The organism is Epibacterium sp. ABZ3_068 (assembly GCF_056159265.1).
This window is the reverse complement of sequence record NZ_JBSWUV010000001.1, coordinates 1,717,072-1,770,253: the sequence shown is the minus strand read 5'-3', so window position 1 is coordinate 1,770,253 and position 53,182 is coordinate 1,717,072. Positions and strand designations below refer to the sequence as shown.

67 protein-coding genes (1 of these 67 cut by a window edge) are annotated in these 53,182 nt (G+C 55.7%); 18 read left to right on the top strand and 49 right to left on the bottom strand.

All coding sequences use genetic code 11. From position 1 onward, the window contains the following. Positions 1–231: 231 nt before the first annotated feature. The 18 genes from ACXAEW_RS08455 to rpmC form a co-directional block, all read right to left on the bottom strand. On the bottom strand, positions 232–444 hold the full coding sequence (locus ACXAEW_RS08455) for a DUF1127 domain-containing protein (RefSeq protein WP_474940901.1): 213 nt from the start codon (positions 442–444) through the stop codon (positions 232–234). Positions 445–1,059: 615 nt separating this feature from the next. Then, entirely contained in the window at positions 1,060–1,899 is an 840-nt protein-coding gene (locus tag ACXAEW_RS08450) for a metallophosphoesterase (RefSeq protein WP_474940900.1), read from the bottom strand. Beyond that, positions 1,899–2,768, bottom strand: coding sequence for a carbohydrate ABC transporter permease (locus ACXAEW_RS08445; RefSeq protein ID WP_474940899.1), 870 nt, complete (start codon positions 2,766–2,768; stop codon positions 1,899–1,901). Before ACXAEW_RS08445 ends, ACXAEW_RS08450 begins: the two co-directional genes overlap by 1 nt. Continuing rightward, complete coding sequence (locus ACXAEW_RS08440; RefSeq protein ID WP_474940898.1) at positions 2,768–3,655, bottom strand: carbohydrate ABC transporter permease; 888 nt, start codon at positions 3,653–3,655, stop codon at positions 2,768–2,770. Before ACXAEW_RS08440 ends, ACXAEW_RS08445 begins: the two co-directional genes overlap by 1 nt. Continuing rightward, entirely contained in the window at positions 3,655–4,839 is a 1,185-nt protein-coding gene (locus tag ACXAEW_RS08435; RefSeq protein ID WP_474940897.1) for an ABC transporter ATP-binding protein, read from the bottom strand. The genes ACXAEW_RS08440 and ACXAEW_RS08435 overlap by 1 nt, the downstream gene beginning before the upstream one ends. A gap of 67 nt (positions 4,840–4,906) precedes the next feature. Next, positions 4,907–6,181, bottom strand: a complete 1,275-nt coding sequence (locus tag ACXAEW_RS08430) for an ABC transporter substrate-binding protein (protein ID WP_474940896.1) — start codon at positions 6,179–6,181, stop codon at positions 4,907–4,909. A 134-nt stretch (positions 6,182–6,315) separates the two neighbouring features. Continuing rightward, positions 6,316–7,050 carry a GntR family transcriptional regulator gene (locus tag ACXAEW_RS08425; protein ID WP_474940895.1) on the bottom strand — a complete coding sequence of 245 codons (735 nt, stop codon included), beginning with the start codon at positions 7,048–7,050 and terminating at the stop codon, positions 6,316–6,318. A gap of 268 nt (positions 7,051–7,318) precedes the next feature. Then, positions 7,319–7,507, bottom strand: a complete 189-nt coding sequence (gene rpmD / locus ACXAEW_RS08420; protein WP_008559881.1) for a 50S ribosomal protein L30 — start codon at positions 7,505–7,507, stop codon at positions 7,319–7,321. Positions 7,508–7,519: 12 nt separating this feature from the next. Further along, entirely contained in the window at positions 7,520–8,098 is a 579-nt protein-coding gene (gene rpsE / locus ACXAEW_RS08415) for a 30S ribosomal protein S5 (RefSeq protein WP_474940894.1), read from the bottom strand. A 151-nt stretch (positions 8,099–8,249) separates the two neighbouring features. Further along, positions 8,250–8,609 (bottom strand): 50S ribosomal protein L18, encoded by a 360-nt coding sequence (gene rplR / locus ACXAEW_RS08410; RefSeq protein ID WP_153215349.1) that lies wholly within the window; start codon positions 8,607–8,609, stop codon positions 8,250–8,252. 11 nt (positions 8,610–8,620) lie between these two features. After that, a complete protein-coding gene (rplF, locus tag ACXAEW_RS08405) occupies positions 8,621–9,154 on the bottom strand; it encodes a 50S ribosomal protein L6 (protein ID WP_474940893.1) in 534 nt (177 codons plus the stop codon). Positions 9,155–9,165: 11 nt separating this feature from the next. After that, the gene (rpsH, locus tag ACXAEW_RS08400; RefSeq protein ID WP_474940892.1) at positions 9,166–9,558 is read right to left on the bottom strand and encodes a 30S ribosomal protein S8; all 393 of its coding nucleotides are present in this window, start codon (positions 9,556–9,558) and stop codon (positions 9,166–9,168) included. A 12-nt stretch (positions 9,559–9,570) separates the two neighbouring features. Beyond that, positions 9,571–9,876: a 30S ribosomal protein S14 gene (rpsN, locus tag ACXAEW_RS08395; protein WP_474940891.1), complete on the bottom strand. Its 306-nt coding sequence runs from the start codon at positions 9,874–9,876 to the stop codon at positions 9,571–9,573. 20 nt (positions 9,877–9,896) lie between these two features. Further along, positions 9,897–10,460, bottom strand: a complete 564-nt coding sequence (gene rplE, locus ACXAEW_RS08390) for a 50S ribosomal protein L5 (RefSeq protein ID WP_474940890.1) — start codon at positions 10,458–10,460, stop codon at positions 9,897–9,899. Then, positions 10,460–10,765 (bottom strand): 50S ribosomal protein L24, encoded by a 306-nt coding sequence (gene rplX / locus ACXAEW_RS08385; protein WP_474940889.1) that lies wholly within the window; start codon positions 10,763–10,765, stop codon positions 10,460–10,462. The genes rplE and rplX overlap by 1 nt, the downstream gene beginning before the upstream one ends. Positions 10,766–10,767: 2 nt before the next feature. Then, a complete protein-coding gene (rplN, locus tag ACXAEW_RS08380; RefSeq protein ID WP_005621870.1) occupies positions 10,768–11,136 on the bottom strand; it encodes a 50S ribosomal protein L14 in 369 nt (122 codons plus the stop codon). A 100-nt stretch (positions 11,137–11,236) separates the two neighbouring features. Then, entirely contained in the window at positions 11,237–11,467 is a 231-nt protein-coding gene (gene rpsQ / locus ACXAEW_RS08375) for a 30S ribosomal protein S17 (RefSeq protein WP_153215343.1), read from the bottom strand. A gap of 12 nt (positions 11,468–11,479) precedes the next feature. Then, positions 11,480–11,680 carry a 50S ribosomal protein L29 gene (gene rpmC / locus ACXAEW_RS08370; RefSeq protein ID WP_153215342.1) on the bottom strand — a complete coding sequence of 67 codons (201 nt, stop codon included), beginning with the start codon at positions 11,678–11,680 and terminating at the stop codon, positions 11,480–11,482. A 345-nt stretch (positions 11,681–12,025) separates the two neighbouring features. Here rpmC and ACXAEW_RS08365 point away from each other — a divergent pair, with 345 nt between their 5' ends. The 3 genes from ACXAEW_RS08365 (at position 12,026) to ACXAEW_RS08355 (ending at position 14,032) form a co-directional block, all read left to right on the top strand. After that, positions 12,026–12,391, top strand: a complete 366-nt coding sequence (locus ACXAEW_RS08365; RefSeq protein WP_474940888.1) for a hypothetical protein — start codon at positions 12,026–12,028, stop codon at positions 12,389–12,391. A gap of 138 nt (positions 12,392–12,529) precedes the next feature. Next, entirely contained in the window at positions 12,530–12,859 is a 330-nt protein-coding gene (locus tag ACXAEW_RS08360) for a DUF2322 family protein (protein ID WP_474940887.1), read from the top strand. A gap of 417 nt (positions 12,860–13,276) precedes the next feature. After that, positions 13,277–14,032, top strand: a complete 756-nt coding sequence (locus ACXAEW_RS08355) for a VPLPA-CTERM sorting domain-containing protein (RefSeq protein ID WP_474940886.1) — start codon at positions 13,277–13,279, stop codon at positions 14,030–14,032. 98 nt (positions 14,033–14,130) lie between these two features. Here the strand turns inward: ACXAEW_RS08355 and ACXAEW_RS08350 are convergent, their stop codons facing one another. Further along, positions 14,131–14,751: a TIGR02466 family protein gene (locus ACXAEW_RS08350; RefSeq protein ID WP_474940885.1), complete on the bottom strand. Its 621-nt coding sequence runs from the start codon at positions 14,749–14,751 to the stop codon at positions 14,131–14,133. A gap of 157 nt (positions 14,752–14,908) precedes the next feature. On the opposite strand from ACXAEW_RS08350, the gene ACXAEW_RS08345 reads away from it, so the two are divergent. Beyond that, positions 14,909–15,727 (top strand): DUF2189 domain-containing protein, encoded by an 819-nt coding sequence (locus ACXAEW_RS08345; protein WP_474940884.1) that lies wholly within the window; start codon positions 14,909–14,911, stop codon positions 15,725–15,727. A 97-nt stretch (positions 15,728–15,824) separates the two neighbouring features. Beyond that, positions 15,825–16,217, top strand: coding sequence for a hypothetical protein (locus ACXAEW_RS08340; protein WP_474940883.1), 393 nt, complete (start codon positions 15,825–15,827; stop codon positions 16,215–16,217). Between the two features lie 146 nt (positions 16,218–16,363). Here the strand turns inward: ACXAEW_RS08340 and rplP are convergent, their stop codons facing one another. From rplP to ACXAEW_RS08255, 17 genes are all read right to left on the bottom strand, one after another. Next, the gene (rplP, locus tag ACXAEW_RS08335) at positions 16,364–16,777 is read right to left on the bottom strand and encodes a 50S ribosomal protein L16 (RefSeq protein ID WP_474940882.1); all 414 of its coding nucleotides are present in this window, start codon (positions 16,775–16,777) and stop codon (positions 16,364–16,366) included. A 12-nt stretch (positions 16,778–16,789) separates the two neighbouring features. Continuing rightward, entirely contained in the window at positions 16,790–17,506 is a 717-nt protein-coding gene (gene rpsC, locus ACXAEW_RS08330) for a 30S ribosomal protein S3 (RefSeq protein WP_474940881.1), read from the bottom strand. After that, complete coding sequence (gene rplV / locus ACXAEW_RS08325) at positions 17,506–17,886, bottom strand: 50S ribosomal protein L22 (protein WP_474940880.1); 381 nt, start codon at positions 17,884–17,886, stop codon at positions 17,506–17,508. The genes rpsC and rplV overlap by 1 nt, the downstream gene beginning before the upstream one ends. Positions 17,887–17,889: 3 nt before the next feature. Then, entirely contained in the window at positions 17,890–18,168 is a 279-nt protein-coding gene (gene rpsS, locus ACXAEW_RS08320) for a 30S ribosomal protein S19 (RefSeq protein WP_474940879.1), read from the bottom strand. 3 nt (positions 18,169–18,171) lie between these two features. Then, positions 18,172–19,014 (bottom strand): 50S ribosomal protein L2, encoded by an 843-nt coding sequence (rplB, locus tag ACXAEW_RS08315; protein ID WP_215267547.1) that lies wholly within the window; start codon positions 19,012–19,014, stop codon positions 18,172–18,174. A gap of 284 nt (positions 19,015–19,298) precedes the next feature. Then, on the bottom strand, positions 19,299–19,724 hold the full coding sequence (locus tag ACXAEW_RS08310) for an excalibur calcium-binding domain-containing protein (RefSeq protein ID WP_474943012.1): 426 nt from the start codon (positions 19,722–19,724) through the stop codon (positions 19,299–19,301). A gap of 241 nt (positions 19,725–19,965) precedes the next feature. Then, entirely contained in the window at positions 19,966–20,784 is an 819-nt protein-coding gene (locus ACXAEW_RS08305; protein ID WP_474940878.1) for an alpha/beta fold hydrolase, read from the bottom strand. A gap of 342 nt (positions 20,785–21,126) precedes the next feature. Beyond that, the gene (locus ACXAEW_RS08300; protein ID WP_474940877.1) at positions 21,127–21,234 is read right to left on the bottom strand and encodes an Imm53 family immunity protein; all 108 of its coding nucleotides are present in this window, start codon (positions 21,232–21,234) and stop codon (positions 21,127–21,129) included. Positions 21,235–21,836: 602 nt separating this feature from the next. Continuing rightward, entirely contained in the window at positions 21,837–22,043 is a 207-nt protein-coding gene (locus ACXAEW_RS08295; protein WP_474940876.1) for a cold-shock protein, read from the bottom strand. Between the two features lie 403 nt (positions 22,044–22,446). Continuing rightward, positions 22,447–22,743 (bottom strand): 50S ribosomal protein L23, encoded by a 297-nt coding sequence (locus tag ACXAEW_RS08290; protein ID WP_474940875.1) that lies wholly within the window; start codon positions 22,741–22,743, stop codon positions 22,447–22,449. Continuing rightward, positions 22,740–23,357, bottom strand: coding sequence for a 50S ribosomal protein L4 (gene rplD / locus ACXAEW_RS08285; RefSeq protein ID WP_153215327.1), 618 nt, complete (start codon positions 23,355–23,357; stop codon positions 22,740–22,742). The genes ACXAEW_RS08290 and rplD overlap by 4 nt, the downstream gene beginning before the upstream one ends. After that, positions 23,354–24,058 carry a 50S ribosomal protein L3 gene (gene rplC, locus ACXAEW_RS08280; protein WP_474940874.1) on the bottom strand — a complete coding sequence of 235 codons (705 nt, stop codon included), beginning with the start codon at positions 24,056–24,058 and terminating at the stop codon, positions 23,354–23,356. Before rplC ends, rplD begins: the two co-directional genes overlap by 4 nt. An 18-nt stretch (positions 24,059–24,076) precedes the next feature. Then, positions 24,077–24,391: a 30S ribosomal protein S10 gene (gene rpsJ, locus ACXAEW_RS08275; RefSeq protein WP_008207555.1), complete on the bottom strand. Its 315-nt coding sequence runs from the start codon at positions 24,389–24,391 to the stop codon at positions 24,077–24,079. A 216-nt stretch (positions 24,392–24,607) separates the two neighbouring features. After that, positions 24,608–25,273 carry a hypothetical protein gene (locus tag ACXAEW_RS08270; RefSeq protein WP_474940873.1) on the bottom strand — a complete coding sequence of 222 codons (666 nt, stop codon included), beginning with the start codon at positions 25,271–25,273 and terminating at the stop codon, positions 24,608–24,610. A gap of 253 nt (positions 25,274–25,526) precedes the next feature. Further along, positions 25,527–26,702: an elongation factor Tu gene (gene tuf, locus ACXAEW_RS08265; protein ID WP_474940295.1), complete on the bottom strand. Its 1,176-nt coding sequence runs from the start codon at positions 26,700–26,702 to the stop codon at positions 25,527–25,529. Between the two features lie 114 nt (positions 26,703–26,816). After that, positions 26,817–27,398: a hypothetical protein gene (locus tag ACXAEW_RS08260; RefSeq protein WP_474940872.1), complete on the bottom strand. Its 582-nt coding sequence runs from the start codon at positions 27,396–27,398 to the stop codon at positions 26,817–26,819. A gap of 119 nt (positions 27,399–27,517) precedes the next feature. Then, entirely contained in the window at positions 27,518–29,866 is a 2,349-nt protein-coding gene (locus ACXAEW_RS08255; protein ID WP_474940871.1) for a DNA topoisomerase IV subunit A, read from the bottom strand. 272 nt (positions 29,867–30,138) lie between these two features. On the opposite strand from ACXAEW_RS08255, the gene ACXAEW_RS08250 reads away from it, so the two are divergent. The 6 genes from ACXAEW_RS08250 to ACXAEW_RS08225 all read left to right on the top strand — a co-directional run bounded on the left by ACXAEW_RS08250 (position 30,139) and on the right by ACXAEW_RS08225 (position 34,481). Further along, on the top strand, positions 30,139–30,765 hold the full coding sequence (locus ACXAEW_RS08250) for an SH3 domain-containing protein (protein WP_474940870.1): 627 nt from the start codon (positions 30,139–30,141) through the stop codon (positions 30,763–30,765). Positions 30,766–30,798: 33 nt separating this feature from the next. After that, complete coding sequence (locus ACXAEW_RS08245; RefSeq protein WP_474940869.1) at positions 30,799–31,629, top strand: SDR family NAD(P)-dependent oxidoreductase; 831 nt, start codon at positions 30,799–30,801, stop codon at positions 31,627–31,629. A 68-nt stretch (positions 31,630–31,697) separates the two neighbouring features. Further along, positions 31,698–31,904 (top strand): twin transmembrane helix small protein, encoded by a 207-nt coding sequence (locus ACXAEW_RS08240; protein WP_474940868.1) that lies wholly within the window; start codon positions 31,698–31,700, stop codon positions 31,902–31,904. 1 nt (position 31,905) lies between these two features. Continuing rightward, a complete protein-coding gene (locus tag ACXAEW_RS08235; RefSeq protein WP_474940867.1) occupies positions 31,906–32,478 on the top strand; it encodes a cob(I)yrinic acid a,c-diamide adenosyltransferase in 573 nt (190 codons plus the stop codon). Positions 32,479–32,793: 315 nt separating this feature from the next. Next, the gene (locus ACXAEW_RS08230) at positions 32,794–33,552 is read left to right on the top strand and encodes an electron transfer flavoprotein subunit beta/FixA family protein (RefSeq protein ID WP_474940866.1); all 759 of its coding nucleotides are present in this window, start codon (positions 32,794–32,796) and stop codon (positions 33,550–33,552) included. Continuing rightward, positions 33,552–34,481 carry an electron transfer flavoprotein subunit alpha/FixB family protein gene (locus tag ACXAEW_RS08225; RefSeq protein ID WP_474940865.1) on the top strand — a complete coding sequence of 310 codons (930 nt, stop codon included), beginning with the start codon at positions 33,552–33,554 and terminating at the stop codon, positions 34,479–34,481. Before ACXAEW_RS08230 ends, ACXAEW_RS08225 begins: the two co-directional genes overlap by 1 nt. 71 nt (positions 34,482–34,552) lie before the next feature. Here the strand turns inward: ACXAEW_RS08225 and ACXAEW_RS08220 are convergent, their stop codons facing one another. After that, positions 34,553–35,368, bottom strand: a complete 816-nt coding sequence (locus ACXAEW_RS08220) for a DUF6473 family protein (RefSeq protein ID WP_474940864.1) — start codon at positions 35,366–35,368, stop codon at positions 34,553–34,555. 156 nt (positions 35,369–35,524) lie between these two features. Between ACXAEW_RS08220 and ACXAEW_RS08215 the strand changes: the two genes are divergently transcribed. Continuing rightward, the gene (locus tag ACXAEW_RS08215; protein ID WP_474940863.1) at positions 35,525–36,400 is read left to right on the top strand and encodes a 3-hydroxybutyryl-CoA dehydrogenase; all 876 of its coding nucleotides are present in this window, start codon (positions 35,525–35,527) and stop codon (positions 36,398–36,400) included. 89 nt (positions 36,401–36,489) lie between these two features. Here ACXAEW_RS08215 and ACXAEW_RS08210 read toward each other — a convergent pair whose 3' ends face one another. The 7 genes from ACXAEW_RS08210 to ACXAEW_RS08180 are packed head-to-tail and all read right to left on the bottom strand — an operon-like array spanning position 36,490 to position 41,861. Beyond that, positions 36,490–37,386 (bottom strand): lysophospholipid acyltransferase family protein, encoded by an 897-nt coding sequence (locus ACXAEW_RS08210; protein ID WP_474940862.1) that lies wholly within the window; start codon positions 37,384–37,386, stop codon positions 36,490–36,492. 36 nt (positions 37,387–37,422) lie between these two features. Beyond that, entirely contained in the window at positions 37,423–37,692 is a 270-nt protein-coding gene (locus ACXAEW_RS08205; RefSeq protein WP_474940861.1) for an HPr family phosphocarrier protein, read from the bottom strand. Then, positions 37,693–38,100: a PTS sugar transporter subunit IIA gene (locus ACXAEW_RS08200; RefSeq protein ID WP_474940860.1), complete on the bottom strand. Its 408-nt coding sequence runs from the start codon at positions 38,098–38,100 to the stop codon at positions 37,693–37,695. A 20-nt stretch (positions 38,101–38,120) separates the two neighbouring features. After that, on the bottom strand, positions 38,121–38,987 hold the full coding sequence (gene rapZ / locus ACXAEW_RS08195) for an RNase adapter RapZ (protein ID WP_474940859.1): 867 nt from the start codon (positions 38,985–38,987) through the stop codon (positions 38,121–38,123). Continuing rightward, positions 38,974–39,396, bottom strand: coding sequence for an HPr kinase/phosphorylase (locus ACXAEW_RS08190; RefSeq protein WP_474943011.1), 423 nt, complete (start codon positions 39,394–39,396; stop codon positions 38,974–38,976). The genes rapZ and ACXAEW_RS08190 overlap by 14 nt, the downstream gene beginning before the upstream one ends. A gap of 20 nt (positions 39,397–39,416) precedes the next feature. Continuing rightward, a complete protein-coding gene (locus ACXAEW_RS08185) occupies positions 39,417–41,123 on the bottom strand; it encodes a sensor N-terminal transmembrane domain-containing protein (protein WP_474940858.1) in 1,707 nt (568 codons plus the stop codon). Between the two features lie 36 nt (positions 41,124–41,159). Beyond that, entirely contained in the window at positions 41,160–41,861 is a 702-nt protein-coding gene (locus ACXAEW_RS08180; protein ID WP_474940857.1) for a response regulator, read from the bottom strand. A 359-nt stretch (positions 41,862–42,220) separates the two neighbouring features. Here ACXAEW_RS08180 and ACXAEW_RS08175 point away from each other — a divergent pair, with 359 nt between their 5' ends. Together ACXAEW_RS08175 and ACXAEW_RS08170 are read left to right on the top strand one after the other, a co-directional pair. After that, positions 42,221–43,819 (top strand): phosphoenolpyruvate carboxykinase, encoded by a 1,599-nt coding sequence (locus ACXAEW_RS08175; protein ID WP_474940856.1) that lies wholly within the window; start codon positions 42,221–42,223, stop codon positions 43,817–43,819. 201 nt (positions 43,820–44,020) lie between these two features. Continuing rightward, positions 44,021–44,545, top strand: coding sequence for a DUF5946 family protein (locus ACXAEW_RS08170; protein ID WP_474940855.1), 525 nt, complete (start codon positions 44,021–44,023; stop codon positions 44,543–44,545). A 10-nt stretch (positions 44,546–44,555) separates the two neighbouring features. Here ACXAEW_RS08170 and dgt read toward each other — a convergent pair whose 3' ends face one another. Next, a complete protein-coding gene (dgt, locus tag ACXAEW_RS08165; protein ID WP_474943010.1) occupies positions 44,556–45,902 on the bottom strand; it encodes a dGTP triphosphohydrolase in 1,347 nt (448 codons plus the stop codon). Between the two features lie 16 nt (positions 45,903–45,918). Further along, the gene (locus ACXAEW_RS08160) at positions 45,919–46,689 is read right to left on the bottom strand and encodes a sulfite exporter TauE/SafE family protein (protein ID WP_474940854.1); all 771 of its coding nucleotides are present in this window, start codon (positions 46,687–46,689) and stop codon (positions 45,919–45,921) included. A gap of 148 nt (positions 46,690–46,837) precedes the next feature. Here ACXAEW_RS08160 and ACXAEW_RS08155 point away from each other — a divergent pair, with 148 nt between their 5' ends. From ACXAEW_RS08155 to ACXAEW_RS08145, 3 genes are all read left to right on the top strand, one after another. Next, positions 46,838–48,526 (top strand): acyl-CoA dehydrogenase family protein, encoded by a 1,689-nt coding sequence (locus tag ACXAEW_RS08155; protein ID WP_474940853.1) that lies wholly within the window; start codon positions 46,838–46,840, stop codon positions 48,524–48,526. A 103-nt stretch (positions 48,527–48,629) separates the two neighbouring features. Beyond that, on the top strand, positions 48,630–49,325 hold the full coding sequence (locus ACXAEW_RS08150) for an SGNH/GDSL hydrolase family protein (RefSeq protein ID WP_474940852.1): 696 nt from the start codon (positions 48,630–48,632) through the stop codon (positions 49,323–49,325). A 4-nt stretch (positions 49,326–49,329) separates the two neighbouring features. Continuing rightward, complete coding sequence (locus tag ACXAEW_RS08145) at positions 49,330–49,728, top strand: META domain-containing protein (RefSeq protein WP_474940851.1); 399 nt, start codon at positions 49,330–49,332, stop codon at positions 49,726–49,728. On the opposite strand, the gene recO is transcribed toward ACXAEW_RS08145, so the two are convergent. The 3 genes from recO to era form a co-directional block, all read right to left on the bottom strand. Then, on the bottom strand, positions 49,712–50,437 hold the full coding sequence (gene recO / locus ACXAEW_RS08140; RefSeq protein ID WP_474940850.1) for a DNA repair protein RecO: 726 nt from the start codon (positions 50,435–50,437) through the stop codon (positions 49,712–49,714). The two genes, ACXAEW_RS08145 and recO, sit on opposite strands and share 17 nt — an antisense overlap. Before the next feature lie 3 nt (positions 50,438–50,440). Further along, complete coding sequence (locus tag ACXAEW_RS08135) at positions 50,441–50,770, bottom strand: DUF1491 family protein (protein ID WP_474940849.1); 330 nt, start codon at positions 50,768–50,770, stop codon at positions 50,441–50,443. A 105-nt stretch (positions 50,771–50,875) separates the two neighbouring features. Continuing rightward, complete coding sequence (era, locus tag ACXAEW_RS08130) at positions 50,876–51,781, bottom strand: GTPase Era (protein WP_474940848.1); 906 nt, start codon at positions 51,779–51,781, stop codon at positions 50,876–50,878. Between the two features lie 192 nt (positions 51,782–51,973). On the opposite strand from era, the gene ACXAEW_RS08125 reads away from it, so the two are divergent. After that, positions 51,974–53,182: the 5' portion of a multicopper oxidase family protein gene (locus ACXAEW_RS08125; protein WP_474940847.1), read on the top strand. It continues 189 nt past the right edge of the window; 1,209 of the gene's 1,398 nt are visible here — the first part of the coding sequence; its start codon is at positions 51,974–51,976; its stop codon lies beyond the right edge, outside the window.

The window sequence follows — 53,182 nt, the reverse complement described above, 5'->3', positions numbered from 1 at the left end:
ATGATTCTTTTGGACAGCAAATAGTATTTGGATTGTTTAATGATAGCGCCACTCAATCTTGAATTGATTTTCGGCATTTCCCCCGCCTTTAACGAAAAAGCGCAGAACATCGCTACATCTCAAACGCGAAAACGCCCTAGCGCAGAGGCTGGGCGTTTTTGAATGCGACGCTTTCGGACCCTTGGCCCAATGCACGTCGCCGATAAATAAGGTGTGATGTCACGCAGCTTTTCAGACGCGTTTGGCGTGCTCGCGGGCAATAGCCGGGATGTCGGAGCGGCTGATACCGATGTCATCCAGTTCGCGGGAGGACAGCGCCTGCAGTTCACGACGCACTTCGTTAAACTTGCGATGCTGAGCAACGTAAGTGGAGATCATTTCCGCTACGGCCTGAAAACGGGCGAATGGTGCGGCGGCGTTGGTGTTCAATACTGCGATGGTCATATGTCTTACCTTTCGTGTCAGGCCCGGACCCATTCCGGCGCCTCGCGTCAGGCTCCCTAACTGACACCCTAAATGTAGACGCACTGTCGCACGCTAACAATTGCCAGCTTGGACTGTCCGTTATGCACTTGCAGCATAGATAGGTATACCATTTGTTCATGATTAGCAGGGCGCGCTGTGTGGCTGAAAGACCAGCTGGCCGTCAATTCAGCCAAGGGCGCCACGTCAGCCTCCCATATATTTAAGACCGCAGGACGTCCGCGCACTGTTCTAAGCGGCAAAAAACGTGGCTTCCCGCCATATGCAGCCTGCGCCCAAAACGCAGGCACCCTTTTGGTGATGGCATCAAAGTTTAGGCGAAAGGGCTGTGGACCGCCGGTTCACACTTGACTCGGCCTCGGACCAACTGAGCGCAAGAAAACAAGCGCCCCGGGCCAAGGCGCTTGAGCGTTTCATTATAGGCCTGCCAGTTCCTGGTCTTGTGAGGCGACGGAGATGCACGTCTCATATACTCACGAGATGGCTCCCTTACACGGTTTGTGCAACAGAGCCACCCCAAGGCGCGATTGTCTGTTGTCCGCTTTTACAAGCGCACCTTTCGACCGACCGCCCCGCTTAGTTCCAGGCAAAGAGCTCCGGAGCCAGGACCAGATGCCGATCCAGGAAGTTCTCCATGTGAACAACAACGCCGCCGGGGCTGCAGAGAACAACAGCAAGCTGGCCCGGGCCTTCGCGACGCGGAACGGGGCTCAGATAGCTGCGGCTCTCGGATGGGACAGGGCCCGATCTTTCAATGCTCATGGGTTCAATATTGTAATGCGCGCCTGCAAATGTGCAGAACGGCACGCCCTTATAATTTCCGGACGTTGTCATATGCACATGACCGGAAATCACCTGACGAACGTTTTTGTGGCTCAATACGACGTCGGCAAATTCATCGTTGTTCTCAAGGATAATGAAATCTGTTTGCACAGAGAACGGAGCGATATTGTGGTGTAGAACAATAACAACAGGCGTATCCGGAACCTCGTCCAGCCGGGCCTTCAACCAGTCGAGCTGACCTTGTGACAGGCGACCGGACCCGCGCAGATCCGGTTCGGAGCTATCCAGCACAATTGTGCGATAGCCACCCTCATCTACAATGTGATCAAGACAACCCGTCTCCGGGTTTGCCAGGCCATCAAAGGTTTCCAGAAAGGTTGGCCGGTGATCATGATTGCCCAGTGTCAGCAGGGTTTTGGGTGTCAGATTTGCAATCGCTGATTTGAACCGGGCGTATGCTGCGGCCTCTCCGTGATCTGCGAGGTCGCCTGCAAAAACAACAAATTCGGCATCAGAGTGCACATCATTGACATAAGCAACGGCCTTTTCAAGCCTGTCGTGCGTGTCGAGCCCGTGGCTCAATTTTCCTTCAGGCACCAAATGTATGTCAGCTAGTACAACGAATTTAAGCATCAGCCTTTGACTCCGGTCATTGTAATGCCGCGTATGAAAAGGCGGCGGGCAAATAGAAATGCGATTACCATCGGCGCTGTCACCACTGTGGCAGAGGCATAGGTGCGGCCATAGTCCGTGTCGAAGGCCGATTGATACTGCATCATCGAGAGCGTTGCGGTCATCTTGTCCTGGCTCTGCACCACGATGAGCGGCCAATAAAGGTCATTCCAATGGGCCACAAAGCTGAAGACACTAAACGCGGCAATGGCAGGCAGCGCGGACGGCAGGATCAGGCGCAGGATGATCTCGACTTCGGAAAACCCATCAACACGGGCGGCCTGAATGATGCTGTCCGGGAAGCCGCGAAAGAACTGACGGAACAGGAAAATCGCGAAGACCGACACAATAAAGGGAAACATCATCGCGAAATAGGTATCCAACAACCCGACGCGGACCAGCCCGATATAGAGAGGGATAGAGGTCACGTTGATTGGGATCGTGATCGCAGCAATGACTGTACCGAACAGGATTGTTGATCCGCGGAACTTCAACTTGGCCAAGGCATAAGCGGCGGGAATCGCGGTGAGCAACTGGATCACCAGAATCCCGACACAAACGATCATCGAGTTCATCAGGAAGACAAGGTAGGGCTGTTCAAAGATCACGCCATAATAGTTGTCCCAGCCCTTGAAGGTCTTTGGAATGATGGAAAACTCGCTGTCATAGACCTCATCCGTAGGTTTGAGGCTGGAAGAAATCATCCAAATGAACGGGAAGACCATCACCCATGCGCCAAGAAAAAGCAGGGCGGTCGTTACAAATCGGCTGGCGTTCTTTGGACGCAGACGGTCAAGCCACGAGGCGGAGGGGGCAGAAATTTCGGCCATCAGTAATGCACATTCCGTTCAGTGAAGAGCGCCTGGATCACCGCAAACAGGAAGATGATCACCAGGAAAAATAGCGATAGAGCCGCCGAATATCCCATGTTGAAATATTCAAACCCCTCCAGGAAGGCGAGGTACAGAAACACCTCTGACGCGCGGTCCGGCCCGCCTTGTGTCAGGATCGCAACCGTATCAAACAGCTTGAACGCCGTGATAGACGAGGTCACGGCAACAAACATCGCCGTCGGTCCCAGCATCGGCCAGGTCACCCTAAAGAACTTGTCCACCGGATGATCCGCACCATCCATCGCGGCCGCCTCGTATAGGTTCTGCGGAATTGCCGTCAGCCCAGCAAGGAAGAGCACCATATTAAAGCCTATGATGCTCCAGAGTGAGATGATCGCCAGAGAATAAAGGACGACGTCTTCGTTCCCAAACCAGTTCACACCCGGCAGGCCAAAGGTTTCAAGCGAGTTATTGATCACCCCCTGCCCGCTGTCCATCAGCGCGGCCCAAACCAGCGCCATCGCGGCCAGTGTCGAGGTCACCGGCAAGAAGTACAGTACCTCAAGAACGGAACGAAATTTTTTCTGCTCTTGTATTGCGATAGCCAGAACCAGGCTGATGACAAAAGAACCGGGCAAGAAAAGCGCCGCATAAAAGAACGTATTATGGAGGGCGTTGGCAAAGTTCTCGTCGTCAAACATCTTGCGATAGTTCTCAAGGCCGACAAACTCATAATAGTCACTTACGAGAGTGTAATCCGTCAGGCTTGCCAGAAATACGAGAACAATCGGGACGATATAGATCACCAGAATAAGAAGGCTTGCCGGAAGAACCAGCAGATAGGCCAAACGGGTCTGCGCCTGCTGCAATCGAGATACAGCCATTATGCTGTCTCCACGGCTTTGTGCGGCTGCGCGACCAATCGCTGCCCGTCGGTGTCAAAGAACAGGACCTGCTGCAGGTTCAGGACCACAGAAATCCGACTGGCACGAGCCAGAGTGTTGCTTTGGACATAGGTGTCGCTTTTTTGCGCCCTTATGCGGATCAGCGCATCCGGAGCATGGTCGAAATGGCCGTGGATCAGGATTTCTGGTCCAAGATCCTCGACCAAGCGCGTGTTCAGTATCAGGGACGGGCCGTGGCGGCTCGGGACTGAGATGAGCCCTGCCGTGTCGGGCAGCGCAAAGGCCTCCGGGCGGATTCCCACATGCACAGGACCCGAGCCGTTCAGCGCAACCGGCAAAGTCACATCGCCCAATCGCACACCACCGGCAACACGTTCACCGGCGGCAATGTTGATTTCGGGGCTTCCGATAAAACGGGCAACATCGAGGGTTTCGGGGTTGGAATAGAGCGCGTTGGGCGCACCGACCTGCAGCAGATGACCTGTTTGAAGCAGCGCAACACGATCAGACATCGTCATGGCCTCGACCTGATCGTGGGTCACATAGACAAATGTCAGACCGGACGCCGCGTGGAGTTCGGTAATTTCGGTGCGGACCTGGCCACGCAGCTTGGCGTCAAGGTTCGACAAAGGCTCGTCCATCAGGAACACTTGTGGGTTGCGCACAAGTGCACGCCCCAAGGCAACGCGCTGTCGTTGCCCCCCCGAAAGCTGGGCGGGCTTCCTGTCCAAAAGATGATCAATCCGAAGCTGTTTGGCGACTTTTTCAACTTCGCCACGGATCTCGGGCTGGGTCTTGCGTCCCACTGGCGTGATGCTCCGCATCCCAGGCAGACGCGCGTAGAGAGGCAAACGCGCCATGACCAGCGGCATTGCCATGTTTTCACCCACGCTCATATGCGGATAGAGCGCGTAGTCCTGAAACACCATCGCGATATTGCGATCCTTCGGCGCGCTCTCGGTGACTGATCGTCCGTCAATCAGAATTTCACCGCTGTCAGGGGTTTCCAACCCTGCAATAATCCGGAGCAAGGTGGATTTGCCACAACCCGACTGGCCAACAAGAGAGACAAACTCCCCATCGGCCACATCCAGTGAGATGTCGTGCAAAACCGGAGTATCGCCAAAAGACTTTTTGATATTTCTGAGCTGAAGCTGCGCCATGAATGGGGTCTCTGATCGCTAAAAAGGAATGCCCCGGACCAGAAAAGCCCGGGGCATTGGGGTGCGCTTAGCGCGTCATCAGTTTTTCAGCGATCGCCTTGAGCTCCGCTGCACCGTCTTCGGGGGTGACTTCGCCTTCCATCACAGCACGAATGGTCGAGGCTTGCTCACGCCAGATCTTTTCAGACTGCGTTCCCGGGTAACCGGACCAGGGACCGGCACGATCGTATTGTTTGACCGGGGTCGCATAATATGGCTCTGCCTCGTAGAAAGCGCCCATATATTCGGTTTTCAAAACCTGACGGTTGGTCGGCAGATAGCCTGTGATCTCGGCTGTGACCTGCTGACCGCGCGGGCCGGTTACGAATTTGATGTATTCCCAGACCGCCGCGACTTTCTCTGGGTCTTGTGTGGTAATGATTGCCGCGTTGCCACCCGTCGGCAGTTTTCCCTCGGCATCGTTCCAAACGGTGAAAGGATGGGAGCGCAGATCAAAGGCACCACCGACACGCTCTTGCATGTTGCGCGCGCCTGCAGGCGACAGCCCCCAAAGACCCATCCGACCTTCGGTGAAAGCGGCAAACTGGGTTTCACGATCCATATCGGTACGCAGACCGCCTTCATCATGAAGACGCTTGGCCATCTTCATGGCTTCCAGTGCATGTGAGTTCTCGTGGAACGCAACCGACTGACCGTCTTCGGACATCATACGGCCGCCCTGCTGCAGGATCAGTGTCTGGAAGCCCCAGTCATCACCGTTGATCAACCACATGAACATCGGCAGGATATCATCCCCCAAGCTGTCGATCTTCTGCGCGGCATCAATCAAACCATCCCAGTCGGTTGGGAATTTATCGGGGTCAAGGCCTGCTTTTTTGAACAGGTCCGCATTGTAGTACCACTGGATAACCGAAGCATTGAACGGCATGCCGTACTGCACACCATCGATACGTCCAAGATCCAGCATCGCGTCGGAATAGTTCTCTTCCGCCCAGCCGTCTCCTTCGGCTTCGATGAGCGGACCCATGTCGACAATCTGTCCACGTTCGGCCAGAGCACGTGCCAGTGACGGGAGCTGATTATAGGCCTGAAACGCGCAATCCGGCAGGGTGTTGGTGGCCGAACCGCGGAACAGCTTCAGATGTGTATCGCCATAGTTCTTGGCAGGCGCGGCATACTGGACTTCGATCTCGTCCTGCATCGCGTTAAATTCTTTCATCAGCGGCTCATGCTGACGAGTCAGGTGCCCGGCATTGGTCAAGCAGGTGATCGTGACCTTTGCGTGGGCAGTGGCGGCAACAAGCGTTAACGCTGTCGCTGCTGCGAGGGTAAATCGGAACATGAATGTTCTCCGTTTGGTCGAGGTTTATCCAGCTGGAGTCGTCCACGGCCGCTTGACTCCATGCCGGGACCAAATCAACTTTTTGTTAAAGGATTTTGACGGTTTAGCGGTCGCTGACAGTCGCCACAAAAGCTTCACGCCAAGTTGGAAACTTGGTGAGGATCGATCTGCAAAGTGACCGTGTCACCCCGCACAACGGCTTCGGTCACTTCGATTGGAACGCCGCTTTGGTCCACATTCTGTCCCAGCAAACAGATGACCGACTGAGACGAGGGGATTTCAAGCTTCAGCGCTTCCTGGGCTGTTGGTTGGCGCACCTCAACAAAGGTTGCAGCACGGAAATACTCAGCAACACCGTTGCGAGAGAAAGCATCGGGAACAGATGGGGCACCACCTGCTGCGTCTTCCAGAATTTTTGGGAACCGCCGAACGTTAAAGTAATGGCGCCCCAGCGCGGTTGGAACACCGTCCACATGATGCATAAATTCGGCAAATGGAACGCTTTCCCCCGGCGTCATATCCAGCATGTCGGCAATCGGCGCCGGTAGCCGACGATCCGAGCGCGTCTGAACCGTTGTCACCTGCACGGAATGCCCGCGCGCTCTTAGCCCGGAGGCCAGCCGGGTCTTGTGACCAATCTGATAGATGATCGGTCGGGCCAGCACCGTTGCCTCTCGGCCTTGCCAGCAAGAAATAACACCGTCGTCGGAAAGAGTCCGCATAGCCCGCCGAATAGCATGGCGAGACACGCCGTAACGACGGGACAGTTCTGATTGAGACGGCAATTTGCCGCCGCGCTCAAACCGCGCTGCCCGAATATCTTCTCTAAGCGCGTGATAGACGTCACGCCAAGTTTGAATCGTAGCCATGAAAAATCACCTTATTTTTCGTAGCTTAGGCTATTTACGTGACAACTTTCCGAAACAGGGATGTATCATTTGGCTTCCGGTTGGCGTGACCGAAATTGAAGGACCGCCGCGGCGGCGGCCTGAAATGCGGGTTCCTCAGAACACCGGGCAGCCGTAAATCGGGCAGCCGGTAAATCGGACAGCCTGTAAGTTGAACAGACAGCAAAGCAAAACACCCCCGTCAGCAAAGCCAACGGGGGTGTTTCTGATCTTTAATCAGAAGTCGCGATTAGTCGCGCTCTTCGATGATCTCAACCAGATGCGGGATCTTGTTGACCATACCGCGGACCGAAGGAGTATCCTCCAGCTCACGGGTTTTGTGCATCTTGTTCAGGCCCAGACCTACCAGAGTAGCGCGCTGGTCGGCGGGACGACGGATCGGGGAACCGATCTGCTTGACGACGATGGTTTTAGCCATGGTTCAGTCTCCTTACGCTTCAGCGGATTCTGCAGCGGCAGGTGCCGGTGCTTCGTCGCGCTTACCCAGGATGTCAGCAACTTTCTTGCCACGACGCTGAGCAACCGAGCGCGGGCTCGATTCTTTTTTCAGGCCGTCGATGGTTGCGCGGATCATGTTGTAAGGGTTCTGAGTGCCGATAGACTTGGAAACCACGTCTTTGATGCCCAGCATTTCGAACACAGCACGCATCGGACCACCAGCAATGATACCGGTACCTTCAGGTGCTGTACGCATAACAACTTTGCCTGCGCCGTGACGGCCGTGCATGTCGTGGTGCAGAGTGCGGCCCTCTTTCAGAGGTACGCGGATCATCTGACGCTTAGCTTGCTCGGTCGCTTTGCGGATCGCCTCAGGTACTTCTTTCGCTTTACCCTTGCCGAAGCCGACGCGGCCTTTTTGGTCGCCAACAACAACCAGAGCTGCAAAACCAAAGCGCTTACCGCCTTTTACGGTTTTGGAGACGCGGTTGATCGCAACCAAACGATCTGCAAATTCCGGTGTCTCTTCTTCGCGGCGGCCACGGCCACGGCGATTTTCACGTTCTGCCATTTGGCATTCCTTTTCAGAACGTGGATGTGACGGATCACATCCTGATTTTTCCAATCCTGGTGCAGAACATTCCTGCCCGGATCATCGGGGATGACCAAAACCACCCCACATTAGAAATGTCCGGGCGCCCCCGAAAGAGCGCCCGAAAGCATTAGATCTTCAATCCACCTTCACGCGCAGCGTCGGCCAGAGCCTTCACTTTGCCGTGGAAGAGGAAACCACCGCGGTCGAAGTAGGCTTCTGATACGCCAGCGGCTTTTGCGCGCTCTGCGATCACGGCACCTACTTTGGTCGCCGCTTCGATGTTGTTCTTGCCAACAAAACCCAGATCTTTTTCCAGGGTCGAAGCTGCGGCCAGTGTCACGCCACGTACGTCGTCGATCAGTTGAACAGAGATGTTCTTGTTCGAACGGTGTACGGACAGACGCGGACGGCCTGCGTTTACTTTGCGAAGTTTGTTCCGAACGCGCAGGCGGCGTTTCAGAAACAGTGTACGTTTGCTGTTTGCCATGGTGAGCGTCCTTACTTCTTCTTACCTTCTTTGCGGAAGATAAATTCGTCCTTGTACTTGATGCCTTTGCCTTTGTAGGGCTCAGGTGCGCGCCATTTGCGGATGTTTGCCGCAACTTGGCCAACAAGCTGTTGGTCGATACCTTCCACAACGATTTCAGTCTGCTTCGGCGCAGTGATGGTAACGCCATCAGGTGCGGTGAAGTCGACATCGTGGCTGTAACCAAGGTTCAGTTTCAGGGTGTTGCCCTGCATCTGAGCCCGGTAACCAACACCATTGATTTCCAGTTCTTTTTTGAAGCCGGTGGTAACACCAACAACACAGTTCTGGACCATGGTGCGGGCCATGCCCCACTGCTGACGCGCACGTTTGGACATGCCACGCGGATCAATTTTGACCACGTTGTCTTCAACAGCGATTGTAACATCGTCGGTTGCCGTGAAGGAGCGGGCGCCTTTCGGGCCTTTCACTTCGATGGTCTGGCCGGACACAGTGGCAGTAACGCCGCTGGGCAGGTCTACTGGTTTTTTACCAATACGGGACATCGAATACCTCCTTAGAAGACGGTGCAGAGCACTTCGCCGCCGACGTTGGCTGCGCGTGCGTTTGCGTCCGACATCACACCCTTGGGGGTGGAGACAATCGACACACCCAGGCCCTGACGGACTTGCGGGATGTCACTGACGCCCATGTATACGCGACGACCGGGTTTGGAGACCCGCTTCAGTTCGCGAATAACAGGTTCGCCTTCGTAGTACTTCAGGCTGATTTCAATCGCCGGATGACCATCAGTTGTGGTGGTCTTCTCGTAACCGCGAATGTAGCCCTCGTCCGCCAGCACATCCAGAACCCATGCGCGCAGTTTGGACGCAGGAGTTTCAACAACGGATTTGCCACGCATTTGTGCGTTGCGGATACGGGTCAGCATATCACCGATAGGATCGTTCATAATGCTCTCTCCTTACCAGCTCGATTTGACCATGCCAGGGATCTGACCAGCAGAACCCAGCTCGCGCAGCGCGATACGGCTGATCTTCAGCTTACGATAGTAAGCGTGCGGACGGCCGGTCAGCTGGCAACGGTTGTGCAGACGGGTTGCCGAGGAGTTCCGCGGCAGCTTCGCCAGTTTCAGACGCGCTTTGAAACGCTCTTCCATCGGCTTGCTTTCGTCGTTTGCGATTTCTTTCAGCTCGGCGCGTTTAGCAGCGTATTTGGCCACCAGGCGCTCCCGCTTCTTCTCGCGTTCGATCATGCTTTTCTTAGCCATGTCTCTATCCTTCCCGCGCTTTAGCTGTTGAAGGGCATGTTGAAAGCTTTCAACAGTGCCTTTGCTTCAGCGTCGGTTTTCGCTGTGGTGGCAATTACGATGTCCATGCCCCAGGCTTCATCGATTTTATCGAAATCGATTTCCGGGAACACGATGTGCTCTTTCAGGCCCATGGCATAGTTGCCACGACCGTCGAAGGAGGTGCCAGATACGCCGCGGAAGTCGCGGATACGAGGCATCGCAATTGTGATCAGGCGGTCCAGGAATTCGTACATGCGATCTGCACGCAGAGTAACCTTTGCACCCATCGGCATGCCTTCACGAACGCGGAAACCAGCGATCGAGTTTTTGGCAACGGTTGTCAGAGCTTTTTGACCAGCAATTGCGGTCAGGTCAGCCTGTGCGGATTTCGCTTTTTTGCTGTCTTTGACAGCAGCGCGGCCGCAACCGATGTTCAGAACGATCTTATCCAGCTTGGGGATCTGCATCTCGTTCTTATAGCCGAACTCTTCCTTCAGGCCTGCGCGGATGGTTTCCGCATAAAGAGCCTTCAGGCGCGGGGTGTAGTTTGCATCATCCAGCATTATACAGCCTCCCCGGTGGTTTTCGCGAAACGAACCTTTTTGCCGTCTTCCATGCGGAAGCCAACGCGGGTCGCTTTGCCGTTTGCGTCCAGCAGAGCAATGTTGGACAGGTCGATCGGCATTGCCTTGGGCAGGCGACCACCTTGAGCGTTTTGCGTCTGACGGGTGTGGCGGATGGCGATATTGATGCCTTCAACCACGGCTTTACCGGCCTTCGGGTCAACAGAGGCGATGGTGCCTTCTTTGCCCTTGTCCTTGCCAGCCAGGACGATCACTTTATCGCCTTTGCGGAGTTTAGCAGCCATAATTACAGCACCTCCGGAGCCAGCGAGATGATTTTCATGAAGTTCTTCGCGCGCAGTTCACGAACAACCGGGCCAAAGATACGGGTACCAACCGGCTCGTTGTTGTTGTTCAGGATTACGGCAGCGTTGCGATCAAAACGGATCGCGGTGCCGTCTTCGCGACGTACTTCTTTGGCGGTGCGAACGACAACGGCCTTACGGACGTCACCTTTTTTCACGCGGCCGCGCGGGATGGCTTCTTTAACCGAGACAACAATGATGTCGCCAACGGAAGCGTATTTACGCTTGGAGCCACCCAGAACCTTGATGCACTGAACTCGGCGAGCGCCGGAGTTGTCAGCAACATCCAGGTTTGTTTGCATCTGGATCATGTGGTTTCTCCCGACCTATGGGGCAGCGATGCGTGCTGGGATCCCCAGGGTTTCGACTAACTGTCAAGTTTAGTCGCCAGGAGTCTGAAGGTTCAGACTCTTAGGCTTCCAGAACTTCCCAGCGTTTCGTTTTCGACTTCGGTGCGCATTCGATGATGCGGACTTTGTCGCCAACCTTGAATGTGTTCTGCTCATCGTGGGCCCGGTATTTCTTGGACTTACGGATGGTTTTCTTCAGAACGGGGTGCGTAAAGCGACGTTCAACCGATACGGTGACGGTCTGAGCGTTTGCGTCGGAGGTCACGACGCCTTGCAGGATACGTTTGGGCATCTTTGAAGCTCCTTATTCAGCTGCTGCTGCAGCTTTTTCGTTCAGGATGGTGTTCACACGGGCGGCGTTGCGGCGTGCCGCACGGATACCCGAAGTGTTTTCCAACTGACCGGTTGCCTGCTGAAAGCGCAGGTTGAAGCTCTCTTTTTTGTAAGAAGCGAGCAGATCGCGGAGCTCATCCACGGTCTTATCGCGAAGATCCTTGGCGTTCATCGCCTTTCGTTCCTTTCCTTGGCACCAGAGAGCCCCTTATGGCGGGTAACTCATTCACCTGGTGGGTTATGTAAATTCCGGTGCTGCACCAATGGCTTAGCCCCGAAAAAATATATCGCCCAAAGGGATTCGCAAGGCAAACCCCATGAGCGATAGGCTCCTATAAGGGTATAAGAGGTTGGAGGCAAGGGAAAGTTGAGGGATGCAATTCAGTTAACACAGGCACACTGATCCGCGTAGCCCATTTACTTTTCCGAGAAACAATTGCGCTTTGCAAAACATTTACTTGAGTTCAGATGCACTATTTCCGTTAATTTTGCTGCGTATTAATTGTGGAGAATTTCAATGAACCGGAAACTAGGCGTGATCGCTTTTTCGCTGACTGTTGCCCTTGGCACCGCAGCGATTGCCGATAGCAGCAACAACGTACCTTACAATAAGAAAGTGACGATTAACGTAGGTGAACAGATTGTTGTTCATGGCTTACGCGGCGAGTGCGGAAAGCCTCCCAGTAAAGGCGCCATCCAGAAGATGGAGGGGCAATACGGGGCGCTAAAGCTGGGTAAAATCGTTGCAGGCAAAACAGGTGTTCGCAATAGCAAATCATGTGGAGGCGCCACACCGGTTGTCGAAGCAGTGTTTATCGCCGAGCGAAAAGGAAAAATGAAGTTTGAGCTTTTTGGCGATCCCGTTTCCATCAAAGTAAAGTAATAAGCTTGAAAGCCGGAACTAACTGAGGGGCCGAGTATCTTCGATGCTTGGCTCCGCCCTATCGGGATCAGCACCACTTGGCTTCATGCGCTGCAAACTGTTAACCAGCGGCTCATAAAACAGCCAAAGGACCAAACCATGATCCAACCGTCGCCTACGTTCAAAGACAACCTCTCCCTCCTGCCCTCTATCGACGGGCTGGCCCGCATTGAACTGTTGGATGCAAGCGGGGCGATTGTGGCCAGCATTGAAAACAAACCCGGCAAACAGGGATCGCTCGCAGTCTATCAATATCTCGCGCAGAGTTTTCAGCAACTGGACGCCACCGCGGCCGCCCATGGAGTTGAGGTCTTTGGCGAACATACCGAGGATGCCAAGAACCGTCCCGGCGCGCATCCCAATATTGATCTGTTGCTGGCCATTATCGACGGGGCCGCGCCACTGACGGCCCGGATTGTGGCCGCGTAAACTCTGCAACAGGCGCGAATGCAGTTTGCAGGCTCTGCACTGCGCGTGATCATACCCCGGCAAAAACAAGAAATCCCGCCGCTATTGGCGGGCCTTCCTTATTCAGGCGCGTTGTCCGTCCAAAGAATCACATATAAAGTCGACATGCTAGCGTTAACTGCCTCGCTTACCCCACCCCCGCACTGTCACGGTTACAAATTATTGCCGACTGCACAAATCCCCTAAACCCGCCATAAATAATTAAGCGAAAACAAAAAAACCGGATCAATTTTCTCAAAACTTTACGATCAACGATTAAAATGCAGCCAAAAGCGTTAATGGCTAATCAATTTATTGACAAATCGTTCACCAAATTGCGAAACTGCGCGTGCCCCGTGGGGGGGGATGTTTTCAGTATAAAGAAAATGCGAGTTTATCATGAGTATGAAGTCAATAACGCTGGCTGCTGTCGTTGCTATGTCGACCGCTGCTGTCGCGCAGGCCGCGACTTTTGGATTTGTTAGCAACCCAACAACCAACTCGACCGATTGGACAAACGCCGTTACCGGGTTTGGTGGTCAGGTCAATTCTAACGTTGATTTTGAGGGGATGACCTCTGGCCAGCCGCTGGATGGGTCGTTTTACACCGGTTCCGACGGGGTGACCCTGTCCGGCGTGGGTCTGGGCAGTATACTCAACGGTGCAGGCCCGGGACAGGGGAATACTGGCGCAACCCCGTTGAGCTCGGGCGAGGGTTTAAACCCGGTTTCGAACTATTTGTTCGACCCGAACGGATTTTCCTCTCTTACCATGACCTTTGCGCAGAATGTGTTAGGCGCCGGGCTGTTCATCATCGATTATTTCAACCCGCGCGGCAACAACGGCCTGACCATCGAGGCGTTTGACGAATTTGGCGCTTCTCTCGGATCTTTCAGCTCGATCAGCGCTAACTTCCAGCGCAACAATCGCTATTTCATGGGGATTGCCTCGGATATCCCGGATATCCGGTCGGTTGTGTTCACAGACCTGAACGGCAACACTGGCGATACCACCGGCTTGGACGATGTGTTGTTTGCATCTGTCAGCAGCGCACCACCTGCCCCGGTCCCTGTCCCTGCCGCGCTGCCGCTGCTGGTTACAGGCCTCGCCGGATTTGCCGCACTGAAGCGTCGCAAGAAGTCCAAACAAGCCTGATAGGCGGGCTGGCGCAAAGACATCAAAGCCCCGCCAGAGCGGGGCTTTTTTTCATGGGCGCACACCACGCGTTTCAGAGCCGGTTTGCGTCTGCGGGATTATTCCCAGCGGTAGTTGAAACTTACAGAGATCCGTTCGTCTTCGGCCATGTTCAACGGCACCTCATGACGGATGAAGCTTTCCCACAACAGCACGTCGCCTACTTTGGGCGTTTGATAGACAAAGGTGCGCAGCTCTTGGCGGGCATCCTTGTTGCGCGGCGGGTGCGCCATCATCATGGCCGAACGGGGATCCTCCAGCTTCAACACCGAGGCTCCTTCGGGCATCGCAACATATGTGGTGCCGGAGATCACCGAATGCGGGTGGATGTGGCTGGCGTGGGTGCCGCCTTCGGGCAGGATGTTGATCCACAGGTCTTCCAGAACCAGCGCGCGCCCATCCAGATCCAGCTCCAGATCCTTGGCAAAGGCGGCCACATGGGCGTCCAAAGATGTCTTCAGATCCTCAAAAATCGGGAACCGCCACGGCAGATCCGTCAGCGACGCATAAGAGGTATAGCCGGGGTAGCCGTTCTCCTCGCACCAGTCCTGACCGGCTTCATCATCTTCGGCAATGACCAGGCAGGAGTTTTCAAGCTCTGCCGCATCAATCTTGGGACCGTGCTCGGACAGGCTTGCGCGATAGAATCGGGTGACAAAAAGGGAATCGATCTGTGCCATGGGCCTGTCTTAGCGCAAGAGCTGCCACCTGACGAGGGGCGTTAAACATGCAGTGAAACTGCATAAATCTTGCGCCTGCCCGTCGACAGATCCCGGTTCCGTGTTAAGCTCATCCTCGGAAACGTGCGCTGGATTTCTTGAGGAGGAGGAAACAGCGATGCAATGGCAACCACAACGTCCCCCGGAACCCGGTGTGCCGGATCTTGCCCCCGTGACCCCAGCAGTGCTGCGCGAGGCGCTGCGGCGCGGTTGGCAAGACATGACCCGCGCGCCGCTTTTTGCACTGGCCATCGCCGGGGTCTATGTGCTGATCGGCTGGGTGATGGTCTGGGTTACACGTGCCACAGGACAAACATACTGGCTGGTTCTGGCCGCCGTCGGGTTCCCGCTGTTCTCCCCCTTTGCAGCGGTCGCGTTTTATGATGTGAGCCGTCGATTTGCCCGCGGTGCGCCGATGGATATGAACAAGACGCTGACGGTGGTCTTTCGGCAATCCAAACGCCAATTGCCATCCATCTGCGCCATCATCGTGGTGATGTTCCTGTTCTGGTTCTTTCTGGCGCATATGATCTTTGCGCTGTTTCTGGGCCATTCGGCGATGACCAATATCTCCTCCTCGCTTGAGGTCTATGGCACGCTGCAGGGGATCAAGATGTTGGGCTTTGGCACTGTAATCGGCGCGGCCTTTGCGCTGCTGTTGTATATGATCACGGTCCTCGCCCTGCCCCTGTTGCTGGATCGCGAGATCGACTTTGTCACTGCGATGATCACCAGCTTTACCTATGTGCAGCTGTATCCGGGCGTCATGATCCCCTGGGCCGCCTTTATTGGTGTGGTGACGCTAGTGTCGATGCTGCCGGGTTTTCTGGGCCTGTTCGTCACCCTTCCCCTGCTGGGCCATGCGACCTGGCATCTGTATGACATGCTGGCCTATGGCGTCCCGTCCGCAGACGCGAAACAGCCCGCGCACCCCTGATCATATGGTGTAATCGACCAAATATCCCCTTTCTGGTATTTTATGTATCGGCTGCGAGGAGGCAGCTGCCAGAAACGGGGGAAGTCAGATGTGCTGGATGCGAACCAGCCTTGCGGCGGGAATGATTGTCACAGGAACCGTGGGCCTTGCAGAGACCTTTGACGTCGCGGGGATCGGATTGGGAGAGGTGCAGTCGGTCATCCGCCAGCTCACACCACGGCTGACTGTAGTCAACATTCACACTGAATATTCAGGATTTGAAGGGCGCGACCCCGGCAATCCGTTGGCCCAAGTTACCGGTCCCTGTACCGGCACAGTGGTAATCCATTCCGGCACCCCGACGGGAACCGATGTCTGCCTTTATACGGATCTGGACAGCGAAGAGGTTGTGATCACCTGGCACGCCAGATCCATGACCTCTAATGGGCGGATGCAAGGCACCTGGACTGTGGAGGGTGGCACCGGAAAATGGCAAGAGGCCCGCGTTTGATTCAGGGGTGGACGGCAATGGCGCCTATACCAACATCGTGAGCGGCACGCTGACCTTAGAATAGGACAATGCCCTCAAAGGAAAAGAAAACCCCCGCCAGTTTCCCGGCGGGGGTTCTTGTTCATTCCCAATTTGGGCGCAAAGACTTACCAGTCTTCGCGAACCACAACGCGGGTTTTGATCGGCAGTTTCATCGCCGCCAGACGCAGAGCCTCGCGGGCGATGTCTTCGTCGACACCGTCGATTTCGAACATCACGCGGCCAGGCTTAACCTTGCACGCCCAATAGTCGACGGAACCTTTACCTTTACCCATACGAACTTCGGTCGGCTTTGAGGTGACCGGAGTATCTGGAAAGATACGGATCCAAACACGACCCTGACGTTTCATGTGGCGGGTCATCGCACGACGAGCAGCTTCGATCTGGCGCGCGGTCACACGCTCGGGCTCAAGAGCTTTGAGACCAAATGTGCCGAAGTTCAGATCAGAGCCGCCTTTTGCCAGACCGGAGATCCGGCCTTTGTGCATCTTGCGGAATTTTGTACGCTTTGGCTGAAGCATTGTATCTTCTCCTTAGCGGTCGCGACGGTTGCCGCCTGCACCGCGAGGTGCCGGGCCGTCTTGGACTTCTTGCGATTTACGATCACGCGCTTGCGGGTCGTGCTCCATGATTTCGCCTTTGAAGATCCATGTCTTGATCCCGATGATACCGTAGGGGGTCATGGCTTCAGAGTGTGCGTAATCGATGTCAGCACGCAGAGTGTGCAAAGGCACGCGGCCTTCACGGTACCATTCGGTACGCGCGATTTCAGCACCACCCAGACGACCAGCGACGTTCACCCGGATACCCAGGGCGCCCATGCGCATTGCGTTCTGTACGGCACGCTTCATTGCGCGACGGAAGGACACACGGCGTTCCAGCTGCTGAGCGATGGACTCGCCAACCAGCTGTGCATCAAGCTCGGGCTTGCGCACTTCAACGATGTTGAGGTGCAGCTCGGACTCGGTCATCGCGGCAAGCTTCTTGCGCAGAACTTCAATGTCTGCACCTTTCTTACCAATGATAACACCCGGACGTGCGGTGTGGATCGTCACACGGCACTTCTTGTGCGGACGTTCGATGATCACACGTGCAACACCGGCTTGTTTGCACTCAACTTTGATGAAGTCACGGATCTTGATGTCTTCCAGCAGAAGATCACCGTAATCCTTGGTATCGGCGTACCAGCGGCTGTCCCAGGTGCGGTTGACCTGAAGGCGCATGCCGATCGGATTGACTTTATGTCCCATTAGGCTTGCTCCTCAACTTGACGCACCTTGATGGTGAGCTCCGAGAACGGCTTCAGGATCTTACCATAGCGACCACGTGCACGCGGGCGACCGCGCTTCATGACCAGGTTTTTACCCACATAGGCCTCGGCAACGATCAGCTCGTCGACGTCCAGATTATGGTTGTTTTCAGCATTCGCAATTGCGGACTGAAGGCACTTCTTCACGTCCTGTGCGACCCGCTTGTTCGAGAAAGTCAGGTCGGTCAACGCCTTCTCGACTTTCTTGCCACGGATCATTGCGGCTACCAGGTTCAGTTTCTGCGGGCTGGTGCGAAGCATGCGCAGTTTTGCCATTGCCTCGTTTTCGGCCACGCGGCGGGGGTTCTTTGCCTTGCCCATGACTTACTTCCGTTTCGCTTTTTTGTCCGCAGCATGACCGTAATAGGTCCGAGTCGGTGCATATTCACCGAACTTCTGACCGATCATGTCTTCCGAGACGTTGACTGGGATGTGCTTCTGACCGTTGTAAACACCAAATGTCAGACCCACGAATTGGGGCAGGATGGTGGAACGACGGGACCAGATTTTGATCACTTCATTGCGGCCCGATTCACGTGCAGCTTCAGCCTTTTTCAGGACATAGCTGTCAACGAAAGGACCCTTCCAAACAGAGCGAGTCATGGATTACCGCCCTTTCTTCTTGGCGTGACGCGAGCGGATGATCAGCTTTTGCGACGCTTTGTTTTTGTTACGGGTACGCTTACCTTTGGTGTCCTTACCCCAAGGTGTAACCGGAGTACGACCACCAGATGTGCGGCCTTCACCACCACCGTGCGGGTGATCGATCGGGTTCATCGCAACACCACGAACCGACGGACGCTTGCCTTTGTGGCGCATACGACCGGCTTTACCGTAGTCTTGGTTCGAGTTGTCGGGGTTGGATACCGCACCAACGGTTGCCATGCATTCCTGACGGACCATGCGCAGTTCACCGCTGCTCAGACGGATCTGAGCGTAACCACCGTCACGACCTACGAATTGTGCGTAGGTACCGGCTGCACGGGCGATCTGGCCGCCTTTGCCCGGTTTCATTTCGATGTTGTGAACAATGGTACCGATTGGCATGCCCGAGAACGGCATTGCGTTGCCCGGCTTGATGTCGGCCTTGCTGGAGGCGATGACCTTGTCACCAACTGCCAGACGTTGCGGAGCCAGGATGTATGCCTGCTCGCCGTCTTCATACTTCACCAGTGCGATGAAGGCAGTCCGGTTAGGGTCATATTCGATGCGCTCAACAGTTGCGGCGACATCAAACTTGTTCCGTTTGAAGTCAACGATCCGGTAGAGACGCTTTGCGCCACCGCCGCGGCGGCGTGAAGTGATCCGTCCGGTGTTGTTCCGGCCGCCCGATTTGGTCAAACCCTCAGTGAGAGATTTAACCGGACGCCCTTTCCAAAGCTCCGAACGGTCGATCAGAACCAGCCCACGCTGGCCCGGCGTAGTCGGTTTATACGACTTGAGTGCCATGCTTTCTGTCTTCCGTTTAGCGTGCGATATCCGAGGAAGAAGTAGGATACCGCTATGTGAAAGCCCCCTGCCTTGCTGCGCCGTAATCGTGGTGCGACGGGTTCAGGTGACCAAAGTTTTAGGGCCCCGAAGGTCCCCGATTCCAAATATCAGAGGCCCCGGAACGAATCCGAGGCCACAGAATGAGCGGGATATAACGGAAAGGCGGGGTGGTGGCAATGGGCGATAGACTGCGATCCGCGCAAACCTTTTCTATCAGGAGCCGCATTCTCGATAAATGGAAGTTAGCAACCGTTGTAATTTTTCTGCCCACCAGCCGTAAGTGTATAAGTACCGCCACGTGGACCGGTGTAGCAACGAGAGGATGAGCTACGAGTGGTTCGAGGTTTGTAGCTATACTTTGAAGCGGTACGTTTCAATTTCTCACCCCATTCGCAAGCAAACCCGTCACCATCTCTGTCCAGCCCATGCAAATCTTGAACCGGACCACCTGACTTTAAGAAGAATTTTTGAGCTAGAGCGGAACTAGAGAAGTCACTGCAGTTTTTGTCGTCCCTAACTGGATTGGCACCGCTCGCACGCCGATATCTTGTACTGCCAACTGCAGCGCTCGAACGACTACCAATGTACCTATACGTGCCAGAGCTGAACTCTCCTCGGCTACCCAATTCGGCCTCAATAATTGACAACCTGATTGGGTCACGCTCCACACTTTGTGCAGCCCAAAGAAACGCCGTGCTCTGTCCGCTATAGATGGCGGTATCAAGGGAGTTTCCGCATCCGACAATTACAAGCAGGCTACAGAGTCCGGCTAAAGCTCTTCTCAAGTTCTCACACTCCACATTACATTCGCTCAAAAAAGAATGACAACCTATTGGAGTATAGAACTATACCAATCAAGTAAAAGGAAAGCGCATTGCCGACTTATAGCAATATTTTTTACTACTGCTCTCACTCAAACTCTTCGTGGACTCCTGCCTCCGAGAGCCACGTATCTACCGCCTCAGTATAACTCCCCCTCCGCCCCAATCCACCATTGATTGCACGATGTGCCAGCGGCACGGGTAACACGTCGACTTGGGAGAAGGGCTGCGCAAAACGCTCGGCCGTTGGGCAGGGCCAGCTGCGGGTGCTGGAGCAGACGATCAGCAGGGGCGGATCCTCAGCGTCGATATAGGTCGCTGGTGAGGCCGCCTGCCACTGGGTCTGATCCTCCCCAAACACCGGTCCCAGCCAGCGCCGCGCAACGCCGGCCATGCCTTGGGCCACGTCCAGGGCGGCGGTATCCAGGGAGACCACGGCCATTGGCGCACGCACCCCCGCAGCCTGCAGCAGGTCCTGCCTGAGCGCCAACAGGGTCGCCACATGCGCGCCAGAAGAATGGCCCATCAGGATGATCCGATTGGGATCGCCGCCCCAGTGTCTTGCGTTCTCCTCCACATAGGCCAGCGCGCGGGCCAGATCCTGCACCTGCTCCAACGGATGCGCCTCTGGCATCAGCCGGGTGTTGGTGGAGACAAAGACATAGCCCTTGGATGTATAATGACGGGATTTATGAAACCAGACATTGGGCACCCGTTTACTGCCCGTCTGCCAGCCACCGCCATGCAGCATCAAGATCACCGGCGCGCCCTCGGCCGCTTTGGGTGCATAGACATCCATGCGATGTCTGGAATGTGGCCCATAGGCGTGTTCGTCAAAGATCTGCGCGTAAACGAGGCTACCGAGCCCCAGAGAAACCGCAACTGCAATCAAGATCCGCGCTATCATCGCCCCGCCCCTCACGTCTGATTTGCCAGACCCTACGGCCAATGGACTGCGAACAATATAAGGAATTTCCTGCAATTGGAGGGAGTTTATTGAAATGACCTAAGATGAAGTCAACAAAATGAGAGGACTCAGCTCTAAAGGAAGAAGTGCAGAGATACTGTGCTACTTTAAATACTGAACGAGTACATCCAACCCGACCGCCAAGTTTCTCGGACCACATGCCAGAGATAAAGACTCGCACTCTTGATCGAATTTAAAGGTTAAAAAATCGAAATCCGATCTGTGGTGGTTTTCTTTCTCCACAGCAAGAGCTTTAGCGCAATTCAGGCCATTCAAGCCCACTTACACAAACAATCCTGGGCTGTCAGCCGTTTCGATACTGATCCCTCCTTGATGCTCCCAATCTCCATCACACTGTCGCGCAAACCAGTCTTGCAATTCTGATAACATATCACCACCCACTATTTAGGCATTCTATCATTCTAACTTGGTCTGAATAACATTACCGAAATTCTAGTTCGAGACCACGCGTCCTCAGTTACCTGCGTCGCGTGCTTTCAAATCCCCCAATCTCCCCTTGCGCGTGTTCGGCCGTGCGATTGATCTGATATAGCCTTCAATCACATCACCCGCGCCTATCCGTTCCGCACGCAGACGCAAACGGGCGAGAATTTCAGCTGCAGCAACCCCTCTTTCGATCTCATCAGGGACGTTGTGGACGATGTCGGCCAGCCCTTACGCCTTTTTCAACGTTGACGCGGCACGGATCTCGACAAAAACCCGAGAAAGCAAACCATAAAGCATATGATAGTCTGACAATGCGCGAACCCCACTGTTCTATGCAAAGAACCTAACGCTATGTGTAAACAAGTAAATGCCAACGTCCGGGGGGTGGGGGGCGCTTCAATCATCTTCCAGAAGGGCAGTCTTTTACAAACTGGTGGAATCCTTGATGCGGACGAAGCAAAAACCGTTTCCCAAAAACAAAAAAACCTCTGCAATTGCAGAGGTTTTCCCAAGACCAGCCCAGAGGCCAGCAACTGGATAAAAGCTTATGCCAGTTCCAGGTTGGTGGCGCTTTCGCGACCGTCACGGCCAGCTTCGATGTCGAAGGTGACTTTTTGGTTGTCTGCCAGACCGGTCAGACCAGAACGCTCAACCGCAGAGATGTGAACAAAGATATCTTTGCCGCCATCTTCGGGTGCGATAAAACCAAAACCCTTGGTAGAGTTGAACCATTTCACGGTGCCATTAGCCATTCCGCGTATCCTTTTCAATATGGGGCTGCCCGCAACATGCGGCAGCACGGCCGCGTCGAGGCAACATCGATACCTATCGCCGCAAGGCCGGAAAAGAGTCGAGAAACGAAAACGTAGCACGTCATCCATGAGGCCAGTTGGCCTTGGCGTCAATCAAAAACCTCGTAAAAAAGTAGTTTTATGTAGAAAAACCCCCAAACTGAAGAGCCGCCCTGCAAAGCCAAACACCATTGGGACATGCCACCCCACCGCAAGCCACCAATCACGTGAAAATTTCTGAAGTGGGGAACGCAGCAAGTGGTCGAAATTCCATTTCGGAAACACCCTAAACAGAACGCCATTGGCACAAAAAAGCCCCCCGCCGGTGGCGAGGGGCTGTTTGATCTTTTCAAGAAGGCCGATCTTACAGACCGGTGGACACGTCGATGGTGTTGCCTTCTTCCAGGGTCACATAGGCTTTTTTCACGTCTTTACGCTTGCCCAGCTGGCCGCGGAAACGCTTGACCTTACCCTTGGTGATGGTGGTGTTGACCGCTTTGACCTTCACACCAAAGAGCGCTTCTACAGCTTCTTTGATCTGTGGTTTGGCCGCGTCGATCGACACTTCGAAGACCACAGCGCCATTTTCGGACGCCAGAGTGGTTTTCTCGGTGATGATCGGCTTGCGGATCACGTCGTAATGTTCTGCCTTGGCACTCATTTCAGGCGAGCCTCCAGTGCTTCGACACCTGCTTTGGTGATCACCAGGGTGTCACGCTTCAGGATGTCATAGACGTTTGCACCCATCGTCGGCAGGATATCCAGACCTTCGATGTTGCGCGATGCCTTCAGGAAGTCCTCATTCACGGACGCACCATCGATGACCAGCGCGCGCTTCCAGCCCAGGTTCTTGACCTGTTTTGCCAGAGCAGCGGTTTTGCCTTCGGAAGCTGCATCTTCGATGATGACCAGTTCACCCGCTTTTGCTTTTGCGGACAGCGCGTGGCGCAGACCCAGCTTGCGGAACTTCTTCGGCAGGTCGTGACCGTGCGAACGCGGGGTCGGACCTTTGTAGATGCCACCTTTGCGGAAGATCGGCGCGTTACGGTCACCGTGACGTGCGCCACCGGTGCCTTTTTGGCGATAGATCTTCTTGGTCGAGTAGCTGGTTTCCGAACGGGTCAGAACCTTGTGGGTACCGGCCTGTGCGTTGTTGCGCTGCCAGCGAACCACACGGTGCAGAATGTCTGCGCGCGGCTCCAGACCAAACAGGTCTTCGGACAGTTCAATATCGCCAGCTTTGGCACCGTCGAGTTTGATCACGTCAAGTTTCATGCTTCACCACCTTCCGCGGGAGCTTCCGCAGTTTTCAGAGCGGCCGGGAACGGCAGACCCTCGGGGGCTTTCTTCTTCACGGCGTCCTTAACGGTAACCCAGCCGGATTTCGGACCAGGTACGGCGCCTTTGATGAAGACCAGACCGCGATCGGCGTCGGTTTTCACAACTTCCAGGTTCTGGGTGGTAACACGGGCTGCACCCATGTGACCGGCCATTTTCTTGCCTTTGAAAACTTTGCCCGGATCCTGACACTGACCGGTCGAACCGTGCGAACGGTGCGAGATCGAAACACCGTGCGACGCACGCAGACCGCCAAAGTTGTGGCGCTTCATCGCACCTGCGAAACCTTTACCAATAGAGGTACCGGTGACGTCAACTTTTTGACCTTCCAGGAAGTGCTCGGCAGAGATTTCTGCGCCAACTTCGATCAGGCCATCGGCAGGAACGCGGAATTCAACCAGCTTACGCTTGGGTTCAACCTTGGCAGAAGCAAAGTGGCCACGCATCGCTTGGGATACGCGCTTAACCTTTGCGGAACCTGCACCCAGCTGAACTGCGGTGTAGCCGTCTTTTTCTTCGGTCCGTTGTGCAACAACCTGCAGACCGTCCAGCGAAAGAACGGTGACAGGGATCTGCTTGCCGTCTTCCATGAACAAGCGGGTCATGCCCACTTTCTTTGCGATAATACCAGAGCGCATATGAATTACCCTCCGATCTTACGACTGCAGCTTGATTTCGACGTCAACACCAGCGGCGAGGTCGAGCTTCATCAGCGCGTCCACGGTCTGGGGAGTCGGATCAACGATGTCGAGCATACGCTTGTGTGTGCGGATCTCGAACTGGTCACGGGATTTCTTGTCAACGTGAGGACCACGCAGAACGGTGAATTTCTCGATCTTGTTCGGCAGCGGGATCGGACCACGAACGGTGGCGCCGGTGCGCTTGGCAGTGTTGACGATCTCTTGCGTGCTGGCATCCAGAACGCGATAGTCAAATGCCTTCAGCCGGATACGGATGTTTTGGCTTTGCATAAGTATGCCTTTTTATCCAGGCGTTGGAGTTGAGAGGAGGGCATGTGACCATCACGAACCCTCATCGAACCCAAAAGGCGGGAATCACCCCGCCTTTGCCCCGCAGAGCGGGATGGCGCTCTTTACGCCTGAAATGGTCATATGGCAAGGGGGTTTCGCAGCGAAACGCGTTGCACATGGGGCGTGCGGTGGGTTTAGGATTTGGTGCACATCGGATTACTTCGCCCACTCCCGAAAGCTGTGCTTCCAAAATGCAACACCATCGTGTTCGGCCGCCACCTCACGATAGAGAATGAGTCTGCTTGTTTCTTCCGATGTTGGCTCACACCGGTTTAAGAAAACGGAACATAGTTTCTCAACAAGCAGACAAATCGCCTCCGTAGTCTCGACAAACTCGAAAACCTCTACCTCATTCGTACAACGTCCAAGAACAATCTCACGATCCGAATGCGCCATGGCATTGTTACGCAAGTCTCCAATACGCTCCAACCGCTCTTTGTATTGTTTGCGAAACTCTACAAACAGCTGCCCCATTTCCCTGTCGATGCGAGGGCAGCGAGATCTAACAAGGTCACAGAGAGCATTCTTAACCTTCCCAACCCCAAAGGCTTTCTCATCAGTATCCTGATGCGATCGGCAAACAAATAGAACCAACTCGCGTTCTGTTGCATAGAGCCTAGCATATGCGGCGCGAGCAACAGCAGAATACTGAGGATTTGAAAGCTCTCCCCCAGCTTTCGCTTTACGGTCAAGATATTCCCGCTGAACGGTTACATAACCCCGAACGAACGCAGCCGCCCGTCGTGCGTCGCTGGCCTCTTGAACCCAGTAATTCAATGATTTGTATACATCCTCGCGACACATCGCGGTCTCTTGTTCCAAAATGCTCCTCCAGTGCCCAGTCGAATTCACACAACCCTTAGGCGAGAAATGCAAATCGAACAAGCACGCCACCGCCCGTCCACTTTCATCTTTTCCTAAATACTTCGGAGCGCGAGGCAGGGCCTCGCATAAACAAAAAGGCCACCCCTGAAGGCGGCCTTTTTTTCATTCAGCACCGGGTAAAGTCTTGGCGACTTCCCGGTGGGAAACCGCCTGCCCCTCACTTGTTTAAGTTTCCCAAGGAAACTTAAACTTACTCGGTGATTTTGGACACAACGCCGGCGCCGACGGTGCGGCCGCCTTCGCGGATCGCGAAGCGCAGACCGTTTTCCATCGCGATCGGTGCGATCAGCTCAACGTCGAACTTCAGGTTGTCGCCAGGCATAACCATCTCGGTGCCCTCGGGCAGAGTAACGGTGCCGGTGACGTCGGTGGTGCGGAAGTAGAACTGCGGACGGTAGTTCGCGAAGAACGGGGTGTGACGGCCACCTTCTTCTTTGGTCAGAATATAGGCTTCTGCTTCGAACTTGGTGTGCGGGTTCACGGAACCGGGCTTACACAGAACCTGGCCACGCTCAACACCTTCACGGTCAACACCACGCAGCAGCGCGCCGATGTTGTCGCCTGCTTCACCGCGGTCCAGCAGCTTGCGGAACATTTCAACACCGGTACAGGTGGTTTTGGAGGTGTCGCGGATACCAACGATTTCGATCTCGTCGCCGACGTTGATCACGCCGCGCTCAACACGACCGGTCACAACGGTACCACGACCAGAGATCGAGAACACGTCTTCGATCGGCATCAGGAACGGCTGGTCAACAGCGCGCTCAGGGGTGTCGATGTAGTCGTCAACAGCCGCCATCAGCTCTTTGATTTTCTCTTCGCCGATTTCAGGCTTGTTGCCTTCCATCGCCGCCAGAGCGGAGCCTGCAACGATCGGAATATCGTCGCCCGGGTAGTCATAGGAAGACAGCAGCTCGCGGATTTCCATTTCCACCAGTTCCAGCAGCTCTTCGTCGTCGACCTGGTCAACTTTGTTCATGAAGACAACCATCTTCGGGATGCCAACCTGGCGGCCCAGCAGGATGTGCTCACGAGTCTGCGGCATCGGGCCGTCAGCGGCGTTCACAACCAGGATCGCGCCGTCCATCTGCGCCGCACCGGTGATCATGTTCTTCACATAGTCAGCGTGGCCGGGGCAGTCGACGTGTGCGTAGTGACGGTTTTCGGTCTCATATTCCACGTGGGCGGTGGAGATGGTGATGCCGCGTGCTTTTTCTTCCGGTGCGCCGTCGATCTGGTCGTAGGCCTTGAAGTCACCAAAGTATTTGGTGATCGCTGCGGTCAGCGTGGTTTTACCGTGGTCAACGTGGCCGATGGTGCCGATGTTGACGTGCGGTTTTGTACGCTCAAACTTTTCCTTTGCCATTCTCTAGGCGCCCTTTTGAATTTTGGGGGGTCATCCGTGACCCGGTTTCCTCTGCGCGCGCGGCTTATTTGGTTTGCGCACAAAAATCAAGTCGCTTCCTGTCTGCTGCGACGTCTAGCCTGCCTGTTGTACGTCTGCATCAGCTGCCGCATCTGCGGCGCGCGGGTTGAACCAACCCTCTTCGGCGTGTTTCTCGGCGATGTATTCTTCGATCTTGTCGGCAATATTGAGCGCAAGACCGTCGATCTGTTCCTGTTTGGTACGGCTGTGACCAGACCCCAGAAGCGCGCTTTCGCCGGTCGTATCCTCAAAGATCTCCATCTGCACCTTTTCGGCGAGGAAGAGCTTGCCTGCGACGTCATAGACAAAGACATTCACCACCGCGACGCTTTTGGGCGAAAAGACAATAGGGACGCCGCCCGGGGCCAACATGAACCCCTCCAGCGTAACGGCAACATCATATTCCTGTTCACCCTGATAGCGACCAAGCCGCGCGTTCAGGGCACGCTCCATCGGTTCCTGCCATTCGCTTTGCTCGGCATCGCGCGACAGCGGCCATTGCAGAGCCTTTTCCGTGTAGACATGCAAAACGCGGGCCTTGAAGGCCCCCAAATCCTCTGGCGCTTCGTCCACCTGGGTCGAACCGCAGGCCGCCAACATCAGCAGTCCGGCAAGAAGAGAGAGCATTCGGGCCATGGATACGTCCTTTAAACGTCAAGATCAGCAACGGTTTACTGGGGTTTTTACGCATTCGCAAAGCCGCCCAAGCAAAAACCCGCGCGCCGGGTGGCACGCGGGTCACATATTTTACAGAGTCATTTGAACTTGTAGTTCCGCGGGAAGCCATAGGGTGGTCGCTTGCCGACACTGGCCCGTTTTCCAAGCCATTCGGTCAAGTCGGGTTCGTGACGCGTTTTGCCACCGCCCATCTCCCAGCTCAGTCCGTCTTCCCAGTTAAAGGTGGTGATGTCCGACAGGCCACCGTCCAGCTCCAGCGCCCCCTGCTTGCCGCGCGCCATATTGTACTTTTGCAGACGCACACCTTTACCACGGTTAAGTTCTGGCATCTCCTCAACCGAGAAGACGAGAAACTTGCCGTTCTCGGAGACAACAGCCACGTGATCACCGGTCACCGGAATACAGAGTTTGGCCCTGTCCTCATCCTTGACGTTCAGAACCTGTTTGCCGCTGCGGGTTTGGGCGACGATCTCTTTCTCGGCGCAGATAAACCCGTTGCCCGCATCAGAGGCCACCAACAGCTTTCCTTCGGGGTTGTGGATCAGAAGGTCGACAATTTCGACTTCGTTGGGCAAATCCACCATCAGGCGCAGGGGTTCACCCATGCCACGCCCGCCGGGCAGGTTTGCCGCCGACACTGTATAAAAACGTCCGTTGGAGCCAAAGACCAGCAAGCGGTCGGTTGTTTCAGCGTGGAACACGAACCGTGGGCCGTCGCCGTCCTTGAACTTGAGCTCGCGGTTCAGGTCGATATGACCTGTCATAGCCCTGATCCAACCCATCTTGGAACAGACCACGGTGATCGGTTCGCGCTCGATCATCGCCTCAAGCGGCACATCTTCCACTTCCGCCGCTTCGGCAAAGCGGGTCCGACGTGCACCACCGGCGAAATCCTTGCCGAATTTTTTCTTGGTCTCGCGCAGCTGTTCAGTGATGCGGCTCCACTGGATATCTTCGGAACCCAGCAATTCAACCAGCCCGGCACGTTCCTCACGCAGGGCGTCGCGTTCGCGGGTCAGCTCGATCTCTTCCAGCTTGCGCAAGGAGCGCAGGCGCATGTTGAGGATCGCCTCGGCCTGGACCTCGGTCAGCTCGCCCACACCCTCGCCCGGCGTAACATAGTCCGCTTCGGTAAAGGCGCGCGGGTGATCGACACTCCAGTCTTCGCGCATCAACGCGGCTTTTGGGTCGTCATCGTAACGGATGATGTCGATCACGCGGTCCAGATTGAGGAAGGCGATGATAAAGCCTTCCAGAACCTCCAACCGGTGGTCAATCTTTTCCATCCGGTGACGGGCACGGCGCTGCAGAACATCACGGCGGTGATCCAGGAAGGCGCGCAGAACCTCCTTCATCGAGCAGACTTTGGGTGTGACCCCATCAATCAGCACGTTCATGTTGAGGCTGAACCGCGTCTCGAGATCCGAGTTACGGAACATCATGTTCATCAGAACCTCTGGGTCCACATTCTTGGACTTCGGTTCCAGGATGATACGGATGTCTTCTGCGGATTCGTCGCGAATATCGGCGAGAATCGGCACTTTCTTGGTCTGGATCAGCTCGGCGATCTTTTCGATCAGCTTGGACTTCTGAACCTGATACGGGATCTCTGTGACAACAATCTGCCACTGCCCACGACCCAGATCCTCAACCTCATAGGTCGAGCGCAGTCGGAACGAACCGCGACCGGTGCTATAGGCCTTGGCGATATTTTCACGCGGTTCCACAATGACGCCACCGGTCGGAAAATCCGGCCCCGGCACATAGTTCAGCAGCGTATCATCATGGGCACCGGGCGTTTTGATCAGGTGGATACAGGCGTCCACCAGTTCCGCGATATTATGGGGCGGAATATTGGTCGCCATGCCCACCGCGATCCCTGCCGCACCATTGGCCAGAATATTCGGGAAGGTTGCCGGCAGAACCGCCGGTTCGGTCAGACGGCCATCATAGTTGTCGCGGAAATCAACCGAATCCTCGCTCAGACCTTCAAGCATCGCTTCGGCGACAAAGGTCATCCGCGCTTCTGTATAGCGCGAGGCCGCGGGGTTATCGCCGTCGATATTGCCAAAGTTCCCCTGGCCATCCACCAGCGGGTAGCGCACGTTGAAATCCTGGGCCAGACGCGCCATCGCGTCATAGATCGCAGCGTCCCCATGGGGGTGGAAATCACCCATCGTGTCGCCTGAAATCTTGGCAGACTTCAGAAAACCGCCGGTCGAGGACAACCGCAGTCGGCTCATGGCGTAAAGAATGCGGCGGTGCACCGGCTTCAGACCATCGCGTGCATCCGGCAGCGCGCGGTGCATGATGGTACTGAGCGCATAGGTCAGGTACCGCTCTCCAATCGCGCGGCGCAAAGGTTCCAGGATCTCTCCCTCTTCCGGGGAGGACGGCATATCGGGGTCATCTACCAGGTCGGTCATGGAATTGTGATACTGCCCTGCCCCGTCGTGGTAAAGCGGTCATGAATTTCGTCCACAGATTTTAAACCAAAGCTTTCGTTTAAGATGCCCTCGTATCAATAGATTGTTTCCAGACTTGGGGGAGCATTCTGGGCGTTCTCCCCTACGAGAATCGTTAAAATATGATTAGATAACAACTACCAGCCGCCGATTCGTGGGGGAGGCTGGTCTACGCGGCACAGAAGCGGCCGCGTGCTGCCATATTATTTTAATTCTTTGGGGGAGTGAGCGCCATGTCTTCGCGCTTTGTTGTGGTGTCTTTTCTAGGCCTTGGGTGGGCCTTTTATGAATTGAGCGGCGGTGCGGATTTCCAGCCACAGGAACGTCCAGAACTTGTTGCTGACGTTCAGGCAGAAGCACCAGGCCCTGCGCCTGAGCGTACCGCGCTCGAATCTGCCTCCGCCAATCGTCGATCCAAAGAAGTCGTTCCAGTCGGTCGCGTTGAGCGCCCATTGGCAAATCCTGACCTGCGCCAGCAGGTGGCACGTGAGCGTCTGGTCCAAGCTGGAAGCATCCTCAACTCAGCAGCTGCCTTCGACAACCGCATTCCGACAGGTGGGCTACAATTGGTATCTCTGGAAGGTGGGCTGAGCGCGATTACGTCCCAACCCGCAGCGCCCTTGATCACCACGGCAGAACGCCCGGACGCCGCACAAGCAGACGTTCGTTATGTTAGCGCATCGCGCGTCAACATGCGCCAGGGGCCGGGAACCAATTATTCCGTGACAGCCCGCCTGTTGGCGAATGACAAAGTCATTGTTCTGGAAGACAACGGAACAGGCTGGCTGCGGCTAAAAGCCGACAACGACGGCCGTGTGGGGTGGATTGCCGCTTCCCTGCTGACCAAGAAAGCCCCATAAGTTCCAGACAGGATCTGTTCAAAGGGCTGTTTCATGGCAAAAACACTGCTGATCACCGGTTGCTCATCGGGCATCGGACTGGACGCCGCGCGCCGCATGCGTGAGCGCGGCTGGACCGTTTTTGCCTCATGCCGCAAACAGCGAGACTGTGACCGGATGCGGGCCGAGGGTTTTATCAGCCCCCGCATTGACTACACCGAAGAAGCCAGCATCCATTCAGGCCTTGAAATGGTGCTTAACGAAACCGGCGGCACCTTGGATGTTTTGTTTAACAATGGCGCGCACGGATTGCCCGGCGCGGTCGAAGATCTTCCAACCGAGGCGTTAAGGGCGATCTTTGAAGCCAATTTCTTTGGCTGGCACACGTTGACCCGCGCCGTAATCCCCGTAATGCGGGCCCAGGGGCACGGGCGGATCATTCACAATTCTTCGATCCTTGGCTTTGTCGGATTCCCGTGGCGCGGCGCATATGTGGCAACCAAATTCGCACTGGAAGGCCTCACGGATTCGATGCGAGTCGAGCTGGCGGACACCAATATCCACCTGTCGCTGATCCAGCCTGGCCCCGTTACGTCCAAAATCCGCCAGAACTCTATTCCGCATTTCGAACGCTTCGTGGATTGGGAAAACTCTCCTCTTCGCGATCTCTATGAAAAATCCTTGCTCAAACGTCTCTATCATAGCGATGGGCCCGATCGGTTTGAGCTACCCGCTTCTGCGGTGACCGCAAAACTGGCACACGCCTGTGAAGCACGTCGCCCCCGCGCGCGCTATTATGTCACAACGCCGACCCATATTGCCGGGCGTCTGAAACGGATACTTGGAACGCGTGCCATCGACCGCATTCTGATGCGTTTACGTTGAGGCCACCGGTCGCAAAACGCGACCGATCCATTAGATGATATAACAAATGCACAGATGAAGAGGCCGAGATGTTAGATCCGCTATATATTCTGGGAGTTCTTGCCGTTGGGGCCACCGTTATTGTTCTGGTTGTCGGAATTGGAAGTTTTGGCGCGGGCGGACGGTTTCACAAGAAGAACTCAAACAAGTTGATGCGCCTGCGGATATTGTTTCAGTTCATCGCAGTCGTCGCAGTATTAGGGTTTGTATATCTGCGCAGCCAGGGAGGGCAGTGAAATGGTTGTTTTGAACAAGATCTACACCCGCACCGGAGACAAGGGCGACACCGCGCTTGGAAATGGGGACCGCGTCGCCAAACACTCCGCCCGTGTCAACGCTTACGGCACATCGGATGAGTTGAACGCATTTGTGGGTGTCGCACGTTTGTCCGCCGAAGGAGAAACCGACGAGGCGCTCGCCAGGATCCAAAACGACCTGTTCGACCTTGGCGCAGACCTCTGCCGCCCCGACATGGAGAAAGACGCCGATGCCGAGTATCCGCCGCTGCGCATGGTGCAGGCTCAGGTGGATCGTCTTGAGACTGAGATTGACGCAATGAATGGCAATCTCTCACCTTTACGCAGCTTTGTTCTGCCCGGCGGCGCCCCATTGGCTGCACACCTCCATGTCTGCCGCACCGTCGCCCGGCGCGCTGAACGGCTGGCGACAGAACTGTCCACAACCGAAGCGATCAACCCTGTCGCTGTTACCTATCTGAACCGTCTGTCAGACTGGTTTTTTGTCGCGTCTCGGGTTGCCAATACAAATGGTGCAGACGACGTTTTGTGGGTACCCGGCGCAAACCGCTGATTATTCAGAAATCGCCCAGAACGTGCACAGAACCCTTCTGCGTCGCAGCACAATCCGAATCACTCGATGCGCAGATTAGTTGCTGGACACTCCAATTTCAGGCAATTTTATTACCTCTCGACGAAGGCCGTAGCTTTTATGGAAGCCCAAGTTTTTATGGGCTTTTCCATGGAATTATTTTCAAACGCGACGTCCTAAGACCATAACGTGACGATTTTGCCCTGTTGATCATCCATTTCTACGGCTATCAACGCTGCGAGAGCATAGCGGTCGCCCAAGCACTGGGTCGGCTACATTGTGAAGGAGATAGCGCCCATGAAGGTCCTCGTACCTGTAAAACGCGTGATTGACTATAACGTAAAGGTTCGCGTCAAAGCGGACAGCAGCGGTGTCGATCTCGCCAACGTAAAAATGTCGATGAACCCCTTTGACGAGATTGCCGTCGAAGAGGCCATCCGTTTGAAAGAAGCCGGCAAGGCAGATGAAGTTGTCGCCGTCTCCATCGGTGTGAAGCAGGCCCAGGAAACCCTGCGGACCGCACTGGCCATGGGTGCGGATCGTGCAATTCTGGTTGTAGCTGCAGACGACGTCCATCAGGACATCGAGCCGCTGGCCGTTGCAAAGATTGTTGCCAAAATCGTCGAGGAAGAGCAGCCCGGTCTGGTTCTGGCGGGTAAGCAAGCCATCGACAACGACATGAACGCCACCGGCCAGATGCTGTCAGCTCTGCTGGGGTGGTCGCAAGCGACTTTTGCTTCGGAATTGGATGTCGATGGCGACACCGCCAAAGTCACCCGTGAGGTAGACGGCGGTCTGCAAACCATCAGCGTCAAGATGCCGGCCATCGTAACCGTGGACCTGCGCCTGAACGAACCGCGTTACGCGTCGCTGCCGAACATCATGAAGGCGAAGAAAAAGCCGCTGGATGAGAAAACCGCTGCGGACTACGGCGTTGACGTGACACCGCGCCTGACCGTGGTGGAAACCAAAGAACCGGAAGCACGCGCAGCTGGTATCAAGGTCGGCTCGGTTGGCGAGCTGGTGGCGAAACTCAAAGAAGTAGGAGCTGTGTAATGTCTGTTCTTCTTCTCGCAGAAGTAACAAATGGTGAACTGGCGTTGGACGCCACCGCCAAAGCTGTCACCGCGGCCAAAGATCTGGGTGATGTAACCGTACTGGCTGCTGGTGCTACCGCAGCCGCAGCCGGTGAAGCAGCCGCCAAGATCGACGGTGTTGCCAAAGTTCTGGTCGCCGAAGATGCGTCTTTGGGCCACCGCTTGGCGGAACCAACGGCGGCGCTGATCGCAGGTCTGGCCAGCGACTACAGCCACATCGTGGCGCCTGCGACCACCGATGCCAAAAACATCCTGCCCCGCGTTGCGGCACTGCTGGATGTGATGGTGCTGTCCGATGTAACCGCGGTTGTGGATGCAGACACGTTTGAACGCCCGATCTATGCCGGCAATGCCATTCAGGTTGTGAAATCCGCGGATGCAAAGAAGGTCATCACCTTCCGCACCTCGACATTTGACGCCGCAGGCGAAGGTGGAACAGCTTCTGTCGAGACCATCGCAGCAGCTGACAACCCTGGTCTGTCCGAATGGGTTGAGGACAAGGTCGCCGCAAGCGACCGTCCTGAGCTGACATCGGCTGGTGTTGTGGTCTCTGGTGGTCGCGGTGTTGGGTCTGAAGAAGACTTCAAAATCATCGAAACTCTGGCAGACAAATTGGGTGCGGCCGTTGGTGCATCCCGCGCCGCAGTCGATTCCGGTTTTGCGCCGAATGACTGGCAGGTTGGTCAGACCGGCAAAGTTGTTGCGCCTGAGCTCTACATCGCCGTTGGTATCTCCGGTGCAATCCAGCACCTTGCAGGTATGAAAGATTCCAAGATCATCGTTGCCATCAACAAGGACGAAGAAGCGCCGATCTTCCAGGTTGCTGATTTTGGCCTGGTGGCCGACCTCTTTGAGGCGGTACCCGAACTGACCGAAAAACTTGGCTAAACGCTGAGTGCTTTTTACGTGGAAAGGCCCGCCAAATGGTGGGCCTTTTCGTTTGTGCGCCACAAAACGCTTCAGATCACCTGCTGAAGACGCTCCGCAACGGAACATGCAATCCGATGTTGTTCACGCGGGCCCAGCATTAACTGCGCCGCCTGCAGCTCGGTCTGCTCGACTGCCATTCCCCTGATGTCATCAGCTTCTCCCGCTGTTGCGACATCAAGCTCAATAATATCTGTTACATCCAGGCGCAGAGCCTCAACCATTCTGCGGTTGACCAGAACCGGCTCCTGAGAGAACTCCCCATCAAGGTTCAGACTGTACCGAAGCCACAACAACACAACTGCTCCATTGAACCCATCGATCATCTCCCCCATTCGGGCGACCCAGGCTTCCTCCAAATGCTGTTGCAGAATGGCGAAACGTGTCGGGTCGATGTCCTCCAACCGGCTCAGGAGGTGGCGGTTGAAATGAAACTCGGTAAAGTCGACCTCTGGGTAGAGCGCCAGGAGAGCGGGATGCGCACATAGGAATCTGTCGTTTCGGCGCGGGTGCACCTTGTAGTAGTCGTTCGACATATTCTGTGCGCCCATCACCTGCAGTACGGCAACATCCGCATTGGCAGCCATGTCGCGCAGTGTCGGATCAAAGAAGTAGCTGTCCAGCCCACCGTTAACCGCAGCAAAATTCACGCAAGGAACACCGAGCAAGGATTCGACATCTTCAGGAAACGGAGTATCAATAAAGCGGCCGTAGACCTCGGTACTGCCCAAAAACGCAAGATAAGGCCGATCCAATTCTCGCGCAGGTCCCCGCACCGAAAGTCGAGAAGATCCGTATCTGCAACTTTCCACATCCCTCTGCGGTGCATTTCCCGAAGCGTAGCTCATGCTATTTCACCAATATTCGCCTGAATTTCATCTTGGGGCAGAAGAATTGCAAATTCGCTAAAGTTTGCATTTGCGTAAAAACGGTCCGTATCACCCTTGGCGCGCAGAGATACCCCCGATACTATCGCAGCGCAGCAAACCAGAAAGGCAGTGAGCATGGACATTCAGTCGGTTGGTGTGATTGGCGCAGGCCAAATGGGCAACGGCATCGCCCATGTTATGGCACTCTCGGGCTATGACGTTGTTTTGAATGACGTAAACCAGCAGGCTCTGGATGCCGCGGTCAGTCAAATTCACAAGAACATGGCGCGTCAGGTCAGCCGCGAGAAGATCTCACAGGCGGAAATGGACGATGCTGTAAAACGCATCCGCGCGACACTGGCCCTGCAAGACGTTGGACAGACAGATCTGGTGATCGAAGCCGCAACAGAGCGGGAAACCGTCAAACAGGCGATCTTTGAAGACCTGCTGCCGCATCTGAAACCCACGACGATTCTCACTTCGAACACCTCCTCAATCTCGATTACGCGCCTAGCCAGCCGCACAGATCGCCCTGAACGTTTTATGGGCTTCCACTTTATGAATCCGGTGCCTGTGATGAAGCTGGTGGAGCTGATCCGCGGGATCGCCACGGATGAAGAGACGTTTTCAGCCTGTAAAACGGTTGTGGAACGGCTCGGGAAGACAGCAGCCAGCGCCGAAGACTTCCCGGCCTTTATTGTGAACCGCATTCTGATGCCGATGATCAACGAGGCGGTCTATACCCTCTATGAAGGCGTTGGAAACGTGGAATCCATCGACCAATCCATGAAGTTGGGTGCAAACCATCCGATGGGACCATTGGAACTGGCTGATTTCATCGGCTTGGACACATGCCTTGCGATCATGAACGTTCTGCATGACGGTCTGGCTGATACCAAGTACCGTCCCTGCCCGCTGCTGACCAAATACGTGGAGGCTGGGTGGCTAGGCCGCAAAACCCAACGTGGTTTTTACGACTATCGCGGGGATGTTCCGGTTCCGACCCGCTGAACCGTTTCGCAAAATCAAAAAAGGCGGCTGCCGTGTCCCGGCGCCGCCTTTTGTTATTCTCTGTCCGAGGCACTAGGCGAAGCGCAGCCTCAGGCCTTTTTTGCCCCTAGGGCCAATGTGTGATCGCGGAGCCAAGCCATAAATCCGCGTGGATCACTGTGCAGGGCTTCCATCTGAGCATCCGTAAGCGGATCCCCAACGACCGGTGCTTGAGGCTTATTACAGGACCGCACGATCTCATGCAGCAACAAGCCCTGACGCAGAATCGGGGAAACCTGACATGCAATCTGATACCAGCGCGAATTCGATCCCGGAAAGAACATCGGGACAACACGTGCGCCCGAACGTCGGATAAGCTGCGCAGTGAAGACGTTCCATTCCCGTTCGATCACCGGACCAAACCAACTGTCGGAAGAACTGACGACGCCCGACGGGAACAGAGCCACGACACCGCCAGCCTTCAGGTGCGCCATCGCCTTGGCGCGCATCTCGACCATCTTGCGCTGCGCATCCGGATCATGGGGAAACGGCACCGGGATCATGAATGAAGTTGCCGCCTCGTCCAGACCTGTCAGAACGGACCGGGTCAGAATGCGGTAATCTTCGCGCACGCGCCCGATAATGTCTGCAAAGATCATACCGTCCACCATTCCGTGTGGATGGTTAGCGACAACAACAACTGGACCTTCACTGGGAATCTTGTTGATTTGTTCCTCTGGCGTGGTCAGCTCAATACCCATAACGTTGAGCGCACCGCGCCAAAACCTTTGACCGCGATAGAGAGCATTTTGATTCTCGAACTTCTTCACCATCCGAAGAATGGTAAATTTCCCGGTCATCCACTCCATCGTCCTGATGGCAAGTGATGTCCAGCGATCATCAAAGGAATTCGCATAGGTCAGGGTGCGACGGTCATAAACCTCGCCTGTGCTGGCCTCGGCTGGAGCAGTGCTCCTACTGTTACTGTCGTGCGCGGTATCCGCCAATTTTGTCGTCCCGTCTTCTGCCGCCGGTCCCGGAATTTAAAAGCCTTCGCCAAACTTGTCAGCGACCAAAGCTTCCAGTGCATCCGCAAGGGCTGATGCATCGGGGCCCGAAGTTTCGACGTCAATAGTCGTTCCTTTGGAGGCTGCCAACATCAAAAGCCCCATAATACTGTCCCCCGAAGCAGACATACCATCTTTAGACACTTCTGCCGTCGCGTCAAAGCCTTCAACAACCTCAACCAGCTTTGCAGACGCGCGCGCGTGCAGACCTTTTTCATTTACGATTTCGAGCGTTTTCTGAACCATCTACTGCGCTTGCTCCCCTTCGGGGGTTATATTTTGACTGTTTATGTACTTACGACCGGCCTCCATGGCCTGCCGCACTGCATCTGATACCGGAAGATCACGGGATTTTGCCAGTTTGATTAACATCGGCAGGTTAGCGCCATAAAGAATGCGACGATTGCTGGGTCGACAGGCACGCAACGATAAGTTTGACGGCGATCCGCCAAAGAGATCTGTCACCACGACGACACCACCGCCGGAATCAACCCTGTCCGCGGCACTGCAAATCTCTTCTTGTTTGACGGCGCGGTCGTCCTCGGGACCGATCGCCACAGTCAACAGTGAGGGCAAAGGCCCCACAACATGCTCCACTGCGGCACGATACTCTTGCGCCAAGCCCCCATGGGCTACGATTACTATTCCGATCAAATCGGCCTCATTCAGTTCCGCTAGCCTTGCAGCTCGCGATGTCTAATTGACACCTGCGGAGCGTCTTCTGCAAGGGCATTCGCCAGAGTTTCCGCCAGAGTGACGGAACGATGTTGTCCCCCCGTACAGCCAAAAGCGATCGAGAGGTGCGATTTCCCCTCTTCACGGTAGGCTGGCAACAGAAAACGGGTCATGTCCAGCACCCGGTCGAAGAACTCCTGGAAGCGCGGATCGCCCTTTACATGGTCCTGTACCGATGGGTCCAAACCATTCAGGCTGCGCAACTCTGGCACCCAATAAGGATTATTCAGAAAACGACAGTCAAACACCAGATCACTGGCGTAGGGCACACCGCGTTTATAGGAAAAGCTATGGATGGAGACCGCCAGGGTGCGCCCTTTGGGGGCAAAGATATTCTCCACTTCCTCGCGCGCCTGGTGGACATTCATATCGGACGTATCAAGCAATATATCTGCGCGGTCCCGAATTTCTGTCATCAGCGCCAGTTCCCGGCGCACACCAACCTCAGGCGATTCGGCTGGGGCAAGCGGATGGCGACGACGCGTTTCCGAAAACCGCCGCAGCAATACGTCGGCCCGGGCATCCATATACAGAACGCTCAGTTCCACATCCTGACGCTGGGCAATCAAGCTGATTGCATCCAGCAAGGCTGAAGGGGAGAAGTCCCTGTTGCGGCTGTCCATTCCCAACGCAACAGGACGATTGGTCGGTGCGCTGTCCACCAGGCCCGGCAAAAGACTGAAAGGTAAGTTGTCGATCGCCTCGAAACCAAGATCCTCCAGCACATTGATCGCTGTGCTGCGGCCTGCGCCCGACGGGCCAGTGACCAATACAATTTTCAGCCGCGATTGTTCACGGGTGTTCATCAGGATCCAAAGCTCCGCCTTTGAGGTATTGCAGCAGCGCCGCGGCGAAATAGGGTGCATCAACACGATGCAACACCGGAACCGCCACCGACAGTATGTCCATACATCGTTTGGGCGGCAAACGCTCGGTCTCAATCTTATCCAAGGTCACGATAGCGCAAAGCGTGGCTTTTTCGCAGGGCCGAGCCCGCAGAATGCCCACGCCCCGCGCTTCAATCAGACCCGAAATTGCGGCGGGCGCTGTGACAAATATGTCTTTGCCCTCTCGCGTCAGAACGGCTTGATCGTCCGCCACTAGGGAGGCTCCAAGGGCCAGAAGTTCAAGCGCGAGTGCCGATTTTCCAGTTCCCGACGCGCCGGTGATCAGCAGAGCCCTGCCCCTGAAAGCGACGCAGGTTCCGTGGAGCACATGCGACACAGCCCGGTCAATCAGACAGGAAGACCAACCACAAAGCGCGCGCCAAGAGGTTCAGAAGTCGCGTCAGCTTCGGTCGGACGGATGTTCTCCGCCCAAATAACACCGCCATGTGCTTCGACAATCTGTTTGGAAATTGCCAATCCAAGACCAGAATTATTGCCAAAATGCTCTACCGGGCGCTGCGAATAAAAGCGTTTGAACACTTTGGTCAGCGCCTGTTCGGGAATCCCGGGCCCGGTGTCTTCGACAACGATCAAAACACGGTTGTCCCGGCGGCGTGCCCAGACGCGGATGGCATCGCCATCCTCGCAGAAGGAAATCGCATTGGTGATCAGGTTGACAAAGACCTGTGCCAGTCGCGCTTCCAAGCCTTGGATCATGATCGGTTTGTCAGGCAGGTCAGTGATGTAATCAATGCCCTTGTTCCGCGCATCCTCTCCCAGATACTGGTTCAAATTTCCGAGCATTGTGAGGAGATTGAACTCTTCCTCTTCCTCTTTGACCAGCTCTGCATCAAGACGCGAGGCATTAGAAATATCGCTGACCAAACGGTCCAGGCGGCGAACGTCATGTTCGATGACGTCCATCAGCTTTTCACGCTGCTCATCCCGTTTCACCATGCGCAGGGTGCCCACGGCGGATTGAAGGCTTGCCAGCGGGTTCTTGATCTCATGCGCGACGTCAGCTGCAAACTGTTCGTTGCTGTCGATCCGGGTATAAAGCGCCGTTACCATCCCGCGCAAAGCCCGGCTCAGGCGGCCGATCTCATCCGGGCGCGCTGACAGGTCCGGAATGCGGATCCGTCCGTTTTTTGCCTTGCGCGCATCCCGGTCACGTCCGAGTTCCGCGGCCTCCGCCAAATCCGCCAGGGGGTTTGCAATCGTAGAAGCCAGAACGAGGCTCAACCCGACGGAAACCAAGAGCGCCACGACAAACAGTTGCAGCACTTGTTCACGCCCGGCGCGCACTTGTTTGTCAATCTCGCCCGTGGGAGTCGCCAGCGCAACGGCGCCAAACACTTGATTCCCCTTGTAGATTGGCGCAACGGCCGAAAACACTTTGCCAGCGGGAAGTTCAAGTATCGCCTGAGTGACTTCTCCTCCGCCCAAAGATGTCTGAACCATTTTTGCGATCTGATTTTCTAACGAAAGGCGCTGGACTGGCGTCGAATTCCCGAACACCCCACCGATACTTTCCCACACGCGAGACAATGCGTCGGAAATCAATGTATTTTCAGAAGCTGCATCCCTTTGTACCAGCGCTTTGAGCGGGCTTTTCCCCTGCCCCTGGGTGACCAAACTACCGCTTGCGTCAAAAACCAGCACATCGACGCCTTCGCGAAGGTTGATTTGCGCTAAAGTCTCGGCCGCATCAATACCATCGGACGTCGCCAGATTAACCGAGCCGCTGCCCGGTATCTGCGCTTCAAAAACATCCGCAACCAAAGAGGCTTCGGACACCAAGGTTACTGCACTTTGGTAAACAAGGCTTTTGCGGGACGCGTTCAGATAGAGCACTCCGGCAACAAGCAAGGTGATGGCGATTAAGTTGAACGTAATGATTTTACGGGTCAACGGCGATCCACGCAGCGAGAAGAAGCCCCGCCGCGCGCGTTTCGCCTGCATTTCCTGTTCAACTGACGTCGCCGGAGCGATCCAATCATCGCCCAGAACAACTTCAGCGGATTGCTGTCCGTTGCTCACCCCGGTATCCCGCATGGGTGTATGTCTCCCAAAGTTCCCAATCGTGGGACTTTACTCTTCGTTGTAACGATAACCGATGCCGTAAAGTGTTTCTATCGCTGAGAAGTCAGGATCCACACTGCGCATTTTCTTGCGCAAACGTTTGATGTGGCTGTCGATGGTCCGGTCATCCACATAAACCTGATCATCATAGGCAACGTCCATCAGCTGATCGCGGCTTTTTACAAAACCCGGGCGCTGCGCCAGAGCTTGCAAAAGCAGGAATTCCGTGACTGTCAACGAAACATCCTGCCCCTTCCAAGCAACCGCATGACGTAGCGGGTCCATACGCAGATTTCCGCGTTCCATCACTTTGGTTTCCGGAGTGGTGGCAACGGTTTCGCCGTTCACGGCTTCTTGCCGACGCAGAAGTGCGCGAATGCGTTCGACCAGCAGGCGTTGGGAGAAAGGCTTTTTGACATAGTCATCCGCCCCCATACGCAGGCCGAGCACCTCGTCGATCTCATCATCTTTCGACGTAAGAAAGATGACCGGCATCTGGGTCTTCTGTCGCAAGCGCTGCAACAGATCCATCCCGTCCATACGCGGCATTTTGATGTCCAATACCGCCATATCCGGCAGTTTCTTGTTGAACGCATCCAGCGCGGCTTGGCCGTCGTTGTATGTCTCAACCTCGAAACCTTCGGCTTCCAGCGTCATGGCCACCGAGGTAAGAATATTTCTGTCGTCATCGACCAGTGCAATCTTTGACATTGGGTTCGCCCCTATATCTGCTCATTATATGTATTTTTGTTCCTTCTTCGCTTTTCTGGGCCTACGAATCAATCCCCATTAACGAATCGGGCATTTCTTTGACACACTGTGGTGCACAAACGCCTTACAAACTGTTTCAGTCGAGTGCGCAAAATTTCCTATGTGGATCATTGTTTGCGATAAAGCGCCTATGGTGGCGCTAAATGTTTTACCGATGGCGCTAACGATACGAAACGACGCTATTCTTCTCCAAAACCATCGTGTTAAGACCTCCCGCACGGAACATGCTTCCAAATAATTTCTGCCCCATTGCACGGAGTTTTTATCCGTGCCGTTCGCCGCTACAGGAGACACACAACATGACATACGGTCGGGTTAACCCGCAATTCCGCCTCGAAGATCAGGGCATCGAGGGTCTTGGAAATGTCTATTACAACCTCATGGAACCGGCTCTGATCGAAGAAGCGATCAAGCGCGGCGAAGGCACCCTGGGCAACGGCGGTGCTTTCCTTGTCACCACAGGCAAGTTCACGGGCCGCTCCCCCAAAGACAAGCACGTTGTCAAAACTGACAGCGTTGCAGACAGCATCTGGTGGGAAAACAACGCCGCCATGAGCGCCGAAGGCTTTGACGCTCTGCATGCCGACATGCTGGAGCATATGAAGGGCAAAGATTTCTTTGTTCAGGATCTGGTCGGAGGCGCAGACCCGGCGCATGCCATTAACGTGCGCATGGTGACCGAGCTGGCATGGCACAACCTCTTCATCCGCCACCTGCTGCGTCGTCCCGATCGCGAAGATCTGGATGGCTTCCTGGCGGATTTCACCATCATCAACAGCCCCAGCTTCCAGGCGAACCCGGAAAAGCACAACTGCCGTTCCGAAACAGTGATCGCGCTGAACTTTGACAAGAAGCTGATCCTGATCGGCGGCACCGAATACGCAGGTGAGAATAAGAAATCCGTCTTTACCCTACTGAACTACCTGCTGCCGGAAAAAGGCATCATGCCGATGCATTGCTCTGCCAACCACGCCAAAGGCAATCCGGTTGACACTGCCGTATTCTTTGGCCTGTCAGGCACCGGTAAGACCACCCTGTCTGCGGACCCGGATCGCGTTCTGATCGGTGATGACGAGCATGGCTGGGCGGACAACGGCACCTTCAACTTTGAAGGCGGCTGCTATGCCAAGACCATCAACCTGAACGCCGAAGCCGAGCCGGAAATCTATGCGACCACAACCAAATTTGGCACTGTGATCGAAAACATGGTGTTCGACAGCGAAACCAAAGAGCTGGATTTCAACGACGACAGCCTGACCGCAAACATGCGCTGCGCCTATCCGCTGCACTACATTTCGAACGCATCGGAAACCGCACGTGGCGGCCACCCAAAGAATATCATCATGCTGACCTGTGACGCATTTGGTGTTCTGCCTCCGATCGCACGTCTGACGCCTGCGCAGGCCATGTATCACTTCTTGTCTGGTTTCACCTCCAAAGTGGCCGGAACCGAGCGTGGCGTGACCGAGCCGGAACCGACATTCTCCACCTGCTTTGGCGCGCCCTTCATGCCGCGCCGCCCGGAAGCCTATGGCAACCTGCTGCGTGAAAAGATCGCAGAGCATGGTGCGACCTGCTGGTTGGTGAACACCGGTTGGACCGGCGGCGCCTATGGCACAGGTTCACGTATGCCGATCAAAGCCACCCGTGGCCTGCTGACCGCAGCGCTGGACGGCTCCTTGGCCGAGGCAGAGTTCCGCAAGGATCCGAACTTTGGCTTTGATGTGCCGGTTTCCGTTCCGGGTGTCGCCGAGGTTCTGCTCGATCCGCGCCGCACCTGGGGTGACAAAGACGCCTATGACACGCAGGCTGCAAAACTGGTTCAGATGTTCTCGGACAACTTTGAACAGTACCTGCCCTACATCGACGAAGATGTGAAAGCCTCTGCAATTGGCTAAGTCATAGCAGTTCAAAATAGAACGCACAGCAAAGCCCGCAGTTCGCGCTGCGGGCTTTTTCTATTTTTCGGTAGATCAGTTTTTTCATATAGCTCAGTCGCAGGCCCAATCGCCTTCATAATATGAGCCAAACCCCGCGCAAAAATGTACCCTGACAAAGAAACACGGCCTGAAGCTGCGTTGCACCCTTAGACGTTGGCTATGTCACAGGATTCTTCTCTAACCCCCAAGTTCTCCCGCTGTTGTGGATGCGGCGTTGTTTTGCCCACAATCAAGGGTCCGGTTCATGACTACATGACCTCCAGTCCCGCGTGTTTTCAGGCGTTTACCAGCGTATTGGCCTATGAATATCAGGACTACCGCCTGGCCCAGACCCATCGTCTGACGGTAGATACCTACGCCGTACAACATCCGGGGGATCAAAGCCTGCGGGCACAGATCCAATCCGTCGGGCTACATCTGGCACGGCTCTATGTGCAGATGACCTATGAAACCCCGCCACGCGACACCAATGAAATCATGAAGGGCTTTGCCAATGACAAATCCACATTGGCGAAATTGGACCCACCCAAACAATACTCCATGACCATTGCCGATGTTTTACCGCACGCAGGGGGCGATCTGCATTCCGCCAAGGTGCGCGACTGGGCCGCTGCCACATGGCAGGATTGGCGTCATCAGCACGAGTATATAAAGGATTGGGCCGAACGCCGCCTGCCCCGCTAGCCCTGTTGTTTCAGACCCGACCTGCAATCATGCCCTGCACCCGCACCGCATAGCGGTCGGTCATGCCTGACACAAAATCGCCAAGCGCATGGGCAGCGGTGTAGTCATCCTGAACGCCTCGCAGATCCAGATCCACCGCGCGGATCAGTTTTTGCCAATAGCCATGGGTGCTCAGAAAACGCTCCTGATCCCAGCCGCAGGCCCGCAGATCCACAAACAGCTCATGGAAATGATCCAGCACGGAATGCAGCACCTGACGGCCCAATACTTCCAACTCGGTCTTGCGGCGCGCCACAAAGATGCGGGCGTTTGACAGGTCTTTGAGCTGTTTGAAAGCGTCAGCTTTGGAGGATGCCTCCATCAGACCGTCGTTGAACTCTCCTAACATGATGGCGTCATAGTTCTCGAGGAAGGCATCAACCGCCGCCTTAATAGATGACCCGATTGCCATGGCCCGCAGCATACCGACACGATCCTTGACGCTCAGCTCGGCAGAGCGGAGATCGTTAGGTTTGCCTGTGATCTGCTCCAGAAGATCCATAACCGTGTCACGGTCCAGATCCCCCACCGTGGCCGCGTCTTCGATATCCAGGATACGGTAACAGATGTCGTCTGATGCCTCGACCAGGAAGGCCAGCGGATGACGGCGCCACCACCGGGTTGCCCCTTCACCTTCCTGTGGCAGCCCCAGCGCTTCGGCGGCTTCTGCAAACAGCCCCTGTTCCCCGTGAAACACGCCAAATTTCTTGAGCCCGACGTAATCCTCTTTGCAGATGGCTTTGACCTCTGCCGTGCAAGGGTATTTGGCAAAGGCCCCAAGCGTTGCATAACTCAGCCGCATTCCCCCGTCTCGCTGCGCATGTTCCAGCCGGGACACAATGCGGAAACCCTGCGCATTTCCTTCAAACGCCTCAAACTCTGCCCGCAGCGATGTGGAGATGCCGCCGGCAAGCCCGGTGTCAAAGCGGAACTGTTTGGAAAACCAGTCGCCAATACTTTCTTCGCCGGAATGGCCAAAGGGCGGATTACCGATGTCATGAACCAAACATGCCGCCTGCACGACACCGGCCATTTGATACTGCTGCCCCTCGCGCAGCCGCCCCAGTTCGACGAGCCGTTGCCCCACTTCCATGCCAAGCGAACGCCCGACACTGGAAGTCTCCATGGAGTGGATCATCCGATGATGCACATGGTCATTATCGTACAGCGGGTGCACCTGCGTTTTCTGCGCCAGACGACGGAAGGGTTCAGAAAACAGGATACGGTCGTAATCCTGCTGATAAAACGGCCGCTCTGGCTGGTGTTCATAATCCGGCCGACATAAACATCCCGCGCTCAGAAGGCGGTCCCATTCCATTGCCATTGCTCTCTCCTTAGAAACCCATTAGCGCACGGCGGATCAGATTGGCAGAAGCAATCAACAAGACCCAAAGCGTTGCCTTTTTGAACGCTGCCTGATCAATCCGGTCCTGCAACTTCCCACCGATCCACATGCCGATAACCGCCGGCACAATCATTGCAAGGGAAAACGGCGCCGTTTCCAACCGAACCACGCCGGATCCGATATGGGCAAAAAGCAAGGCAATTGCGCCAAGCCCATAGATCACCCCCTGCACCCGCATCTGTTCCGTCTTTTCCGTGCCTAGCGCTGTCAGATACGCCACAGTCGGCGGTCCCCAGACCCCTGATACACCTCCGATCAACCCGGCAAAGGCTGCAACCCCGGCCTCAACCCGACGGTTGGCGCTGCGCAGGATGATGTTACGCCCCGCAATCTGCATCAGCGCAAAAACCATCACCGGTACGCCAATGATCAACAACAACATCTGTTGCGGCAGCACACGCACCATCTGCGCGCTGATCAGCAGAAAGAACAAGCCGACCAAAAGAAACATACGGAACCGCTTTATCGACTGAAAGGCCGCCGCGCGCCCCTGTCGCATTGCCTGCATACCATTGGTGATCAGCGTTGGGAAAATCAGCCCCGCCAGGGCCAGGTCCGGCGAAATAAACGAGCTGAGACCCGAGATCAGAATCATGGGCAAGGCAAAGCCCACCATGCCTTTGACCGTTCCAGCGACCAAAGCCACAGCGAAGGCCACAACCCAGTGTCCCGGTGACATGAAAGAGAAAAACATATCCATAGCTGCCTCTGTACCACATCCGTGCCATGCTGCACCGGCAAAACCGTCGGGTAATTTTCCAACCAAAACGTCGCATATTGTGAATTTTTGTTGCGCTGCAGGTGCGAAGTAATCTACCAAAGGGGCCAGCCGAGAAAGGATATGATTCATGCCCCATGATGGACAGGACATTGCCATGACCCCGACCATTCTGCCGGATCTGCTTACACTGACCGGAGCAACGATTGCGCCGCTGGACGCCCTGTTGGAGACAGCAACCGCGGCAGTCAAAGAGCAAGTGACCGCAGAGGGCCGTGTTTCAGGTCAACTGGTTGAAGAGCATCAATACGCTGCACACGGCCTGTCTTGGCTGGCCACCTATGTGTATGCGCTGCGTCAAATGCAACGCTGGGCCGAAACGCTGCAGGGTGACGGCAAGATTGGTGAAATGGAGCAACTGCTGCATCAGATTGCCTTTGGCGAATATCTGGCGCAGATCTCGGGTGGCATCCAGATGAACCAGGGTGAAATCATTCGCCTCCAGGATCTGGGACTGGCAAGCGATCCCGCGGCGGCGTTCTTGACAGGGGAAGTCCAGACGCTGATTCAATCCGGAAACTCCCCGGCCGCCCGTGGCCGTCTGGTTGAGTTGATCCGGGAACAGGGTCAGGCCGCCATTATGTTCGGGGCCTCCGGCCTTGAAGAAGAGCTGGAGATGATCCGCGAACAGTTCCGCCGTTACGCGCAGGAAAAGGTAGAACCCTTCGCCCACGAATGGCACCTGAAAGACGAGCTGATCCCGCTGGAGATCATCGAAGAGCTTGGGGAAATGGGTGTTTTTGGCCTGACCATCCCTGAGGAATACGGCGGTCTTGGCCTTACCAAAGCCTCCATGTGTGTTGTCTCCGAAGAATTGTCGCGTGGCTATATCGGCGTGGGTTCTTTGGGCACCCGGTCCGAGATTGCCGCAGAGCTGATCCTTGCCGGCGGCACCGACGCACAGAAAGAAAGCTGGCTACCGCGTCTGGCTTCAGCTGAAATTCTGCCAACTGCGGTCTTTACCGAACCGAATACCGGCTCTGACCTCGGCTCATTGCGCGCCCGTGCGGTCAAAAACGCCGATGGCGATTATGAGATTACCGGTAACAAGACCTGGATCACCCATGCGGCGCGAACCCATGTGATGACCCTGCTGGCCCGGACCAACCCCGAGACCGACAACCACAAAGGTCTGTCGATGTTCCTGGCGGAAAAAACACCCGGTACGGACGAAGACCCCTTCCCCACTCCCGGTATGACCGGTGGTGAGATCGAGGTGCTTGGCTATCGCGGTATGAAGGAGTACGAGCTGGGCTTTGACGGCTTCCACGTCAAAGGGGAAAACCTGCTGGGCGGCGAAGAGGGCAAAGGCTTCAAACAGCTGATGGAAACCTTTGAAAGCGCCCGCATCCAGACTGCGGCCCGCGCCATTGGCGTGGCGCAATCGGCGCTGGATATTGCTCTGCAATACGCTGAAGACCGCAAACAATTCGGCAAAAGCTTGATTAACTTCCCGCGTGTCTCCTCAAAAATTGCGATGATGGCAGTCGAGATCATGGTGGCTCGCCAGCTCACTTATTTCTCTGCCTGGGAGAAAGACCACGGACGTCGCTGCGACCTTGAAGCCGGGATGGCAAAACTTCTGGGCGCGCGCGTTGCCTGGGCTGCGGCTGACAACGGGCTGCAAATCCACGGCGGCAACGGCTTTGCGCTGGAGTACAAGATCTCTCGTGTGCTTTGCGACGCACGGATCCTGAATATCTTTGAAGGAGCTGCTGAAATTCAGGCGCAGGTGATTGCACGCCGCCTGCTGGCCTAAAGGCCAACTTATCCCAAACTACGCCCGGCCCGCTTTTGCAGTGCCGGGCATTTTTTTGCCGTGCTACAAGATCTGTGCCCATCTCACCCCGCAATGGTGGTACATGAAGCTCATGACTCGCGCGATTGCACTGATCCTACTGCCGTTTTTGGCGCTCGCGGCTTGTGCGGAAAGCCCTGCACAAGAGCCGGACGCGCGCATTCTTGTGATGGGTGATTCCCTCATGACCTGGCACGCTGTTTCGGACCGCGCGATTCCGGACGTGATAGAACGCACGTTGGGAGAGCCGGTCATCAACCGCGCAACGACCGCCGCTCGCATGATCTATAACTTGCCCATTTCTGGCGCGGCGGGCCTGAATATTCCAAAGCAATTTCGGAAAGGGCCCTGGGAGTGGATCGTGGTCAACGGTGGTGGCAATGACCTGTGGCTCGGCTGTGGCTGCCATCGCTGCACTCGGAAACTGAACCGACTTGTTAGTGAAGACAGCACAGAAGGTGCCATCCCGGACTTGCTGCGCCAGCTCCGCGAAACAGGCGCGCAGGTGATCTTTATGGGCTATCTGCGTACACCGGGACGCGATTCACCTATTGATGCCTGCAAAGAAGAAGGAGACAAGATGGAAGCCCGCATCGCTCATTTTGCCGAGGAAAATGAGGGGGTGTTTTTTGTCTCTCTCGCCGATCTTGTTCCCGAGGGGGATCTGAGCTTCCATGCCATGGATCGGGTTCACCCCTCAATCAAGGGAAGCCGCGCCATTGGTCTGCGCCTGTCCGAAACCATCCAAGCCAATCGGTGATTTCATGATAGAGAACATATTCGCGCTCTGGACCTGCCTGATTCCGTTGATGGCCTGCGCCAATGATGAAAGCGTTGCGGCGTATGGCGGAACGGATCACCCATGGCAATTGGTCGAAACAGGTGGGGCGACAAACCACGATCAGTTCACGCTGCATTTTTTTGATGATGGCACCGTGACGGGAGAGGCCCCCTGCAACCGGTTCAATGCCCGGAATACAGCGCCTTATCCGTGGTTTTCCCTGTCTCAGATCGCGATCACCCGCCGAGCTTGTGACGCATTACCCCGTGAACAGGAGCTACTGGACATGCTGCAAAACATGACCCAGTCCGAAGTCTCGGGCGACGTCCTGATCCTTCGGTCCGATGATGGGCTGGAAATGGTCTTTAGTCCACGCGGGTAAGTGTTTCCAAGAACCGTGCCCTGGCATCTGGAACCGGGCGGTTGCCAAGGCTGGGCGCAAGGTGCTGTTCTAGGAAATGCCCTGTTGTTTGCAGAGCCTGTGCAATTTCCGTCGGGTTTCCATCGCCGACTCCACGCAACACAGGGGGCAGTGGCAATAACCGATCCGCCCACTCTCCTGCCCCAAGACGGGACACCGCGCGGCCCGTTTTGGGTGAAACAAAAACAAGATCCTGCGTCACCCCCGTTACTGCGCAGACGGTAAGATCCAGACCAAAGCCCATCTCCTCCAATAGCTGCATTTCCCATTTTACATAGGCTAGCGGCCAGACTTCGGGGTGCTCTAACAAGTCCAGCAGAAACTCTGTATTTTGAAACAGGTCAATATGGGCTTCGCGGTCCGGTAGACAAAAGGACAAGAGCGCGCAGACTACGTTCAGCCCCGACAGCGCCAGCCTATCCGAAATCGCCATATAGGTCCGCGATCTGAGGGGTTCGACCGCAAAGCTGCCAAGACTGTCCGCAAGGCGTGCCCGCCATGTCAGATCCAGCTGTGCCCCAGGCTGCAAGACCGGGCCCAGCTTTCGCCCCGCTCCCCCCCGCACCAAACCGGCGTGACGGCCATGGTCACGGGTGAACACATCAATTATGACAGCGCTTTCCCCATGGCGGCGCGTGCTGAGCAATATGCCTTGGTCACGCCATTCCATCGGCTACTCCAGCCCCGGCTCATCCAGAAGGTGGCGTCCGTGACGATCTTCGACCTCAATCACCCAAAGGTCCGGATCAAACGCTTGCTGGCGGCGGATGCTGGCGTCCACCTCCGCCTCTGGGCCACTGGCCAGTTGATCCCAGGTGCGCGCGCCGCTCATCAGATCATAGGTCCGATGAAACGCCACCGCCTGACCATCCAGAGTGTTGAGCTTGACCAAAACCGCGCCTGCCGTGTCATCGCCATGCGCCGTGACAAAGGCCGGAATGTCCTGAAACCGCAGGCGCGCCAGATAGGCCTGGACCCAGAATTCAGCAGTGAGACGGGCCATGCGGCGTCCTTGATGGTGGTTTGCAATAAAGGCCCCGAATGGTTGAACCTGCGGGAGCCTCCGGCGGAAGTATTTGGGAAAAGATGAAAAGCCGCGCGATTTTCGTCAATTCCCGTCTTTGAAATCGAGGCCCATTTCTGAGTAGCGCTCGGATTCCTCAAGCCAGTTCGGGCGCACCTTGACCTGCAGGAACAGGTGGATCTTGCGGCCCATGAACTCTTCCAGCTCGGCGCGGGCAGCCTGACCGATGGCTTTGACAGTCTCGCCGCGTTTACCCAATACGATACCTTTGTGCCCGTCACGCACAACATAGATCACCTGATCCACCTTGGCGGACCCGTCTTTGCGTTCTTCCCAGTTTTCGGTCTCAACCGTGATCTGGTAGGGCAATTCCTGATGCAGACGCAGGGTCAGTTTCTCCCGCGTCATTTCAGCGGCGATCATGCGCATCGGCAGATCGGCAATCTGGTCTTCGGGATAGAGCCAAGGCCCCTCGGGCAGCTGGTCGGACAACCATTTACGCAGCGATTCTACGCCGTGGCCCCGCTCGGCCGAGATCATGAAGGTTTCGGCAAATTGATAGCGATCGTTCAGATCCTTGGTCAGCGCCAACAGATCCTGTGCTTCGACCTTGTCGATCTTGTTGATTGCCAGGGCAACAGTGCGACCTTGGCCGATTTCCTCAAGCCCTTCAAGGATACGTTCCACACCCTCTGTCAAACCACGGTGGGCTTCGACCATAAGGACCACTACATCTGCGTCCGCGGCCCCACCCCAGGCCGCCGCAACCATGGCCCGGTCCAGGCGGCGGCGCGGTTTGAACAGCCCTGGTGTGTCAACAAAGACCAGCTGCGCATCACCTTCGATGGCAACGCCACGGATCCGCGCGCGGGTGGTCTGGACCTTATGGGTCACAATAGAAACCTTCGCCCCCACCATCAGGTTGGTGAGTGTGGATTTCCCGGCATTTGGTTCGCCAATCAGGGCAACAAAGCCCGCGCGTGTGGTCATGATGGTGTTGATCCTGTGTGAAACGATGCAGCCATACAAGAGTTTGCAATGCGGGGCCAGAGGGCAATTGTAGAGGCCCTGACCGCCCTGCGACCCATTGTACTATAGTCTGCGACCTTTGTCTGAGACACAAGAGACATGGGATGCGCGCGCCCAAATGTCCACGCAAACTGGACCAAGAAGGACCAAAGCATGATGAATCGTCGCAAGTTTCTGGCTGGGGGGCTGGCCACTGTGGGCAGTGTTGGCGCGATCTCACGGTTTGGGACCGGATTAGCTGTCGCAGCGCCTGCCGCAGAGAATCTTGTTATCCAGCCTGCTTCCTACATGTTTCGAGGTGCTGCGACACAAGGGATGGTCAGTCTCAGCCCTGATGCGCCGCCGCCCGTCTTGCGCGGCAAACGTGGTCAACCGATGCGTTTGGCTGTTCGCAATGCGACCCCGGATTACACGGCCATGCATTGGCATGGGCTTCGTATCGACAATGCGATGGATGGGGTGCCCTATCTGACACAGATGCCCATCGGCGAAAGCGAGACCTACAACTATGAGTTCACACCGCCGGATGCCGGCACCTATTGGTATCACCCGCATTGCATGACAATGGCGCAGATGTCGCATGGGTTGACCGGTGTGATGGTCATTGAAGAAGATGACCCCCCCGGCTTTGACAGCGAAGAAGTCATAAACCTACGTGATTTTCGCCTGAAAGAGGACGGGCAGTTCCTGCCATATTACACCGCGCGGGGGGCTGCGCGAGGGGGGACACATGGCAATGTGTTGACCGCAAACTGGCAGCAGGGTCCGGTCTATGATCATGGCGCCGGGACGTTGGTTCGCCTGCGCGTAGCCAATACAGACACCACGCGGATCTACCGGTTACATCTGGGAGCGGCAGCGGCCCGGATCATAGCATGGGACGGCCACCCGGTCCGCCAGGACCTGCCGATGCCCAGCAAAGAAACACCCGTTCTGGTCGGACCGGGTCAACGTGTCGATTTTGCGGTGCAGATGCCTGCGAGCGAAGGCCAGACCGTTGAGCTGATCGCCGAGCTTCCGGGACGGCGGACACAGATCATGGCGTCGTTGCGCAGCATCGGCTCCAGCGTCGGCCGGGGGCTTGCAGAATTGGCTCCTCTTGACGGCAATCTACTTGCCGTGCCGGATTTGGAAAAAGCCCAACTGCATGAGTTTGTCTTTGGCTGGACACCCGAAGGCGGAGCCCCCAACGACGGATTTTGCGGATCTCTTGGCTATAGCTTCTGGTCCATCAACCGTACACCTTGGCCGGGGGATGCGGCCAAAGGCACCGGACCACTGGCAACACTGGACCGCGGCAAAAGCTATGTGCTGCGTCTGCGGAACGAGAGCCCCAATTTGCATCCGATCCATCTGCACGGG

What these genes read in the sequence shown, in the direction of transcription:
- ACXAEW_RS08455 (WP_474940901.1), bottom strand. Translation starts at nt 444, where the DNA reads ATGACCATCGCAGTATTGAACACCAACGCCGCCGCACCATTCGCCCGT.
- ACXAEW_RS08450 (WP_474940900.1), bottom strand. Translation starts at nt 1,899, where the DNA reads ATGCTTAAATTCGTTGTACTAGCTGACATACATTTGGTGCCTGAAGGA.
- ACXAEW_RS08445 (WP_474940899.1), bottom strand. Translation starts at nt 2,768, where the DNA reads ATGGCCGAAATTTCTGCCCCCTCCGCCTCGTGGCTTGACCGTCTGCGT.
- ACXAEW_RS08440 (WP_474940898.1), bottom strand. Translation starts at nt 3,655, where the DNA reads ATGGCTGTATCTCGATTGCAGCAGGCGCAGACCCGTTTGGCCTATCTG.
- ACXAEW_RS08435 (WP_474940897.1), bottom strand. Translation starts at nt 4,839, where the DNA reads ATGGCGCAGCTTCAGCTCAGAAATATCAAAAAGTCTTTTGGCGATACT.
- ACXAEW_RS08430 (WP_474940896.1), bottom strand. Translation starts at nt 6,181, where the DNA reads ATGTTCCGATTTACCCTCGCAGCAGCGACAGCGTTAACGCTTGTTGCC.
- ACXAEW_RS08425 (WP_474940895.1), bottom strand. Translation starts at nt 7,050, where the DNA reads ATGGCTACGATTCAAACTTGGCGTGACGTCTATCACGCGCTTAGAGAA.
- rpmD (WP_008559881.1), bottom strand. Translation starts at nt 7,507, where the DNA reads ATGGCTAAAACCATCGTCGTCAAGCAGATCGGTTCCCCGATCCGTCGT.
- rpsE (WP_474940894.1), bottom strand. Translation starts at nt 8,098, where the DNA reads ATGGCAGAACGTGAAAATCGCCGTGGCCGTGGCCGCCGCGAAGAAGAG.
- rplR (WP_153215349.1), bottom strand. Translation starts at nt 8,609, where the DNA reads ATGGCAAACAGCAAACGTACACTGTTTCTGAAACGCCGCCTGCGCGTT.
- rplF (WP_474940893.1), bottom strand. Translation starts at nt 9,154, where the DNA reads ATGTCCCGTATTGGTAAAAAACCAGTAGACCTGCCCAGCGGCGTTACT.
- rpsH (WP_474940892.1), bottom strand. Translation starts at nt 9,558, where the DNA reads ATGAACGATCCTATCGGTGATATGCTGACCCGTATCCGCAACGCACAA.
- rpsN (WP_474940891.1), bottom strand. Translation starts at nt 9,876, where the DNA reads ATGGCTAAGAAAAGCATGATCGAACGCGAGAAGAAGCGGGAGCGCCTG.
- rplE (WP_474940890.1), bottom strand. Translation starts at nt 10,460, where the DNA reads ATGCTGGATGATGCAAACTACACCCCGCGCCTGAAGGCTCTTTATGCG.
- rplX (WP_474940889.1), bottom strand. Translation starts at nt 10,765, where the DNA reads ATGGCTGCTAAACTCCGCAAAGGCGATAAAGTGATCGTCCTGGCTGGC.
- rplN (WP_005621870.1), bottom strand. Translation starts at nt 11,136, where the DNA reads ATGATCCAGATGCAAACAAACCTGGATGTTGCTGACAACTCCGGCGCT.
- rpsQ (WP_153215343.1), bottom strand. Translation starts at nt 11,467, where the DNA reads ATGCCCAAACGTATCCTGCAAGGCGTCGTGACCTCCGACGCAAACGCT.
- rpmC (WP_153215342.1), bottom strand. Translation starts at nt 11,680, where the DNA reads ATGAACGCCAAGGATCTTCGCGATAAGACCGTGGATGAGCTCCGCGAT.
- ACXAEW_RS08365 (WP_474940888.1), top strand. Translation starts at nt 12,026, where the DNA reads ATGAACCGGAAACTAGGCGTGATCGCTTTTTCGCTGACTGTTGCCCTT.
- ACXAEW_RS08360 (WP_474940887.1), top strand. Translation starts at nt 12,530, where the DNA reads ATGATCCAACCGTCGCCTACGTTCAAAGACAACCTCTCCCTCCTGCCC.
- ACXAEW_RS08355 (WP_474940886.1), top strand. Translation starts at nt 13,277, where the DNA reads ATGAGTATGAAGTCAATAACGCTGGCTGCTGTCGTTGCTATGTCGACC.
- ACXAEW_RS08350 (WP_474940885.1), bottom strand. Translation starts at nt 14,751, where the DNA reads ATGGCACAGATCGATTCCCTTTTTGTCACCCGATTCTATCGCGCAAGC.
- ACXAEW_RS08345 (WP_474940884.1), top strand. Translation starts at nt 14,909, where the DNA reads ATGCAATGGCAACCACAACGTCCCCCGGAACCCGGTGTGCCGGATCTT.
- ACXAEW_RS08340 (WP_474940883.1), top strand. Translation starts at nt 15,825, where the DNA reads ATGCGAACCAGCCTTGCGGCGGGAATGATTGTCACAGGAACCGTGGGC.
- rplP (WP_474940882.1), bottom strand. Translation starts at nt 16,777, where the DNA reads ATGCTTCAGCCAAAGCGTACAAAATTCCGCAAGATGCACAAAGGCCGG.
- rpsC (WP_474940881.1), bottom strand. Translation starts at nt 17,506, where the DNA reads ATGGGACATAAAGTCAATCCGATCGGCATGCGCCTTCAGGTCAACCGC.
- rplV (WP_474940880.1), bottom strand. Translation starts at nt 17,886, where the DNA reads ATGGGCAAGGCAAAGAACCCCCGCCGCGTGGCCGAAAACGAGGCAATG.
- rpsS (WP_474940879.1), bottom strand. Translation starts at nt 18,168, where the DNA reads ATGACTCGCTCTGTTTGGAAGGGTCCTTTCGTTGACAGCTATGTCCTG.
- rplB (WP_215267547.1), bottom strand. Translation starts at nt 19,014, where the DNA reads ATGGCACTCAAGTCGTATAAACCGACTACGCCGGGCCAGCGTGGGCTG.
- ACXAEW_RS08305 (WP_474940878.1), bottom strand. Translation starts at nt 20,784, where the DNA reads ATGATAGCGCGGATCTTGATTGCAGTTGCGGTTTCTCTGGGGCTCGGT.
- ACXAEW_RS08300 (WP_474940877.1), bottom strand. Translation starts at nt 21,234, where the DNA reads ATGTTATCAGAATTGCAAGACTGGTTTGCGCGACAGTGTGATGGAGAT.
- ACXAEW_RS08295 (WP_474940876.1), bottom strand. Translation starts at nt 22,043, where the DNA reads ATGGCTAATGGCACCGTGAAATGGTTCAACTCTACCAAGGGTTTTGGT.
- ACXAEW_RS08290 (WP_474940875.1), bottom strand. Translation starts at nt 22,743, where the DNA reads ATGAGTGCCAAGGCAGAACATTACGACGTGATCCGCAAGCCGATCATC.
- rplD (WP_153215327.1), bottom strand. Translation starts at nt 23,357, where the DNA reads ATGAAACTTGACGTGATCAAACTCGACGGTGCCAAAGCTGGCGATATT.
- rplC (WP_474940874.1), bottom strand. Translation starts at nt 24,058, where the DNA reads ATGCGCTCTGGTATTATCGCAAAGAAAGTGGGCATGACCCGCTTGTTC.
- rpsJ (WP_008207555.1), bottom strand. Translation starts at nt 24,391, where the DNA reads ATGCAAAGCCAAAACATCCGTATCCGGCTGAAGGCATTTGACTATCGC.
- tuf (WP_474940295.1), bottom strand. Translation starts at nt 26,702, where the DNA reads ATGGCAAAGGAAAAGTTTGAGCGTACAAAACCGCACGTCAACATCGGC.
- ACXAEW_RS08260 (WP_474940872.1), bottom strand. Translation starts at nt 27,398, where the DNA reads ATGGCCCGAATGCTCTCTCTTCTTGCCGGACTGCTGATGTTGGCGGCC.
- ACXAEW_RS08255 (WP_474940871.1), bottom strand. Translation starts at nt 29,866, where the DNA reads ATGACCGACCTGGTAGATGACCCCGATATGCCGTCCTCCCCGGAAGAG.
- ACXAEW_RS08250 (WP_474940870.1), top strand. Translation starts at nt 30,139, where the DNA reads ATGTCTTCGCGCTTTGTTGTGGTGTCTTTTCTAGGCCTTGGGTGGGCC.
- ACXAEW_RS08245 (WP_474940869.1), top strand. Translation starts at nt 30,799, where the DNA reads ATGGCAAAAACACTGCTGATCACCGGTTGCTCATCGGGCATCGGACTG.
- ACXAEW_RS08240 (WP_474940868.1), top strand. Translation starts at nt 31,698, where the DNA reads ATGTTAGATCCGCTATATATTCTGGGAGTTCTTGCCGTTGGGGCCACC.
- ACXAEW_RS08235 (WP_474940867.1), top strand. Translation starts at nt 31,906, where the DNA reads ATGGTTGTTTTGAACAAGATCTACACCCGCACCGGAGACAAGGGCGAC.
- ACXAEW_RS08230 (WP_474940866.1), top strand. Translation starts at nt 32,794, where the DNA reads ATGAAGGTCCTCGTACCTGTAAAACGCGTGATTGACTATAACGTAAAG.
- ACXAEW_RS08225 (WP_474940865.1), top strand. Translation starts at nt 33,552, where the DNA reads ATGTCTGTTCTTCTTCTCGCAGAAGTAACAAATGGTGAACTGGCGTTG.
- ACXAEW_RS08220 (WP_474940864.1), bottom strand. Translation starts at nt 35,368, where the DNA reads ATGAGCTACGCTTCGGGAAATGCACCGCAGAGGGATGTGGAAAGTTGC.
- ACXAEW_RS08215 (WP_474940863.1), top strand. Translation starts at nt 35,525, where the DNA reads ATGGACATTCAGTCGGTTGGTGTGATTGGCGCAGGCCAAATGGGCAAC.
- ACXAEW_RS08205 (WP_474940861.1), bottom strand. Translation starts at nt 37,692, where the DNA reads ATGGTTCAGAAAACGCTCGAAATCGTAAATGAAAAAGGTCTGCACGCG.
- rapZ (WP_474940859.1), bottom strand. Translation starts at nt 38,987, where the DNA reads ATGAACACCCGTGAACAATCGCGGCTGAAAATTGTATTGGTCACTGGC.
- ACXAEW_RS08185 (WP_474940858.1), bottom strand. Translation starts at nt 41,123, where the DNA reads ATGCGGGATACCGGGGTGAGCAACGGACAGCAATCCGCTGAAGTTGTT.
- ACXAEW_RS08180 (WP_474940857.1), bottom strand. Translation starts at nt 41,861, where the DNA reads ATGTCAAAGATTGCACTGGTCGATGACGACAGAAATATTCTTACCTCG.
- ACXAEW_RS08175 (WP_474940856.1), top strand. Translation starts at nt 42,221, where the DNA reads ATGACATACGGTCGGGTTAACCCGCAATTCCGCCTCGAAGATCAGGGC.
- ACXAEW_RS08170 (WP_474940855.1), top strand. Translation starts at nt 44,021, where the DNA reads ATGTCACAGGATTCTTCTCTAACCCCCAAGTTCTCCCGCTGTTGTGGA.
- dgt (WP_474943010.1), bottom strand. Translation starts at nt 45,902, where the DNA reads ATGGAATGGGACCGCCTTCTGAGCGCGGGATGTTTATGTCGGCCGGAT.
- ACXAEW_RS08160 (WP_474940854.1), bottom strand. Translation starts at nt 46,689, where the DNA reads ATGGATATGTTTTTCTCTTTCATGTCACCGGGACACTGGGTTGTGGCC.
- ACXAEW_RS08155 (WP_474940853.1), top strand. Translation starts at nt 46,838, where the DNA reads ATGCCCCATGATGGACAGGACATTGCCATGACCCCGACCATTCTGCCG.
- ACXAEW_RS08150 (WP_474940852.1), top strand. Translation starts at nt 48,630, where the DNA reads ATGAAGCTCATGACTCGCGCGATTGCACTGATCCTACTGCCGTTTTTG.
- ACXAEW_RS08145 (WP_474940851.1), top strand. Translation starts at nt 49,330, where the DNA reads ATGATAGAGAACATATTCGCGCTCTGGACCTGCCTGATTCCGTTGATG.
- recO (WP_474940850.1), bottom strand. Translation starts at nt 50,437, where the DNA reads ATGGAATGGCGTGACCAAGGCATATTGCTCAGCACGCGCCGCCATGGG.
- ACXAEW_RS08135 (WP_474940849.1), bottom strand. Translation starts at nt 50,770, where the DNA reads ATGGCCCGTCTCACTGCTGAATTCTGGGTCCAGGCCTATCTGGCGCGC.
- era (WP_474940848.1), bottom strand. Translation starts at nt 51,781, where the DNA reads ATGACCACACGCGCGGGCTTTGTTGCCCTGATTGGCGAACCAAATGCC.